31 protein-coding genes (1 of these 31 running past the window's edge) are annotated in these 57,671 nt (G+C 36.7%); 25 read left to right on the top strand and 6 right to left on the bottom strand.

All coding sequences use genetic code 11. The features are described from left to right. Positions 1-287: 287 nt before the first annotated feature. The 3 genes from B0A67_RS22140 to B0A67_RS22150 are packed head-to-tail and all read right to left on the bottom strand — an operon-like array spanning position 288 to position 2,753. Complete coding sequence (locus B0A67_RS22140) at positions 288-713, bottom strand: hypothetical protein (protein ID WP_072964583.1); 426 nt, start codon at positions 711-713, stop codon at positions 288-290. A 19-nt stretch (positions 714-732) separates the two neighbouring features. Further along, a complete protein-coding gene (locus tag B0A67_RS22145; protein ID WP_072964584.1) occupies positions 733-1,431 on the bottom strand; it encodes a response regulator transcription factor in 699 nt (232 codons plus the stop codon). Then, the gene (locus B0A67_RS22150; protein ID WP_072964585.1) at positions 1,428-2,753 is read right to left on the bottom strand and encodes a sensor histidine kinase; all 1,326 of its coding nucleotides are present in this window, start codon (positions 2,751-2,753) and stop codon (positions 1,428-1,430) included. The genes B0A67_RS22145 and B0A67_RS22150 overlap by 4 nt, the downstream gene beginning before the upstream one ends. Positions 2,754-3,050: 297 nt before the next feature. Between B0A67_RS22150 and B0A67_RS22155 the strand changes: the two genes are divergently transcribed. The 4 genes from B0A67_RS22155 (at position 3,051) to B0A67_RS22170 (ending at position 8,493) form a co-directional block, all read left to right on the top strand. Continuing rightward, positions 3,051-5,447: an outer membrane beta-barrel family protein gene (locus B0A67_RS22155; protein WP_072964586.1), complete on the top strand. Its 2,397-nt coding sequence runs from the start codon at positions 3,051-3,053 to the stop codon at positions 5,445-5,447. A 139-nt stretch (positions 5,448-5,586) separates the two neighbouring features. Further along, the gene (locus B0A67_RS22160) at positions 5,587-6,564 is read left to right on the top strand and encodes a YheT family hydrolase (RefSeq protein WP_072964587.1); all 978 of its coding nucleotides are present in this window, start codon (positions 5,587-5,589) and stop codon (positions 6,562-6,564) included. 276 nt (positions 6,565-6,840) lie between these two features. Next, entirely contained in the window at positions 6,841-7,416 is a 576-nt protein-coding gene (locus B0A67_RS22165; RefSeq protein WP_072964588.1) for a Crp/Fnr family transcriptional regulator, read from the top strand. A gap of 63 nt (positions 7,417-7,479) precedes the next feature. Next, a complete protein-coding gene (locus B0A67_RS22170) occupies positions 7,480-8,493 on the top strand; it encodes an NAD-dependent epimerase/dehydratase family protein (RefSeq protein WP_072964589.1) in 1,014 nt (337 codons plus the stop codon). Positions 8,494-8,633: 140 nt separating this feature from the next. Here B0A67_RS22170 and B0A67_RS22175 read toward each other — a convergent pair whose 3' ends face one another. Beyond that, positions 8,634-9,239: an RNA polymerase sigma factor gene (locus tag B0A67_RS22175; protein WP_072964590.1), complete on the bottom strand. Its 606-nt coding sequence runs from the start codon at positions 9,237-9,239 to the stop codon at positions 8,634-8,636. Positions 9,240-9,518: 279 nt separating this feature from the next. Here B0A67_RS22175 and B0A67_RS22180 point away from each other — a divergent pair, with 279 nt between their 5' ends. The 8 genes from B0A67_RS22180 to B0A67_RS22215 all read left to right on the top strand — a co-directional run bounded on the left by B0A67_RS22180 (position 9,519) and on the right by B0A67_RS22215 (position 25,147). Further along, positions 9,519-10,670, top strand: a complete 1,152-nt coding sequence (locus B0A67_RS22180; RefSeq protein ID WP_072964591.1) for a FecR family protein — start codon at positions 9,519-9,521, stop codon at positions 10,668-10,670. Between the two features lie 214 nt (positions 10,671-10,884). Next, the gene (locus B0A67_RS22185) at positions 10,885-14,481 is read left to right on the top strand and encodes a SusC/RagA family TonB-linked outer membrane protein (protein ID WP_072964592.1); all 3,597 of its coding nucleotides are present in this window, start codon (positions 10,885-10,887) and stop codon (positions 14,479-14,481) included. Positions 14,482-14,498: 17 nt separating this feature from the next. Then, the gene (locus B0A67_RS22190) at positions 14,499-15,905 is read left to right on the top strand and encodes a RagB/SusD family nutrient uptake outer membrane protein (RefSeq protein ID WP_072964593.1); all 1,407 of its coding nucleotides are present in this window, start codon (positions 14,499-14,501) and stop codon (positions 15,903-15,905) included. A 66-nt stretch (positions 15,906-15,971) separates the two neighbouring features. Beyond that, entirely contained in the window at positions 15,972-17,165 is a 1,194-nt protein-coding gene (locus B0A67_RS22195) for a TlpA disulfide reductase family protein (protein WP_072964594.1), read from the top strand. Between the two features lie 237 nt (positions 17,166-17,402). After that, the gene (locus B0A67_RS22200; protein WP_207557376.1) at positions 17,403-18,536 is read left to right on the top strand and encodes a TlpA disulfide reductase family protein; all 1,134 of its coding nucleotides are present in this window, start codon (positions 17,403-17,405) and stop codon (positions 18,534-18,536) included. 86 nt (positions 18,537-18,622) lie between these two features. After that, positions 18,623-21,412, top strand: coding sequence for a M16 family metallopeptidase (locus tag B0A67_RS22205; protein ID WP_072964595.1), 2,790 nt, complete (start codon positions 18,623-18,625; stop codon positions 21,410-21,412). Positions 21,413-21,628: 216 nt separating this feature from the next. Further along, positions 21,629-23,623: a protein-disulfide reductase DsbD family protein gene (locus B0A67_RS22210; protein WP_072964596.1), complete on the top strand. Its 1,995-nt coding sequence runs from the start codon at positions 21,629-21,631 to the stop codon at positions 23,621-23,623. A 24-nt stretch (positions 23,624-23,647) separates the two neighbouring features. After that, positions 23,648-25,147 (top strand): aminotransferase class V-fold PLP-dependent enzyme, encoded by a 1,500-nt coding sequence (locus tag B0A67_RS22215; protein WP_072964597.1) that lies wholly within the window; start codon positions 23,648-23,650, stop codon positions 25,145-25,147. Positions 25,148-25,248: 101 nt separating this feature from the next. Here the strand turns inward: B0A67_RS22215 and B0A67_RS22220 are convergent, their stop codons facing one another. Together B0A67_RS22220 and B0A67_RS22225 are read right to left on the bottom strand one after the other, a co-directional pair. Then, a complete protein-coding gene (locus B0A67_RS22220) occupies positions 25,249-26,934 on the bottom strand; it encodes a sodium/sugar symporter (RefSeq protein WP_072964598.1) in 1,686 nt (561 codons plus the stop codon). 51 nt (positions 26,935-26,985) lie between these two features. Continuing rightward, complete coding sequence (locus tag B0A67_RS22225; RefSeq protein WP_242671006.1) at positions 26,986-29,574, bottom strand: beta-glucosidase; 2,589 nt, start codon at positions 29,572-29,574, stop codon at positions 26,986-26,988. Positions 29,575-29,887: 313 nt separating this feature from the next. Between B0A67_RS22225 and B0A67_RS22230 the strand changes: the two genes are divergently transcribed. The 13 genes from B0A67_RS22230 to B0A67_RS22290 all read left to right on the top strand — a co-directional run. Then, positions 29,888-34,204: a hybrid sensor histidine kinase/response regulator transcription factor gene (locus B0A67_RS22230; RefSeq protein WP_072964600.1), complete on the top strand. Its 4,317-nt coding sequence runs from the start codon at positions 29,888-29,890 to the stop codon at positions 34,202-34,204. A 428-nt stretch (positions 34,205-34,632) separates the two neighbouring features. Then, a complete protein-coding gene (locus B0A67_RS22235; protein WP_072964601.1) occupies positions 34,633-35,391 on the top strand; it encodes a hypothetical protein in 759 nt (252 codons plus the stop codon). Between the two features lie 172 nt (positions 35,392-35,563). Next, positions 35,564-38,785: a SusC/RagA family TonB-linked outer membrane protein gene (locus B0A67_RS22240; RefSeq protein WP_084074642.1), complete on the top strand. Its 3,222-nt coding sequence runs from the start codon at positions 35,564-35,566 to the stop codon at positions 38,783-38,785. A 24-nt stretch (positions 38,786-38,809) separates the two neighbouring features. Next, positions 38,810-40,705 carry a RagB/SusD family nutrient uptake outer membrane protein gene (locus B0A67_RS22245; protein ID WP_072964602.1) on the top strand — a complete coding sequence of 632 codons (1,896 nt, stop codon included), beginning with the start codon at positions 38,810-38,812 and terminating at the stop codon, positions 40,703-40,705. A gap of 11 nt (positions 40,706-40,716) precedes the next feature. Continuing rightward, entirely contained in the window at positions 40,717-42,366 is a 1,650-nt protein-coding gene (locus B0A67_RS22250) for a DUF5123 domain-containing protein (protein WP_072964603.1), read from the top strand. Positions 42,367-42,535: 169 nt separating this feature from the next. Then, positions 42,536-44,179 carry a glycoside hydrolase family 43 protein gene (locus tag B0A67_RS22255; RefSeq protein ID WP_072964604.1) on the top strand — a complete coding sequence of 548 codons (1,644 nt, stop codon included), beginning with the start codon at positions 42,536-42,538 and terminating at the stop codon, positions 44,177-44,179. Positions 44,180-44,185: 6 nt separating this feature from the next. After that, on the top strand, positions 44,186-45,415 hold the full coding sequence (locus tag B0A67_RS22260; RefSeq protein ID WP_084074643.1) for a glycoside hydrolase family 88/105 protein: 1,230 nt from the start codon (positions 44,186-44,188) through the stop codon (positions 45,413-45,415). Then, positions 45,408-47,126, top strand: a complete 1,719-nt coding sequence (locus B0A67_RS22265) for a glycoside hydrolase family 28 protein (RefSeq protein WP_242671007.1) — start codon at positions 45,408-45,410, stop codon at positions 47,124-47,126. The genes B0A67_RS22260 and B0A67_RS22265 overlap by 8 nt, the downstream gene beginning before the upstream one ends. 112 nt (positions 47,127-47,238) lie before the next feature. Next, a complete protein-coding gene (locus B0A67_RS22270) occupies positions 47,239-48,234 on the top strand; it encodes an alpha/beta hydrolase (protein ID WP_072964635.1) in 996 nt (331 codons plus the stop codon). Positions 48,235-48,253: 19 nt separating this feature from the next. Continuing rightward, positions 48,254-49,033 (top strand): rhamnogalacturonan acetylesterase, encoded by a 780-nt coding sequence (locus B0A67_RS22275; protein WP_242671008.1) that lies wholly within the window; start codon positions 48,254-48,256, stop codon positions 49,031-49,033. Positions 49,034-49,300: 267 nt separating this feature from the next. After that, a complete protein-coding gene (locus B0A67_RS22280) occupies positions 49,301-56,587 on the top strand; it encodes a pectinesterase family protein (protein ID WP_084074645.1) in 7,287 nt (2,428 codons plus the stop codon). An 85-nt stretch (positions 56,588-56,672) separates the two neighbouring features. After that, the gene (locus B0A67_RS22285) at positions 56,673-57,323 is read left to right on the top strand and encodes a hypothetical protein (RefSeq protein ID WP_072964607.1); all 651 of its coding nucleotides are present in this window, start codon (positions 56,673-56,675) and stop codon (positions 57,321-57,323) included. A gap of 288 nt (positions 57,324-57,611) precedes the next feature. Beyond that, positions 57,612-57,671, top strand: the beginning of a protein-coding gene (locus B0A67_RS22290) for a helix-turn-helix domain-containing protein (RefSeq protein WP_072964608.1). 156 nt of this gene lie beyond the right edge of the window; 60 of the gene's 216 nt are visible here — the first part of the coding sequence; its start codon is at positions 57,612-57,614; its stop codon lies beyond the right edge, outside the window.

A 57,671-nucleotide genomic window follows, 5' to 3' on the forward strand; every position in this document is an offset into this window, starting at 1 on the left:
CAAGTTTTGCACTTCATCCTTTCTTTTGAAATTAAATTCTTTGTAAATATAAAGTTCGTACAGACTCGTACACAAGACAATTTGGAATTTTAGTTTGGGAATTTCTTATAAAAACAAAACCTTCTCATCTATTTCAGACTGCATTAGGGCGGGAAGCGGTATTCTTTTGCGATACTGTAAAATCTCTTGTAAAGTAACCGATAAGTCTATTGAAAAAGATTTAGCTGACAGCCAAGCCCGCAGGGAAATGCCCAAATTATTATTATTATTATTATTATTATGTAGAACTATCTTTCTGAAATGGTTTGTGAAATTTTCTCTCCCAGCTCTTTAAATTTTTCATAGGTTTCATTAGAAACTAATTCTTTATCAATATTTACTTTGAGCTTATCTTTTTTTAATATAAAAGAATAGGCTGTTTCGCTTTTGGTGTCTTTTTTCCAAATTTTAGTGTCACCATCAGTTGAAAGTAAATTGTTGTCTAAATTATCAGATAATAATTTTTCCAGTTTTTTTCTTTTAATGGCATCAAAACTTGCGGTTAAAGAATAAGAGTCGTCTGAAACTGAAACAGAAACGGAGGTTGTTGTGGTTCTTGTCTGTTTAGAAGGTGCTTTTGCAACTGTTGTCGTATTTCCTGAAGTGGCAACTGCCGTTTGTGCTTGAACGAGAGTTACCCAAACAAACACGGTTATGAATAAAATGATTTTCATAAGTAAAAGTTTTAAATTATTATTCGTCTTTGCTATTAAACTGAAAGCCTAAGCCCCTTATGCTTGGAATTGAAATATTTGGGTCTTTACTAAAATATTTGCGTAGACGGCTGATGAAAACGTCCATGCTTCGTCCTGAAAAGAAGTCGTCGTTACCCCAGATTTCTTTCAATATATCTTCTCTTTTGACTAGTTTATTTTTATTGGCATATAAAAATTGAATCAACTGTGCATCTTTTTCGGTAATTCGGTGTGTGATTTCTTCATGGGTAAGCGTATAATTATCCCGGTCAAAAATATAAGTGCCAATAGAAAATACCAATGCCTCCTGTGGAATTCCTACAACAGGCTTTTGGCTTCTTTTCAATATGTTTTGAATCCGCAAAATCAATTCCTCGACTTCAAAAGGTTTCACTACATAATCATCGGCGCCAAGTCGCAGCCCTTTGATTTTGTCTTCTTTCAGGCTTTTTGCTGTTAAAAATATAAAAGGCGTTTCCGGATAGTTATCAATAATATTTTCAGCAAGGGTAAAGCCATCCATGTGAGGCATCATGACATCCAAAACACAGATATCCGGTTTGGTGTCCGAAAAATTTTTCAAAGCTTCCTTACCATCCTTTGCCCATGTTACCGTGAATCCTGAAAATTCAAGATATTGCTTTAATATAGAAGCGTAGTCAAAATCATCTTCTGCTAGTAAAATATGCTGTTTCATATTGGAATTGTAATTGTGAATAAAGATCCCTTGCTTTCTTGGCTTAAAACGGTGATAGTTCCGCCATAAGTTTCGACCAGCTGTTTGATATAAAATAGTCCAAGACCAAGGCCTTTGCTATTGTGGATATTTCCTTTTTCGACTCTGTAGAATTTATCAAAAATGGAAGCTTGCTCCTGAATTGGAATTCCTTTTCCGTTGTCTTTTACGGAGAGTATAAAGTCTTTGGCTGTTATCTTTAAGTCTGCTTCGATTTTGTCAGCGCCATATTTTACTGCATTGTCTAATAAATTTATTAAAATGGTGTTCAGATGAAAACGATCCATCGGAATGCTGAAAGCTTCTTTTAGACTTGTAAATTCAATAGCCACGTCTAGTTTTGAAAGCTTGAAATCGTCAATCATGTCCTTAATTTCTTCATCAGTAATCTGAATGATGCTTTTATTGGCAATAGGCATAACAGCAACTTCTGTGACTTGGCGAAACAATTTTTGCAGTCTCTCATTTTGCCTTGCAATCATCGCGAGGGTGTTTTTATAATGTTCGGGGCTCATTTGCTCATCCTTTCGCTGCAATGTTTTTATGGCAATATCCATTGTGGCAAGCGGCGTTTGAAATTCATGTGTAATATTATTCACAAAGTCCGTTTTGATATCGGCAATTCGCTTTTGGGTAATCAGGTTTTTTATTGACATATAATGTAGGAAAACTACAAATGCCATCAGTATTACCGAAAAGAGTAATAGACCTGTCATTTTAGAGATAATAGTTTGCTGTAATTTATCAAAACCATAAAAGCGGTTACTTTTTACAATCATCGAAAGTTCGGCGTCACTATCTTTATTCTCCCAGCGTCCCATAGAAGAGAGGTTTTGATTTTCCTTTAAGGTATCATTGGCTAAGATCATTATTTTTCCATTAAATAAAGTATCTGTTTTTTTATGATCTATGAGTATTATCTGGTTGAGATAAATGGAATAATCAATATCATAATCTCCGGTTTGCGCCATTTTTTTCATATAGATTTTCGTGGCAGTAGAAAGCGAATCTTTTTTGATACTAAGATATTTAATAAAATTTTGCTTTGTTGCTTTTCCTTTTAAATACTGTTTTGCATATTCTCTGGAACGTGTTGTCCAGGTATCGTTCAGATTCTCCCATTCTTCAGTATCTTCAAGACGGGCAATTTGCTTTTTAATAGCATTATTTACTTCCTTTTCATTTAATTGATAAGTATTGTAGATAAAATAGCCTTGTATGGCAGTCAGGGCAATTACTGTCAGAATACAGGCACCAATCAAGAGCATTATTTTTCTTTTCATCCGTCTTTAAAGTTTTAATTCGCAAAGCAAATCAGTTCGGTTTGTTAAGGCAAAGCTATCGCATTTTGGGCTTTTTTGATTTTAAAAAGCGGGCATTAACCCTACGTTAACCAAATTTATAAACAATAAGCCAGACAAAAGCATGTCCTGACTGAAATGTCTTTTGCGAAGAACTTTTTGTGTTTACTGTTCGTTTTGTGCCTTCTGGGGGTTTAACCCTTCATTAACCCTCTGTTAACCATTTTCGAAAAATGATTTGCAGAGCTTTGTCCCAGATAAATCATCAAACAATCATCAATGAAAAAATTAATCATGTTACTGTTGTGGGGGTCTTTTGCGGGATATTCCCAGGAAATTTCCCTATCTGGAAAGGTAGTTGACGGTTCTAATCAAGCCGTACCTTTCGCAGATGCACTGCTTTTGCAGGCAAAAGATTCTGTAAGCTATAAGACGGCACAGACAAATGAATCGGGAGATTTTTATTTTACAGGTATCGCAAAAGGGGATTATCTGATTAAAATAAAAACTATTGGATTTGAAGAATATTACCAAAAGATAAAATTGCAAAAAGATACAATATTGGATGTACTTTCTATAAAAGAAATTTCAAATAATCTGGATAATGTGACGGTTACTTCAAAAAGACCTATTGTAAAACGACAGGTCGACAGGCTTGAGTTTGGCGTCGAAAATTCCTCTCTTGCTTCAAACAATGCGTGGGAGATTCTGGGGAAAACTCCCGGAGTAATAACCAGTTCGGGAGGAGCAATAAGTATTCGCGGCAGCCAGAGTATTTTGGTAACTATCAATGACAAGAAAGTCTATCTTAGTGGGGAAGAATTAAAGCAGTTTTTAGAAAGTACCAACGGCGAGGAAGTAAAATCGATAGAGGTGATCACCAATCCGCCTGCAAAATACGAAGCACAGGGAAGTGCCGTTTTAAATATCAAATTAAAAAAGAACGTAGCACAAGGATATAAAGGATCTCTTAACACTGCGTACATACAATCGATGTATCCAAAGGGGATCGCGTCTGTAAACCAGTTTTATAAAGACAAAAAATTATCGCTGGAAGGAAGGTATGGCTTTGGTTCTGGTGTGTACGTCAATGAGGGTATTGATGTAGTACAATATTTAAAAGAAGATCGGTCAGTCGATTCCCGCTGGGAAAGTATCATGACACGTAAGTCAAAGTCGCTGGCACAGCATTCTTATCGTCTTCAGGCTTCTTATGAAATTGATTCACTAAATACGATTGCCATTGGCGCTACCGGATTTATAGGAAAGAAACAAGTGGGGGATTTTACTGTACCAACGTTTATTTATGGAGGGAATGGCGTTTTGGATTCGCTTTATGTAACCCGAAACAATCGAAGAAATCCTTTAACGAACAATGCCTATAATATGTCTTTTGAACATTTGTTTAGCGAAAAAGAAAAAGTGTCTGTGGCAGCAGATTATACTGAATACTGGCGCCAGGAACGTCAGGATATTGCTTCTGCATTTTCGCTTCCTGAACAGGATCCTTATCGCAGTGGACGTTTTATCAGTGATAATGTGCAGAACATTCAACTTTTTTCAGCACAGGCAGATTATTCAAATGAAAATCACGGTACTCTGGAGGCGGGGCTAAAATTTGGGAACGTAAAAGCGGAAAGCAATCTTGACTACAAAGACGAAATTGATGGCAGTTTTGTGAATAATCCCAACAGAACCAGTCTTTTTCTTTATGATGAATCGATATTGGCAGGTTATGGGAGTTATAATAAAGAATTTGGAAAATGGAGTTTTAAGACTGGATTACGTGGCGAATATACAGCCCTGAAAGGAAACTCAGTTACAACTGCTGAAGTCAACGAACAGCATTATTTCAAGCTTTTTCCAACATTTTATGGACTTTATAAAGCCGCCGAAGGGCATGAAATAGGACTCTCTTACGGCAAAAGAATTACGCGACCGCAATACAGCAGATTGAACCCGTTTCGTTCTTATTACAATTCTTATTCTTATTTTATGGGCGATCCAAAATTGCTGCCTACAATCAGTCATAACCTTAATTTGCTTTATACGCTGAAAAATAAATACAATTTTGATCTTTTTTATCGCCTTGAGAAAAATCCTTCGATGGAAATTTCGTATCAGGAATATGATACCAAAATGTTGGTATATCACTTTACAAATATTAAAAAAGATTTTGCCTTTGGTCTGGAGTTTAACACCAACCTTACTTTGTACGATTTCTGGGAATCCGGAATCCAGGCCGGATTGAGCTATGTCGAAGATCGTTTTCAGGGAAGAGATGGCAATTTATACAAAAACGGAAAACCAACTTATAATACAAGTATCAGCAACCGTTTTGTGCTCAACAAAAAGAAAGACCTGAATGCAGAACTGAACTTTCAGTACAATTCTTCATCAGTGCAGGGAACTTTTGTTTTCAGTCAGACCTTTAATCTTTCTGCTGCGATCCGCAAGAAAATATGGGCAGGAAGTGGAGAAGTATATGTCATCATTTCGGATATTTACCGCGGTGAAAAAGAAAAAGTCGTTACAAATTATGCTGATCAGTACAATTATTTTAAGTCGTATGGCGATAGTCAAAGCATAAGATTAGGCTTCCGTTATAACTTTGGAAATCAGAATCTGGTAAGTAAAAAGAAGGAGTCCGAGACGGAAGAACAGAAACGACTATAATAAAAAGAAGTGGCTACAGGATTCTGATTGTCATTTTCTTTTGGGAATGATCTTTTAAAAACAAAATAAAAAAGACTGTTTTAAATTAGGTGTTGATGGATTGCTTAGCTTTGTACTATGCACCAAAAACTTTATTGTCATGCCGATAATTGAACAATCAGAATATAATTTTCCTGCTATTATTTATCGCAACAGGCATATTTCTACTATTTATGCTGCTTTGTTTAAAAGATTTGATGCGCCTGGATATACAAGGGAAAAACGTGAATTAAGTGACGGAGATTTTATCAATATTGATTTTATTCTAAATGATCCTAAAAAGGCAGTTATTTTATGTCATGGTCTCGAGGGAGATTCCCGCAGAACGTACAATAATAGTTGTGCGGCTTATTTTCAGCAGAAAGGGTTTTCAGTTTTTGCCTGGAACAATCGCACCTGTGGAGGAGAAATGAACCGTCTTCCAAGGCTTTATCATCACGGTGCAGTTGATGATCTTGATGAAGTGGTTCAGTTTGTTTTGCAAAAAGGATTTGAAGAAGTTTACATGATCGGATATTCAATGGGAGGTGTTCAGCTTCTGAATTATCTTGGCTGGTCAAAAATTGATGAACGCATAAAAGCAGCAGTTTCTATTTCAGTGCCAACTCATATTGCAACGAGCGCTGCTGTGCTCAAACAAGGTTTTAACAGGGTTTATTTAAAGAATTTTACAATTGATATTAAAAAAAAGCTGAAATACAAAGCGGCACAGTTTCCTGATTTTATAAACCGTGATCAGATCGATAAAATTACTTCTTTTGATGAAGTTGATCATTATTTTACGGCACCGCTGCATGGTTTTGCAAGCCGGGATGATTATTATCAGCGTGTATCTCCGGAATTTTCCCTTAAAAATATTACGACTCCGGTTTTAATTATTAACTCTCTTGATGATCCTTTTTTAGGAGAAAGATGTTATCCCAGAGCTATAGCACAGGACAGCGAATATGTTTATCTGGAAACCCCAAAATATGGCGGTCATTGTGCTTTTCCTTTGCGTAATTCTACGTATTCTTATGCAGAAAAAAGAGCATATGAATTTTTTACCTGCAAACCTGTAGCTGTTTTTAAGGCGTAATAGATTATTTTTTTTATTTTCTGATTTGGCAAAGATGAGCTTTTGAGAATATAAAATTTGAGCCGTAAAGCAAGTAGAAGCCATCTTTTTTACTGATAAAGGCAATGCGATATTAAAATAGTCTGATTGAAATTGAAGATATCTTGAATTGCAAAGAAAATGCACTCTAAAACTAATCAGTCATAATAATGACATCTGAAAAGTTTAAATTTTAAGATGTTTTTTTGCTGTAAAAAAGAGAGTAACTCCAAAAAAATAATTTTCTAACTTTGTCGAATGCACGTACAACTATTAAAACTCATTTCTAAAGACACACTACTTTCTGAAAAAGAGAAGGAGATGTGCGGACAGTATTTTGAGCCTGTATTTTTATCAAAAAATTATATTCTTGAAGAAGAAGGAAAAATTCCGAAATACTTGTATTTTGTTGTATCGGGGTTTGTACGGCTTTTTCACTACAATAGCAAAGGCAATGAAGTTACCACAAACATCAATTGTCCAACCGGATTTATTACATCATACATGCATTTCATCAACCAAACAAAATCCGATGAAAATCTGGAATGTGTTACAGAATGTGAGTTGCTTAGAATTACCAAAACCAATCTGGATGTATTAATGGGGCAAAGTATGGTTTTTAAAGATTTCAGTATTTTGGTTTTTCAGCAGGCATTGGGTTATCATGAAAACCGCTCCAAAGAACTGGCAATGCTTACAGCAGAAGAACGATACCGTAAATTAATGAAAGACTTCCCGGACATATTGCACAACGTTCCTTTGCATTATATCGCTTCGTTTTTGGGAATGAATCCTAAAAGTTTAAGCAGGATACGCAAAGAAATCATTAGGTAACATTTGTGAGGTAGTTTAGAAAAAGCAATTCTCAATTTTGTGTCATCATTTAAAAATAAAAATATGGCACAGAAAAAATTAGCATTGGTCACGGGAGCAAACGGACATTTGGGCAATAACTTAGTGAGATTGCTGATTGAAAAAGATATTCCTGTTAGGGCTTCGGTTCGTAATATAAAAAATAAGGAACCCTTTGCAGGATTAAATTGTGAGGTGGTGCAGGCAGATATTACCGACAAACAATCCCTGATAAGCGCATTGCAGGGTGTTGAAGTTTTTTATGCAGTGGGAGCAGCATTTAAACTTTGGGCAAAAGATCCGAAAAAAGAAATTTATGATATAAACCTTGAGGGAACAAAAAACACTATAGAAGCCGCAGTTGCCGCAGGCGTAAAGCGTATTGTCTATGTGAGTTCTATCGCAGCAACAGATTTTTCGAAACTTCCCATAAAGGAAAGTAACGGTTACAATCCGGATCGCAGGGACATGTATTTCAATTCTAAAAATGACGGTGAGCAATTAGCCTTTGAATTAGCAAAAAAAAACAATATCGAGCTGGTTGCCGTTTTGCCCTCGGCAATGATTGGCAGTAAAGCGTTTGCGCCTTTAAGTGTTTCGTATAACATCATTGACCTGATTTTGAAAAAGCAAATTCCTGTTGAAACCAGAATCACCCTGAATTGGATAGATGTAAAAGACGTTGCCGAAGGCTGTTATCTGGCAGCAACAAAAGGTAAAAATGGCGAACGTTATATTTTGGCAAACGAAAAATGCATGTCAATAAAAGACACGACCAAAATTGCACAGGAACTTTTTCCCGAACTGAAAATAAAACTTCCAATAGCAGTTCCTAAAGCAGGCTTGTTTGTGGCTGCCTGGTTTATGGAATTAGCAGGTAAACTACAAGGGAAAGCCCCTTTGATTACCAGAAAAGACATTGCAATGTTCTCCGGTTTGCAACAAGACTTTGAGATTTCTAAAGCACGAAAAGAATTGGGTTTTAATCCTAAAAACTCAAAACAAGTAGTAAAAGAAGCAATGTATTATTTGCAGGATAATAAAGAGCGTTTTTACTAGAAAAATCTTAAAAACAAAAAGCCTGAAAACCCAGAGATTTTCAGGCTTTCTTTATTGAAATTTTTCCTAATAAAAGTCTTGTTTACAAAGACGAGAAATTATTGGTATACGCTTAAAATCAGGAAAGAATTTATAATGCGCTAAGAATTTAAATGTAAATTTTTCTTTCTTGGAAAAAATAAAAATAAGAAGCTTTTTATTTTTTCATCCAGTGAAGAACGTAAAATAGAGAATGCCTTGGTTATTTGAGCTTCAACAGTTTTAATAGAAACGTCAAGATGCTCTGCAATTTCAATATTGGTTAAACCTTCTTTTTTGCTTAAAATAAAAACTTCTTTGCATTTAGGCGGTAGGTTTTGAATTTCTTTGTTTACCACATTCAACACACGCTGAAATGATTCTGAATCTTCTTCCTGGATAACAGCATTTAAAGCGTCGTAATACGATTTTTCAAGAGAAAACAGCGATTGGTTTTTTCGATACAAATCAATGAATTCGTTGTAGACCAATTTATAAAGAAAACTTTTTAAAGCATGATCTGTTTTTAGCCTCGTACGTTGTTCCCAAACTTTTATAAAAACATTCTGCACGATATCTTCGGCGCTGTAAATGTTTTTTACCAAACTATTGGCATAGACACAAAGTTTATGATGATAGGTATCTATAAGATAGGCATAAGCGCTTTCATCTCCTTTACTAAGAGATTCAATTAGTGTAGCATTATCGTCGTAATCATCAATCTTCATGGAAACAAATATATAAATTAATAGTTTTTAAGGTTAAAATGCATCCTTTATTTCGCCAAATTCAGCTTTTTTACCCTTTTCTATTTGAAAATTATTACAAATAAAAAGGCGTAAAAAGGCAAAGATAAAAACATTTACTATTTTAATTCTATAAAACTAGTATGGTTTGTTGAAAGAAAAGACTTGTGAAAAATAAAAAATTCATCAAAATGAAAAAAACTTTATCAAATTGTTAGGGTTTTGTTTTTTGGCTTCGTAATAATATTAAAAACAAGTAAAATGACAGTGAAAAAGTCAGAGCGATTAATTGTTAAGTTTATCACAAATCAGGCAAGTAAGGACGAAATTGAAGCCTTGAATGAGTGGCTTAAAGAAGAGGAAAATCAAATTGTATTTAAGGATTTTGTAAAAATCAATTATGCAGTTGATGCTGCAACGTACACTTTTGATTCATCCGAAGTAAAAAAACAGCTCACAGAAAGAATTCAAAAAGAAAAGAATGTTTTTCAAAAAAGAATATTTTCATCGTATTACAAATATGCGGCAATTTTTATTTTGGTTTTGGGAGGATTTTATTTCTATCAAAATTCAAATTTGTTTCACCATAAAGAAAATGTTGTGGTTCCCAGACAAGATGATATTGTTTTGCAATTAGGCAACGAATCGACAGAAACCATTGATATATCTGAATCAAAAAACGTAACGGATAAAGATGGAAAAGTAATTGGTAAGCAGGAAAAAAACAGATTGGTTTATTATAAAAGAGATGGTGAAGGAGAATTGGTTTACAATACACTGAAAATTCCGTACGGTAAAAAATTTGAAGTTCAATTGTCAGATGGTACTATAATATATTTAAATGCCGGAACATCCTTGCGATATCCGGTTCAGTTCCTGAAAAATCAGAACCGCCATGTATTTCTTACCGGTGAAGCTTATTTTGAAGTATCAAAAGACAAACTCCATCCGTTTACGGTAAATACAAAAGAAGTTAATGTTGAAGTTTTAGGAACTAAGTTCAATGTGAATTCCTATTCAGAAGATAGAAGTACAGATGTCGTTTTGGTTGAAGGAAAAGTTTCGCTTTATAAAGATGAGAAAAGAAATGAAAATCAGGTATATCTGACTCCTGGAATAAAAGGTTCAAACATACACGGACAGCAGAAAATTACAACAGAGAGTGTTAATACCGATTACTATACGGCTTGGGTTAAGGGAAGTTTAGTATTTAAAAATGCATCATTTGAATCCATTATTAAAAAGTTAGAACGTCATTATAACGTCACTTTTATCAATAAAAATAAAATGCTTGGAAAAGAAATTTTCAATGCCCGCTTTGATAATGAACCTATTGAAGTGGTTCTGAAATATTTTAGTGATAGTTATGCAATTGATTATAAAATAAATGAAGATCAAATTACTATTAAGTAAAGAGGTGATAGGAGAATAAAGAGAATAGAGAATAGAGAATAGAGAATAGAGAATAGAGAAAAATATAAAATCAGAAATCTAAAATGCCTATGTAACAAAACGTCCAGAAAAAGGATCGTCATTTAGAAAAAAACCGGAAAATGCTCTAACATTTCCCGGTAAGATAAAATGCGATCAGCAGACTAACCAACCACAATTAAAAACATTTAAAAGTATGAAAAAAGTATTGAACAAAATTAGGTTCGACAAGCCTTTTTTGAAATTTGATTTGAAGATGAAATTGACCACATTATTTTTATTGACCACTTTGACAGTGATGCAGGCGGGAGTAAGCTACTCACAAAAAGCAAAATTGTCATTGAATGCCAGCGACATGACCGTTGGAAAAATAATTGAAAAAATTGAATATACCAGTGATTATAGATTTGTTTATAATGTAAGATCGGTTGATTTAGATCGAAAAATAGACATCAGACTCAATGATGTATCTATGGAAACGATTTTAAATACGATTTTTAATAATACAGGAACTGATTTTAAAATCTCAGGATCTCATATTATTTTGACCCCTAAAAAGGCCCCGGTAGAAAAAAGCATTGCGGTAAAAAAAGCTGAAATAGATTTTATCGTAAAAGGTAAAGTAACAGATGAAAAAGGAATTCCCTTAGCCGGTGCCGCAGTTTCTGATAACGGTTCAGGAAGAGGCGTCATGACTGATTTTAACGGAGATTATCAAATTATTGCCTCTAGCAGTGAAACAACATTAGCTTTTGCTTATCTGGGATTCATTAGACAGGAAGTAAAAGTAGAAGGTAAAAATGTCATTAATGTTGTACTTAAAGAAAATACACTTCAATTAGAAGGATTAGTATTAACTACAGGTTATCAGAATATTTCGGCTGAAAAAGCAACGGGATCATTTTCGAATTTAAAATCAAAAGATTTTGCCGAGCAGCGTTTAAGCAGTTTAGATAAAATTTTAGAAGGACGTATTGTTGGATATCAGGATGGAAAAATTCGTGGTACAACTTCTATGATGACTGGAGCAACAGCTCCTTTGTATGTTATCGACGGTTTTCCTGTTGAAAACACTAGATTAACACCTTATAATACATTAGAAGAGAATCTTCCAAGTCTGAACTTAGAAGATATTGAAACCATAACGGTTCTAAAAGATGCTGCGGCATCGTCTATTTATGGTTCTCGTGCAGCAAATGGAGTTGTAGTGATTACAACAAAAAAAGCAAAAGCCGGAAAAACAACGGTTTCATTTTCAAGTAATCTAACGGTTACTCCTTATCGAAATTATACCGGAAATCTTACTAGTTCTGCTGATATTATTGGTTTAGAAAAAGGATGGGCAGATGGAAATCCTAATTTAAAAACGGCTAATGCAGGTACCTATGCCCAATCATTGCTAAATAATGCTGTATTTACAAGTTTAGGAATGCAGACTATTTTAAATGGTTATGCAGGGAAAACGTCAATGGCAGAAATGAATAACCGTCTTGATGCACTGGGTTCTCAAGGTTATAAATACTATGACGATGTGGCGCGATATGCAAAACGTGATCAGTATTTTCTACAGCACAATCTTAGCTTAGGAAAAGCAACAGAAACAAATGCTTTCAACGCTTCCTTGACGTATAAAAGTAATCAGCTTGAGGATATTTATTCTGAAAATCAAACAGTTGGTCTTAATTTGAAAAACTCAACTCAAATTAACAGCTGGTTGTCTTTAGACTTAGGAACTTATGTTAATTATGGTAAAGGCGATACGCAAAGTTATAACCCTATTAATGCGTCTACCAGTACACTTAATACTGGCTATAAACATCAGCCATATAATCAGTTAGTAAATAATGACGGGACTAATTTTGTTTCTACACCAGAATCCCGCTACAATAGCTTTACACTTAATTCTATAAAGAATTATGGTCTCTATGATATGAACATAACTCCGATGGATGAACTGGGAAGAAATTTAGTTGAAAGTAAAAATTTCTTAAACAGAACGTATGCAAAGTTTAATGTAAAATTTAGTCACGCATTTACCTACAACGCAATGTTCCAATACGAGTTTGGCTCAGATCGTGCAAGTCAGTTATTTGATAAAGATTCTTATTATGTAAGAAGTAAGGTAAACGGATTGGTGACAATTGCTAATAATAAAGCCGTTTATAATTTGCCATATGGAGATATTATAAAAGAAACGAATCAGTATTCTAATGCTTATAATTTCCGTCAGCAGTTAAACTTCAATCAGACTTTTGCTGAAAAGCATGATTTTTCTGCGATTGCAGGCATGGAGATTCGTCACTCCAAACAAGAATATACTGATAACACACGTTATGGCTACGATTCACAAACTTTAGGTTTTGCACCAATAAATCAGGCAGATCTGCTTAAAGTATACGGAACGGTATTTGGAGGTTCTATGTCGCAAAACGATTTTTCATTAGAAAAAGAATTGCAAAATCGCTTCGTTTCTGTATACGGAACTGGAGGTTACACTTATGACAAAAGATATACCGTTTCGGGAAGTATCCGCTGGGATCGTTCTAATCTTTGGGGAACAGACAGTAAATACCAAAACAAACCAACCTGGTCTACAGGAGCAGGCTGGAATATTGATAAAGAATCATTTTTTGATGTTGTCTGGGTAGATGCAATTAAACTTCGTGCTTCATACGGTATTGGAGGAAATATCGCCAAAGATTCTGCGCCGTACTTAACAGCCTATTATAATTCTAACTCCAATGTTGGAGGAAATCAGGGATCAGTTAGCAAGAGACCAAATCCGGAATTGTCCTGGGAAAAAACAACGACTACCAATATTGGCTTAGATTTTTCATTGTTCAAAAGCAGATTAAGCGGGACCTTGGATCTATACAATAAAAAAGGAGAAAATTTGCTAGCGAGCAGCCAGGGAATTCCAACAGAAGGATGGGGTTATTCGACTTACACGCTTAATAATGGGCAGATGACAAATAGAGGAATCGAAGTTAGTTTGAGAGGAACTATTGTAAAAACGCCTTCATTCTCTTGGGATGCAGCTGTTTTATATGCTTATAATAAAAACGAAGTAGATTACGTAAATGTAAAAGCTCCGGTTTATTACCTGCAATTAGATTACCCACAGGCTTATCCAAGAGTTGGAAATAGTTTTAATACCATTTATGGCTATAAATGGGCGGGCTTAAGCAGTACAGGAATACCTCAGGTTTATGATGCTTTAGGAACAGCAGTAAAATACAATCCGGGACAAGTAGATGCTATTGAGGATTTTGGTTCAACAGTTCCTACGCATAGTGGTTCTTTTCATACTTCAGCTAATTATAAGAATTTCTCGCTTTCAGCACTTTTCATTTATGAGTTAGGACACAAAGTAAGAAATACTTTTCTGCCAATGCTAAATAACAATTACAATGGAGCAGCGGGAGGTTATGTAACTGATATTGCAGTAGTAAACAACCATATTGCAGACCGTTGGATGCAGCCTGGAGATGAGGCTTTTACAAATGTTCCGAGAGCAGTATATGAATATGATCCTGAGTTTAATTCAGATTCCCGTACTATTTATTCCTACGCAGATATTAATATTCTGGATGCTTCAAATGTGAGATTAAGCAATGTTTCCTTAGCATACCAAATGCCAAGTGCCCTTATGAAAAGAGTAAAATTAGACGGTGTGCGCTTCAATTTAAATGCAGAAAACGTGTACACTTTTGCTAAAAGCAGAGATGCTAAGTTCTTGCTGGGCGGTTTCACTTCCCCAAGTTTTGTTTTGGGTGTAAATGTTAATTTCTAATTTATAAAGACTAGACGATGAAAAATATATATATAAAAGCAGCATGTGTATTAGCTTTAGGATTGAATTTTGCCTCTTGCGATGACTATTTGAGCGATGTTCCAAAAGGATCAAAATCACCCACAACATTATCAGATTATGAAGCTTTTTTACGTGACGAATACACCAACCACAGAGTTGATATTACCGGGGCGTCGCAATTATTAAATGATCAATATGTAACTGTTGCCAGTTTAGCAAGCAATAGATTGTATATGGCCAATTATATGTGGGATGAAAATGCAGATCGTGTCGCATTAAAAGTATCAGACGAAACTACATATTACTCAAGTTATGCCGGAATTTCGACTTTTAATTTAATTATCGAAAATGCATTAACGACAACTAAAGCTACAGAATCAGAACAAAGAGTAGTTTGGGCAGAAGCAAAGATATTGCGCGCTATGAATTATTTCAATCTGGTTAATTTTTATGCAGATACTTACGTAGCTTCAACAGCTTCTACAAAATTATCAGTTCCTTTAATTACAAGTGCTAATATTAATGCACCAAGCAAGCAAGTAACTATTCAGGAACTGTATGATTTTATTCTGAATGATGTTAAAGAAGCTTTACCATATTTACCAAAAGTTTCTCAAACACCTTTGCATCCAAATTTAGGAGCTGGTTATGCCTTTTATTCAAGAGTTTATCTACAAATGAATAATTATACAGAAGCTTTAAGATATGCAGACCTGGCATTGGCAGAGAACAATAAATTATATGACTGGATTACGTATTATAATACCAATAAGGCAATTATTGATGTTCCAAATTCCTATACAACTACTACATCTCCAATGGGGTATACGTATGTCGAAAACTACACATATCGTCATGGTGCTTTTTCTAGTTTAACGACAGAAAATAGTATTCCTGTAGAGCGTGCCCAACGATTTGAAGCTGGAGATGCCAAATTTATCTCTCGTTGGAAACTTTACACGGTTGGTGCAGAAACTTATTACAGAAGAACCTTATCAGGTGCTTTTAATTTTGGAGGTATCACAACTGTAGAAGTATACTTGATAAAAGCAGAATGTCTGGCTCGTGCAGGGCAAATCAGTGAGGCGTTAGGTATTTTAAATACAGTTCGTAAAACCCGTATTCTTCCGGCCTCTTATCAGGATATTTCGACTGCAGACAAAAACACTGCTTTGAACGCTATTTACAAAACGAAAAATAACGAGCTTACTAACACGTTGATTCCTTTTGCAGATGCACGTCGTTTAAATGCCGAAGGTGTTTATAAAGTAAGCTACACCAAAACAGCTAACGGAACGACTTACACATTAACATCAGATTCTCATTTATGGACAATGCCATTTCCTCAGGGTGCTACCCAAAACCCGGGAAACGGAACTATTATTCAAAATGTAGCGAAATAAAACCTCAAAAGCTTCCTGATTAGGAATTCCGAAAGGGAGGCTTTTTCTAAAAAACAGCAATCAAAAATGAATACAATTAAATATAAAATATTCGGATTATGTCTGGGTTTGTCACTGGTTTCATATACCAGTCAGGCACAAGCTAAAAAAGCAATTCCGCAATCGTATACCCTTGAAGGAAGCATAAAAGGTCTGGAAGACGGAACCCTAATTGAGTTGATTCCTGGAGCAACACATTCATCAGAAACTGCAGTTGCCGAAACGACAAGTAAAGACGGCAATTTTACTTTTACAGGAAAACTAAAAGAACCACGCTTATTTTATATTTCGTTTGCAAAGAGCAAAGGATTTATTCCAGTTTTGGTAGAAAATGCTAAAATAAAAGTAACTGCCGAAGCTGAAATTTCAAAAAAAGAGGACCAAAGAATCAACTTCAAAAACGAAGTCATTACTGGATCAAAAGCAAATGATTATTTCAAAAAAGAAACTGCTTTTAGAGAAGAGTTAAATAACGATTATGTTGCCTATCATAAAGGTACTGAGGAACTTTCAAAATTATATTCGAAAGCGAGAACAGCAGGCAACAAAAAACAAATGGATTCTATTGGAAATACTCCGGAATGGAAAAAATTTGAAGCAGCTGAAAAAGCTTTTTTTGCTAAAGTACAATCAAGTTCAGAAAATTTGATTTCGAAACATAAAGCAACCTGGTGGGGACCGTTTTTTATGATGACACAATACAGTTATTTCACACCGGATCAAAAACCGGTTTTCGCACAATTCTCAGAAATCGCGAAAAAAAGTTACTACGGACAATTGGTAGAGAAAGAGGTAAATCCTAAATCGTTGGTAGGTACAAATATTTCCAATTTTGCATTGAATGATAAAGACGGAAAAGGATTGAATGTAAAAGATATTATAGCAGGCAAAAAATACATTCTAATTGATTTTTGGGCAAGCTGGTGCGCACCGTGTCGTAAAGAAATTCCAAACTTAAAAACAGCGTATACCACTTATGCTGATAAAGGTTTTGAAATTTTAAGTATCTCAATTGATAAAGATCAAAAAGCATGGCAAAAAGCCTTAGGACAGGAAAATATGCAGTGGCATAATCTTTTAGATGACAATAAAGTAAGTAATGCGTTTAATGTAAAAACCATTCCGGCCACCTATTTAGTTGATAGTAAAGGTATAATTATCAGCGACAATTTAAGAGGTGAAGCATTAGAAGAAAAATTGAAAGAACTTTTAAAATCTTAAACAGGATAAAATTCTTAAACAGATAGAAACATGGTTTAAAGGTTTTAAACGAAATAGAAAGAGATAAAAAAGAAATTTATACACATAGCGATATGTTAGAAATTAAAGTTGAGAATTAAAAATTCAATAGCCACATAGCTATGTGAATTTAAATAAAGTGAAACATCTTATTTTAAGCTTTCAATAACTATGTTTCTATGTGTTTAAAAATATATGCAACAAAAAAAAAATAACAACATGAAAAATACCATCTTAAAATCAGGTTTTGCCGCTTTAGCGCTGATAACCACAATCGTTTCGTGCTCAAAAAAGGAAGGTTTTACAATCAACGGAACAATTGCCGGATTAGATAAGGGAACCGTTTATCTGGAAAATACAGATGAAAAAGGGAACAAACAAATTGTAGATTCTGCTCAGATAAAAGAGGGTACTTTTACCTTTGAAGGAAAAGTAAATGAGCCCTTATTGTATACCGTAAAATTGAAAGGTCAGGAATATGGCGCTTTTCTTTTATTAGATAACGAAGACATTAAAATTGAAGCTAAAAAAGACTCTGTTTTTAAAGCCAAAATTACCGGAGCGACTCAAAACGATATTTACCAGTCGTATTATAAAGATGAATTCAAAAAAATACAGGCCATTGCAGGACCTGTTTATAAATTATCTGATTCTTTGCAGCAAAACGGAAAAGTAAAATTAACGCCGGAACAGCAAACGATGATGGATAAAAAATGGAAAGATCTTCAGGCTTTCGCTGATGATCTGACAGATAAATATATTAAGAAAAATAAAGATAAAGTTGGTGCGGCTTTAGTAATCAGTGACCGAATCGTATCTTATGGAACACCACAACAAGTAAAAAAATATTACGGAATTTTATCTCCTGAAATTCAAAAATCAGTTTACGGAAAACAATTAAAAGCAACCATTGATCTTGACGATAAAACCGCTCCGGGTGCTGTAGCTTTAGATTTTTCTCAAACAGATGTAAACGGAAAAATCGTAAAATTATCGGATTATAAAGGAAAATATGTTTTGGTAGATTTCTGGGCAAGCTGGTGCGGACCCTGCCGTAAAGAAAATCCCAATGTTGTTTTGGCATACAAAACATATCACGATAAAGGATTTGATGTACTGGGAGTTTCACTAGATGATAAAAAGAAACTTTGGGAAAAAGCAATCGAAAAAGACGGATTAACCTGGACACACGTTTCGGATTTAAAAGGCTGGAAAAACGATGTTGCCGTTTTATACGGAGTAAAATTAGTACCAACCAATTACTTAATTGGACCTGATGGAAAAATTATTGCTAAAAACCTCAGAGAAGCTGAACTACAATCAAAATTGAAAGAAATTTTCAGTAAATCTTAAAAAAGTCTTCTAGTCTCAGTCTTCAGTCACAGTTTCGGCGCAAACTTTAAACTGCGGCTGAAAACTAAACAAAAATATCACAAAAAATGAAAAAACATCTCTTTCTGGGCTATTGCTCACTAGCTTTCTGTACGCTTGTTTCAGCGCAGAATAAATCAGTTAACTTTAAGAAAATAAAGGAATTAGGCGGAATTGAAGAGTATTTGTACCAGCCAAACGGTATGAATGTTTTGCTTTTGCAGGACAATGCCTCGCCGGTTGCAACGGTGCAAATTGTATATCGTGTAGGGTCTAAAAATGAAGTGTTAGGAAATACGGGATCAACACATCTTTTAGAGCACTTAATGTTTAAAGGAACTCCGGCTTTCAACAAGAAAAACGGAAACACGATTACAGATGTACTTCAAAATACAGGAGCACAATTAAACGCCACAACCTGGTACGATCGTACCAATTACTTCGAAACTTTGCCAAGCGATAAAATTGCATTGGCCCTTCAGATAGAAGCAGACAGAATGCGAAATTCTTTATTACTAAAAGAAGATAAAGAAGCTGAAATGACCGTGGTTCGTAATGAATTCGAACGTGGCGAAAACAATCCAAATAGTTTATTAGACAAAGAAATCTGGGCTTCGGCATATATTGCACATCCTTATCATCATTCGACAATTGGCTGGAAATCAGATATCGAAAAAGCCTCCATCGAAGTATTACGCAATTTTTATAATACCTATTATTGGCCCGATAATGCCACTTTGACTATTATTGGCGATTTCAGAAAAGAAAACGTATTCGCATTAATCGAGCAGTATTTCGGTAAAATTACCAAAGCGCCAAATGTAATGCCGCAGCCGTATACTGAAGAACCGCAACAATACGGACCTCGTAAAATTGTTATAAAAAAACCGGGAGAGCTGGGCGTGGTAAACAAAGCCTATAAAATACCCGGAGCATTACACGAAGACCTTCCAGCCTTAAATATTTTGGGCGAAATAATAGGTTCCGGTCCTTCAGCGATTTTAAGTAAAACTTTTGTAGACAGCCGTATGGGGATTTACGCTTATGCAAATGCTACGAATTTTAAAGAAGTGGGACTTTTTACAATTGGAGTTGGTTTTCCTGCCACTTCAAAGCACGAAGATATAGATGCTAAAATAAGCGAAGTTGTAGCAAAAATTCAGACAGAAGGCGTAACACAGGATGAGGTAAATCGTGTTGTAGCAAAAATTAGCGCACAAACTATCTTAGCACGGGATGGTTCAGGAGTTATTGCTTCAGAATTGACAGAAGCCATTGCAGCCGGAGACTGGACAGATTATATCACCGGAGTTGACAGATTAAAAAAAGTAACTCCTGCAGATGTTCTTAGAGTTGCAAAAAAGTATTTAGTCGAAGATCAAAGTACAACCGGATATTTTATCCCGAAAAAAACTGGTGCACAAAATCCGGAGACAACACAAGCGAGTAATTTTATGCCTGAAAACGGTCCATTTTATTACAGAGATGCCAACCACGAACATGATCACGAAAAAACGGTAAACAACATTTCACTGGTACAAACAAATAATGCTGCAGAAATAGCAGAAGAAAGTGTTAGCGAAAAAACACCTTCGGCTTATAAAAGAGAAAAAGCAGCAGGAATTGATGTCGTTTCAGTTAAAACTTCGGCTAGAGATTTTGTTACCGTTGCAGCAAGTATTTCCTTAGGGAATTATGCAAACGAAACAAAAAATGCTGCGATTCCATCATTAACAGTAGCCATGTTATCAAAAGGAACAACGCTGAATGACAAGTTTAAGTTTTCAGAAAAACTGCAAAAATTAGGCGTAAATTTAAATGTAAATGCATCGGTTTTTAAGATAAATGTTGGTTTTAAATGTTTGAAAAAAGATTTAGATCAGGTCATTACGTTATTGGCAGAAGAGTTAAGAAATCCATTATTTGATGCAAAAGAATTCGAAAATTTAAAGCAGCAATTTATAGGAAACACACAACAAAATTTAAATGATCCTGGCGAAAGAGGAAGCATTGCTTTGTCGCAGGCCATTTATCCAAAAGCAAATCCAAACTACAGTTTAAGTGTAGAAGATGGTATTGCAAATATCAAAAACGCCACTCTCGATGAGGTTAAAGCTTTCCACAAAAAATATTTTGGACCGGCGTCTATGCATTTAGTAATTGTAGGAGATACTGAAGGAGCAAATTTAAACGCATCTTTAAAAAAATCATTCAAAAACTGGAACGGTGGAGTAGTAGAAAACATGAAGTTTGAAGAAGCTGTAAAGTCATCATCTAAAACAAAGGTTATAACAATTCCCGAAAAACCAAGTGCCGAATTATTCATCGGACAATATACAGGTTTAAAAAGATCGGATGCTGATTATATTCCGTTTTACATTGCCAATTATACATTAGGCGCAGGTTTTGCCGGACGTTTAATGCAGACTGTTCGTGATAATGATGGATTAACATATAGTATTTCATCCGGAATGGGAGGTAATATCAGTACTGGAGGTTACTGGATGGTCAATGCATCTTTCAATCCGACTTTGTTTCAAAAAGGATTAGATGCTACCATGGTTCAGATCGATAAATGGGTCAAAGATGGCATCACTGCAGCAGAATTAGAAAATAAGAAAACCAATTTAATTGGAAGTTTTAAAGTTGGAATGTCAACCACAAACGGAATGACGAGAACAATTTTAAGCTTTGTTGAGAGAGGTTTAGAACCAGACTATATCGAACAATACCCCAAAGATATCGAAAAAGTGACTTTGCAAGAAGTTAACAGCGCCATCAAAAAATACATTGAGTTAGACAAACTGATTGTAATCAAATCGGGTTCATTAGACAAGGATGGTAAACCTTTGCAATAAAGTATTTCACTGGTAAAGACAACTTTGTCAAACCTTTAAACTTTGACAAAGTTCGTGCGACTGCGACTTCAACCTGAAACAAAAAAACAAATTTTAATAGTAGTCTTTCATTTTTTTCATATTAGAAACTGAATTAGTAAGCAATTTTCTAAGAAAGACCCGAAAAGAGCTGTTTGCCAACAGCTCTTTTTTTTAAATATCAAACCTAAATAACCAATGAAAAAATTACTAATAGCCTTTTTGTTACTGCTGAGCTGTAGCATATTCGGACAAATGTACAATCCGGTAAAATGGACAACAGCTGTCGAAAAAATATCAGATAAAGAATACATCCTAAAAGCCCAGGCAGTCATACAATCCGGCTGGCATTTGTACGGACAATATATCGAAGAAGGCGGACCTTCGCCAACCGCTTTTACATTTAAAAATGCGCAGAAAAAATTCGAATTAATCGGAAAAACAACCGAAGATAAAGGACATGAAACGGTTGATAAAATCTTCGATATGAAAATCAAGTATTTTGAAGAGAAAGCGGTTTTTACACAAAAGATAAAATTTACATCAGATGAAATTGTAAACGTCGCTGCCGAAGTCGAATTTATGGTTTGTGATGACAGTAATTGTTTACCGCCTTCATCAGAAGAATTATCGTTTAAAATTCCGAATGCTAAAAAGCAGGCTTTGGCCGAAGAAAAAGCGATTAGTAGTGAAGAAGATGCTGTGAAAATAACAGAAAAAACGATTGTTAAAGCAGACATAAAAGACGTAAATCAGCCCAAAAAGAATGAATCAAGAGGATTAGTAAGCATTTTTATAATTGCCTTTTTATCCGGATTTGCAGCTTTGTTAACGCCTTGTGTTTTCCCGATGATCCCAATGACAGTAAGCTATTTTACCAAACAAAGTAAAACCAAAGCCGCGGGAATCAGAAACGCTTTGATCTATGGATTTTCAATCATTATTATTTATGTTTTACTGGGGTCAATTGTAACGGCAGTTTTTGGTGCAGATTCCCTAAATGCACTTTCGACTAATGTTTGGTTCAATCTTATCTTTTTTATTTTATTAGTTGTTTTTGCAGTTTCATTTTTGGGAGCTTTCGAAATTATGTTACCCAATACGTTGGCAAATAAAGTCGATTCGCAAGCTGATAAAGGAGGATTAATTGGGATTTTCTTTATGGCTTTGGCTTTAGCTATAGTTTCTTTTTCTTGTACGGGTCCAATTGTTGGGACATTGTTAGTAGAAGCAGCTTCAAAAGGAGGTGTCGCGCCAATTGTTGGAATGTTAGGATTTTCTATTGCCATTGCTTTGCCTTTTTCATTATTTGCGGCATTTCCGGGATGGCTTAATGCGTTGCCAAAATCTGGTGGATGGCTCAATACCGTAAAAGTAGTCCTGGGCTTTTTAGAATTGGCTTTAGCCTTTAAATTCTTATCTAATGCTGATTTGGTTTTGCAGCTGCACTGGCTGGAAAGAGAGGTTTTTCTAACCATCTGGATTGCCGTTTTCGGAACTTTAGCTTTTTATTTGTTCGGAAAAATTACCTTGCCACACGATTCGCCATTAAACCATATTTCAGTTGGAAGATTGGGTTTTGGACTAATCGTTTTATCTTTTACAATCTACCTTATTCCGGGACTTTGGGGTGCGCCTTTAAAATTAATCAGCGGATTTGCGCCACCCATGCAGTATAGCGAATCGCCGGACGGATTTGGTGCTGCTAAAGGTTCAGGAGAAACAAAATCAATTTTACCCGAAGGAGCAGAGTTGGGCCCGCAAAACATCATCACTTTTCACGATTATAATAAAGGAATGGAGTTTGCTAAAAAAGCAGGAAAGCCGGTTTTATTAGACTTTACAGGTTATGCCTGTGTGAATTGCAGAAAAATGGAAGAGCTCGTTTGGTCAGATCCGAAAGTTCTGGGAGTCTTAAAAAATGAGCTTGTTTTGATTTCATTGTATGTGGATGATAAAAAAGAATTGCCGGAGAACGAACAATATGTTTCTGAAACTACAGGAAAAAAGATCAAAACGATTGGGAACAAATGGAGCGATTTGCAAATTAAAACCTACAAAGCAAACGCGCAGCCTTTTTATGTAATTGTAGATCACAGCAGCGCCAATTTAGCAGAACCTTCAGCCTATAATCCGGATATAGAGAATTATTACAATTGGCTAAATGCAGGAATTAAAAACTTCAAAAAATAAGTTTTCTTTAAAAGAGATAAAAGAATGAATGCTATTTTAAACAAAACAGAAATAAGTATATTGGAATCTTATTTTTCTAAATTCAGACAAAATACAATTGGCGTTGATCATACTTTCGAATCGGCTTACGGGAGACAAAAGATGCTGTATGCCGATTGGATTGCCAGCGGAAGATTGTATTTCCCAATAGAAGATATTATGCTGAATAAAATTGGTCCGATGATTGCCAATACGCACTCTTTTTCGAGTGAAACCGGAAAAGCTTCGACTTATGCGTATCAACATGCAAGAGATCGAATCAAAAAGCATGTAAACGCTAATACGCAAGATTGTCTGGTAGCTACAGGAAACGGAATGACAGCTGCTTTATCGAAATTACAGCGTATGATGGGACTTCGCTCACAGGATAATATTTACAATGTAAAATTGCAATTTGATGAGGACAGACCTGTCGTTTTCATCACACATATGGAACATCATTCTAATCAGGTTCCATGGTATGAAACCATTGCTGATGTGGTTGTTTTACCTGGAGATGAAAATAATCTGGTTGATCCTGAAATATTATCCAAAGAAATTAAAAAGTACGCGAACAGAACCCTGAAAATTGGTTCGTTTACAGCCTGTTCTAATGTTACAGGAATCATTACGCCATATCACGAACTGGCCAAAATCATGCATCAAAACGGAGGTTTTTGTTTTGTTGATTTTGCAGCTTCAGCACCTTATGTTCCAATCGATATGCATCCCGAAAATCCTGAAGAGCAACTGGACGCGATATTTTTTTCTCCACATAAATTTCTTGGTGGTCCTGGAACGTGCGGAATTTTGATTTTTAATGAAAAACTATATCAGTCAAATTTTCCGGATAATCCGGGTGGCGGTAACGTAAAATGCACCAATCCCTGGGGAGGATATCATTACAGTGATGCTATAGAAGTTAAGGAAGATGGCGGAACTCCTGGATTTCTGCAAGTGATACGTACCGCGCTTTGTCTGGAGCTAAAGGAACAGATGGGTACTGAAAACATAAAAAACAGAGAAAAAGAATTGCTGGATCTTTGCTATTCGAAACTTCAGGAAGTAGAAGGACTTTCTGTTTTAGGGGATTTAGATACAGAACGCATTGGCTGTGTTTCTCTGGTAATTAAAGACATTCATTACAATTTAATTGTCCGGCTTTTAAACGACCGATTCGGAATTCAGGTTCGTGGCGGCTGGTCTTGCGCCAGTACGTATGCGCATTATTTATTTGATATTGATGAAGAAGAATCTGCAGAAATGACAAAACAGCTTCTTCGGAAAAATTTAAGCAATAAACCAGGTTGGGTTCGTATTTCTTTACATCCGACGATGACTAATGAAGAAGTATTGTTTATTTGTGATGCTTTACAAAAGGTTCGTTTTAACTATAAACAATGGCAGGAATTTTATAAATATAATCCAATAAATAATGAGTTCGAGAGTATCGTAAATCAAGAAACCATTGCTCAGGATGTTCAACAATGGTTTTCTTTGAAATAAGGTGTACTAAAAATTAATAAAGCCTGAAAATCTCCGGATTTTCAGGCTTTACAAAATTAAATAAGATTAAAAAGTGAATGTAATTGATGCTATTTCACCGCTTACCAGAATTTAACATACAAAGCCACAATAATCAATAATGTAATTACGATTAAAACGGTTGTTTGCGGTTTAACTTTGAACATTCCCGGTTCTGTTTCAAATGCTTTTGGATTTACTTTAGGTCCTGCAAAACTCATCAGGATCATCACTAACATGGTAAAGAAAAATGATAAGCCCATACAAATATGAAAAGGGATTTCATAAGCTCCTTTTCCGTTAGGATACGCTGTGTACAATAAAGTTTCGTTTCCGAATATAGCCGGTGCATATTCATTAAACAATACAGAAAGAACAAAACCTAAAATTACACCCACAATTGCTGCCGCACCGGTGGTTCTTTTCCAGAACATACCAAGGAAGAACATGGCGAAAACTCCGGGGCTAATAAATCCGGTGTATTTTTGGATGTAAGTAAATCCGCCAACTCCGCCAATTCCCAGAATATCATTCCATGTAAATAGAACTGCTAAAAGCATGGCAGCAAAAACGGCAATTCTGCCAATGTTTACCTGTTGTTTTTCACCAGCATCTTTCTGGATGTATTTTTTATGAATATCTAATGTGTAAATAGTCGAGATACTGTTTACTTTTCCGGCCAATGAAGCCACAATAGCAGCCGTTAAAGCAGCAACAGAAAGTCCCTTTAATCCGGTTGGCAAGAACGTCAATACAGCAGAATATGCTCCGTCTTTTCCTCCAACCAATTGCGGTAAATGACCATTTTGATATAAAACGTAAGCCGCGATTCCAGGTAACATTACAATTAACGGCATTAGTAATTTTAGAATACCTGCAAACAAAATACCGGTACGGGCCGTTTGCAAATCTGCTCCCAATGCTCTTTGAGTAATGTATTGATTACAGCCCCAATAGTTTAAGTTGATGATCCAGATACCGGCAACATAAGACATCAGACCAGGGAAAGTCAAATATTTATCGATTTCAAGCTGAGAAGATGTTGCAGTTGGTTTTGGGATAATCATTTTAAAATGCTCCGGAGCTTCTCTCATTAAAACTTTGAAACCGGCAATGGCATTTTCTCCAACGCCAAAATACTGACCAACGGTTGTTAAGGCGATATAAGAAGTCACCAAGCCCCCAATGATCAAAACAGCGACCTGAATAACATCAGTATACGCCACCACTTTCATACCTCCAAGAGAGATAAATAAAGCAAACACAGCCAGTCCAACCATAATCAAGTGAAGGTATTCTCCTCCGGCCAAACCATTAATAGCCACTGCTCCAAGGTATAAAATAGAAGTTAAGTTGACAAATACGTATAAAAACAACCAGAAAACCGCCATGATTAAAGCAGTCGATTCGTTGTAACGTGTTTTTAGGAATTGTGGCATCGTATAAATCTTATTTTTAAGATATACCGGAATAAACCAAACGGCTACGATGATAAGGGCAACAGCCGCAAGCCATTCGTAAGCGGCAACGGCGATCCCTAAAAAGAAACCTTCACCACTCATTCCGATGAATTGTTCAGCCGAAATATTGGATGCTATTAAAGAAGCTCCAATAGCCCACCAGGTTAAGTTTCCTTCGGCCAAAAAGTAAGCCTTAGCATCTTGTTCGTCTTGTTTACGTTTGCTGTAAACAGTATAGCCGTAGACCGAAACTACGATGAAATAAATAATAAAAACCGCATAATCTGCGAAAGCGAGGTTTTGGTTCATTTTAAAAATATAAAGGTTAGTAAAGTTTCATGGTTCAGAACGGATCACAAACTATTTCTCAAGTAACAAGGGTTTTCCGGTAATATTCACGCGTCCTGTTTGAATATCGGCAGAACCGTCAGGCAGTTTTCCTCCAACTGAAATAGTAAACCATCCCGGTTCGACAATACGTTGGCCTTTTTTGTTTATTAAAGATAATTGTCTAGGACTAATTGTAAAACGAACTGTTTTTGTCTCGCCTTTTTTAAGATTAATGCGTTCGAAACCTTCTAATTGACAAATTGGCCGGGGAGTAGAGGCTTTTTCATCTTTCAGATATAATTCGACAACTTCATCTCCGTCCCGATCTCCGGTATTTGTGACATCAACAGCGACTACAAGGTCTTTTTCAGCAGTTGTGTTTGCCGGTACCTGTAAGTTGCTGTACTTGAAAGTCGTGTAGCTCAAACCAAATCCAAATGGATAAAGCGGTTTTTTCTCAAAATAACGATAGGTACGGCCTTTCATATCATAATTTTCGAAATCCGGAAGCTGATCTACTGATTTATAATAAGTAACCGGTAATCGTCCTGCGGGATTGTAGTCACCAAAAAGTACATCGGCAATGGCATTTCCGCCTTGCTGTCCCGGATATCCGGCAGTTAAAATAGCAGGAACATTATCGTTTGCCCAGTTTATAGAAAGCGCGCTTCCGTTTATTAAAACTAAAATCACAGGTTTTCCTGTTGCACTCATTGCTTTTATTAATTCTTCCTGATTGGCTGGTAAGTTAAGGCTGGTGCGGTCTCCACCTTCAAAACCATCTGCTTCTACTTTCATTTCTTCACCCTCCAGGCGCTCATTTAAACCTAATACCAAAATTATGGCATCTGCCTGATTAGCTGTTTCAATCGCTTTTTTCAATACGTTTTCTTGTGGTTCCGCCCATAAAAGCTGTGCAATAGCATCACCGTAAAAGTTTTGGTATTTAGCTTCGATTTTGTATTTTCTTCCTGCTTCTAATTCAATTTTCTGATGGCGAATTCGCGGACTGTGATTGTTTTTTCCTCCGGAAGTTTTTCCTGTTTCAATTTCGATTGTCATAAACGGTTTCGACCATTCGGTAATGTTGTAGATACCCGTTTTCGGAACCGTGATATAACCAGTCCATCTTACACTGTAATTCCCCATTTTCATGCGGGGATCCGGAGTATTAATATCCCAGTGAAAGTCTATATTGTCATCATTACGAACAAAAAGCGGTTCACCTTCCCATTTGCTATTGTTAAAATATTCTCCGGTTAAACCTTGTGTTCCGTTTGTGTTTTCAAAGTAAACAGACGGGATAACCTTCATTTCGGGAACACCTAAAGCAAGATCAGTTCCTTTTGCGTACAATACTTTGGCAGTAGGCTCAATTTTGTTCTGAATGCCTTTTAATACGGTAATCGGATTGCTTGGAATACCGCTGTAATTGCCCCATAAAGACTGTATATCATTGGCATTTGGCCCGATCACGGCAACTGTTTTTATGTTTTTAGAAAGAGGTAAAATATTGTTCTGGTTTTTTAGTAAAACAATACTTTTTTGAGAAGCGGTTCGGGCAAGCCAGTCGTTGGCGGAGTTATTGTTTACTGAATACGGAATTTGTGCATAAGGCACGATCTCGTCCGGATCGAACATTCCGAGTTTAAAACGCGCTGTAAACAAACGTTTTATTGTAACATCAATATCAGCTTCGGTAAGCAATTTGCGATCGAGTGCTTCTTTTAGTGATTTATAACTGCTTCCGCATTCCAGATCCAAACCTTCTTTTACTGCCAGCGCCGAAGCTGAGGCCGCATCATTTGTGATTTTATGATATTTCCAGATATCCGTTACCGCACCACAGTCAGACACGATATATCCTTTAAATCCCCAGTCCTTTCTAAGAATATTGAATAAAAAGGGACTTGCACTGCACGATTCACCCCTAAAACGGTTATAAGCTCCCATTACAGAGTAAACACTGCCTTCTTTTACCAAAGTTCGAAAAGCAGGAAGATACGTTTCATAAAGATCAATATCACTCACGTTAACATCGAATTGATGGCGTGAAGGTTCGGGGCCAGAGTGAACGGCAAAATGTTTGGCAGTAGCAATTACTTTAAAGTATTTTTTATCAGTTCCCTGAAGTCCTTTCACGTAATTGAGGCCCAGTTGGCTGGTCAGGAAAGGATCTTCGCCATAAGTTTCGTGCCCGCGTCCCCAGCGCGGATCACGAAAGATATTGATATTGGGAGACCAGAATGTCAATCCCTCATACATACCGTGTTGTCCGCGTCTTAAATATTCATGATGTTTGGCGCGCGCTTCGTCAGAAATAGCAGTTGCAACATCAAAAATTAATTGACGGTCCCACGATGATGCAATTGAAATAGATTGCGGAAAAACGGTTGCAAACCCTGCGCGGGCAACACCATGCAGCGATTCGTTCCACCAGTTATATTCCGGTACACCCAACCTTTCGATGGCGGGTGAAGAATCCATTAACTGACTTATTTTTTCATTCACGGTCATTCTTGATACAAGATCATCAACACGCTGCTCAATTGGTAAATTTGGATTCTTGAATGCGAAGTTCTCTTGTGCAAAAGTGTTTAATGCAAGGAAGTGGAGCATAAACACAAGTTTGTATACTTTTTTCATTGAATTATTAGGATGGTTTTTGGTTGATATAGTTAATAGTTTTTTTATTGGATTTTAATCACAATTTGAAATTACAAAATTATAGGTTTACATTTCCCAGCTGAGTATTAATTGCTATTTAAAGGGTGCTGTAAAGCTCAGTAATAATTTTATGAATTTTTATCAGAAAAACAAAGGAGACAAATAGCTATTTAATAGAGGGTATTTTGCTAATTACGGGTTGTATTTTAGGTTAGGAAAAGAAATTTGATATTTTTGTGATTTCCGCTAAAAAAATAAATTTAAGATGTTGAAAAATAATACGATTGTAGTTTTATTTTGTTTGATGTGCGCCTGGTGTACCGCTCAGCCAAGTGGGCTTCTTACTCATTTTTCGAATGACGGTAAGCTTAACCAATCAAGGGTTTTGGGTATTCAACAAGATAAAAAAGGATTTATCTGGCTGGGAACTTTCAACGGATTGATTCGGTATGATGGGAATACTTTTCGAAAATTTAAAGTAGAACAAAGCGTTCCGTTAAATATACAATCCAATCGTGTCTCTAAATTTAAGTTTGATAACAGCGAGAGAATTTGGATTCAATCTGAAAAAAATGACATTTATTATTTCGATACAAAAGAGTTAAAATTTCATACTCCGATAGAAGACAATGCTGCCAATCATACTTTTGATCATTTCAAAATTATGCCATCCGGAAGAACATGGCTATTTCCTGAAAGCAAAAACTACATGATCGCTTTTGAGAAAGACAAACAAATACGACGCATTAATTTTGATTCAGCCAAACACTTTGGAAAAATCACAGATGTCTTAGAGGATAAATCCGGAACAACCTGGTTCTTGACAGAGGCTGGTATATGCCGATTAAAAAAGCCAGGCAAGATACCAGAGTCTTTCTTTTCGAATTTAGCAGGACAAGCCGGAAAGTCTAATTCGTTCAATTTTGCTGAAGAGACCACGGATGATCTTTGGTTTGGAGGAGACAAGGGAAGATTTATTCGATACAATAAAAAGTCAAGTACTTTTTTCGACTTAGATTTAGGTATCAAGGACGACATTTTACTCGTAAATGCGGCAGTCAATAACAAAGTGTTGATAGTTACAAAAGGTAAAGGTTTCTGTCTGTATGATATAAAGACAGGTAAACTGGATCATTATAACAGTACAACATTGCCGGGTGTGCCTAATGAAAGCATTAATTTTTTAGGATTAACCAATTCGCGGCAATTTTGGTTTGACACGCCAGCTTCAGGGGTATTTCAGTTTGACCTGCTTACCAGAAAATTAAAACGTTTAGAAGTTGATTCAAGCAATCCTGCCACAACGGGAGGTAAACAAAAAAGTTTTCTGTTGACCTCGCCAAATGGAGCCGTCTGGATTCAGTCTAATAAAGGTGCATTTGCTTATTGGGACGAAAAAGAGAACAAATTGGTTTCGATAATGCGATGTATTAAGGAATATAAAGAGACGGTGTCTGATGTGATGCATACGGCGATGTTTGATAAATTAGGCAATCTTTGGTTTTGTTCTTATAAGCAAGGATTAGATTTAATCACCTTTAACAACAGTAATTTTTTATCCTTAAAATTATCATCAGTTGATAATAAAAAGCATAATGTGCGAAGTCTGATGGAAGACAATAAGAGAAATCTCTGGGTCGCCTGTCGGGATGAAAAAATTGAACTGTTTGATGCTCAAAAAAGAAAAATAGGTTTCTTAGGATCAGACGGTACTTTGTCTGAGGACAGTCCGGGATGGGGATCGGATATTTATAGTATGATGCAGGATTTTCAGGGAAGGATCTGGATCGGAACACGCGGAAATGGTGTTTTTTGCCTCACTCCCAAGCAGGCTTCTTTCAGCTTTGCCGTCGAACATTATAAATATGATAAAAACGATAAGTACAGCATTAGTTCAGATGATATCTATAAAATTTTTCAGGCATCAAATGGTCAGATTTATGTAGCGAGTTGGGGAGGCGGTATCAATCTGGTACGTCAGTCAAATAATCAAACCAAGTTTGTCAGTTATAGAAACGAACTGAAAAATTATCCTATTGGAAGCGCTGATAAAGTGCGTTCCATAGTTGAAACTAAAGATCATAAAATCTTTTTTATCTCTTCTTATAAATTGTTTGCTTTTTCTAATGGAAATAAACCGGCAGATAAGCTGCAGTTTAAGGAATATTTTCAGGCTTCCGGAAATGATATTTTGGATATCATTGTTACCTCTGATAATCGTTTAGCATTGTCTACTAACGGTAAAGGATTGATTCTGGTTGATATAGACAAACAAGATCGGGTAAAGGTAAAATCGTTTTGGAGCGATAATTTTGGATTTCCATTAGATGGTGTTGTGGGGATGCAGGAGGATAAGTTTGGAAAAATATGGCTCATGGGAGACAATCAAATAGTGAGGTTTGATCCTAAATATAATAGCTGTGAAACTTTCCCTGAATTAAAGTCGATTATTGGAACCGAGATATTTTCAGAAGCAACAAAATGCAGGTTGGCAACAGGCGAAATTGTCTCGGGTTATTCAGACGGAGTTATTTATTTTAAACCGGAAGCAATCAAACCTTTCCTGTTTAAACCCTATCTGGCGATCTCCGGATTTTTAGTAAATAACAAAGAGTTATTTGAGATCAATCCCGATACACCAAAAAATACAGATCTCCTAAAAGAAGTTACACTGCAACACGATCAGAATTTTTTTAGGGTTCAGTTTTCTGCTTTAGATTACATCAGGACTGAAAATATAGTATATCGCTATAAATTAGAAGGTATTGACAAAGAATGGAATTATCTTAAAGCAGGTCAGTCTATTAATTATACAAATGTGGGCAGAGGGACTTATACTCTTTTAGTATCTTCTACAAATGGGCACAATTTATGGCTGGATAATGAGAGACAGATAAAAATTACCGTACGGCCTTCAATCTGGGGAACCTATTTTGCCTATTTCTGTTATTTACTGATCGCTATAGGTTTGTTTTTATTGGTTAAACGTGCAGTTTATACCATTTTGAAACTGCGTAATGATGTAAAGATTCAAAAAGAGGTGAGTGAACTAAAATTAAACTTTTTCACTGATATTTCGCATGAAATCCGTACGCCGCTCACCATGATTACAGCGCCTCTTGAAGTAATGCTTACAGATGATCATATAGACGATTCAGTTAAATCCCAGCTTCGTGTTATCGAAAAGTACAGTAATAAGTTACTGAATCTGGTCAATCAGATTTTAGATCTGAGAAGAATGCAGGACAGGAAATTAGAAGTAAGCGAAATTGATTTGGGGGAATTTGTATCTGAAGTATGCGAAAATTTTACTGAAACGAGCCTTCAGCGAAATATACAACTGAAAGTAACTATTTGCGAAACCAAACCGCATATTTGGGCCGATCCGGATAGTCTTGATAAGATTTTGGTCAATCTGCTTTCAAATGCTTTTAAATACTGCAAAAAAGGTAATACGATCGAAGTCAGTGTAGAAGAAGTTGAAAATAATGTCTGTTTAAAAGTGAGTGATAATGGCCCCGGGATTAATGCTGTTGTTCAGAAAAAGCTGTTTGTTCGTTTTTCAAACTACAATGAAAATCCTTTTAATCCAAGTACCGGAATCGGTCTTTCGATTGTAAAGGATTCTGTTGAAAAACACGGTGCCGAAATTTCACTTGAAACGGCATTAGGGAAAGGAAGCACTTTTAAAATTTGTTTTCCAAAAGGATACAGTCATTTTTCTAATGATGTAGATATATTGTTTGAGGAAGCAGAGGAACATTTTGCCGATGATGAATTAATAACAGAAGACCACGCAGAAGCAGAGATAAGAGAAAAACCTATTGGTCTGATAGTCGAAGATGATCAGGAATTAAGAAAATTTATCGTTTCTGTTTTAGAAAATGACTATACCATTTATGTCGCAGAGAATGGGGTGGAAGGCCATGAAAAAGCAGCGGATTTATCGCCTGATTTTGTAATCAGCGATATTATGATGCCTGAATTAGATGGTATAGAAATGCTTAAAATCATTCGGAATAACTTTGCAATTAGTCACGTTCCTGTGATTTTACTGAGTGCAAAAACAGCAATTGAAAGTAAATTAGAAGGAATGGAATATGGCGCTGATGATTATATTACCAAACCCTTTAATGTGAGTTTTTTAAAAGCAAGAGTAAAGAACGTTTTAGAACAGCGCCTTCGTCTGCAGCGTTTGTATTCTGCCGGAAGTATTGCTGAAATTGCTGAAGAGAAACCATTACAGATTTCAAACAAAGATAATAAATTCATGCTGCAGGTAATTGAATTAGTAAAGGAAAACATATCAAAGTCAGATTTTTCTGTTGATGAATTAGGGAAATTAATGTGCATGTCGCGCGCCAGTTTTTTCAACAAACTCAAAAGCATTACAGGAGTTTCTCCGGTGGTATTTATTCGGGATATGCGACTGAATGCCGCTGCCGAACTTCTTAAAAATGACGATTTACTAATAAAAGAAATTTGTTTTGAAGTTGGGTTTAATGATTTAAAATATTTCGGAAAATGCTTTAGGGCAAAATACAATTATACTCCCGTAGAATACCGTAAACAATTTCGTTAGGAATGATAATGATATTTATTAAAAAATAAACTTTATAGCTGTACCTCGTTACTTTTTAGTAACGAGGTTTTTTTTTGAAAAAAGATATTGATTGGCCTATTAGGTTTAAACTTTGAACCCTGTTGTGATATGCTTTTTTATTTGGGAATATTTTTTTGCATTTTATAAAAAATACTTCTGTTAATTGCTAAATAGTTAGTTTTTAGGGTGTGATTAGCGATTTAACCCTTTCTGAAAAGCAATATTTACCCCAATTTGAGATTAGCTATGTATAGTTTTGCTTCATAATAATAACTAACTAACCTTAAACCAAAATTATGAACCAAACCAAAACCGCCATTCAATTATCACCACCATCGGCTATAGGCATCAGGACCTATAGCACACATCAAAAGGTAAATATTTTTCATTTTTAAATTTTAGATGATATGAAAGTGATTAATAAACTAATACTTGGAGCAGGGCTGCTGTTTTTTATGCTGACTTCCTGTTCTAATGACGATTTCAAATATGAAAGTTCCACCGTAAAATCATTAGATTTTCAATTAAATGGTGAGCCATGGAACCTGAATGTGGGTATATCGACCAGACCTTTGTTTGTCTATAAAGACAATGGAAATTATGTTGCAAACTATAGTTCGCTTTATCGTTTTTCGTTAGATGACGGTAAATACAAATTTGTAGCAACTGATTATCCGGAGCAGATGATTCTTTCTCCAACCAATCTAAATGACCTGATTGTTACGCAGCCGGCATTGGCAAACCAACATGTAAACTTATCTGATGCGATGCCTTATGGGTCTCCTTTTGAAGAGGCACTGACCCTGAACATTATTACCAGAACAGGAATACTGCGTTTAAAATCAGTAGATATTACAGCTGATAAAAGTTATTCGACAATTAAAACTACTGTGTCTATAAAACGAAGCGGTTATAAAGTTGCTGACGGAACCTATGTAAAAGAAGACATGTTTGTTACCAGAAGCAAAGCAACAGCTAACGGAGGAATTAACTATACAGATGATTTTATTTTATTTCAGACAGGTGAAGAATCTAATAACGTTCGTGTTAAAATAGAGTGTTTAGATCAAAATATGCAGGTTGTAAAAACAAAGCAACTGGAAGGAGCATTTGCAATTGAGGCGAATAAAGTCACAAGTGCTGATTTTCTTTTAAATGAGATGTAATCCATCTGCCTTAATAAAAATACTCAGAACAATTTAATAAAATAAAATTAGCAGTCCTCACAGAGATGTTACTAATGCAATACAGCTAAGATGATAAAAATCGTTGCTGAAACTTTTTGCGTACACGTACAATGCCTAAGAGCCTGCTTATCCATAAAAAAATAGTCTAGTTATGAAGATAAAAAAATATATCTGGAGCATTTTAGCCTTCTTGTTTTTAACATTTAGTGCTTATGCTCAGAAACGTATAACCGTGACCGGTTCAGTAAGAGATAACATGGGACTGATTCCCGGCGCGACCATTATGGTAAAGAATGAAAAAACAAATACTGTTACCGATTTTGACGGTAAATTCAGTATTGCTGTTACCGATCCCGAGACAGCAGTCTTAATAGTCAAATTTATCGGACTGACAGATGAAACGGTATCTTTAAAAGGCCGTACATCAGGTATTACGATACAAATGAAAGAATCCAACAGCGAATTAAACGAGGTTGTGATAATTGGTTACGGTACACAAAAACGTAAAAACCTGACAGGTTCTATTGCCAGTATCAAAGGAACAGAATTGGCAAAAGTACCTACTGCATCCGTTGCAGAAGCTTTAGTAGGGAGATTACCCGGAGTTCAGGTGACAACTGCAGATGGTTCTCCGGGATCAGAAGTAATGATCAGAATTCGTGGTGGAGGATCTATCACCGAAGATAACTCGCCCTTAATCTTAGTGGATGGTTTTGAAGTAGCCAACTTAAATGATATTCCGCCAACAGATATCGAATCTGTAGAAGTTTTAAAAGATGCTGCATCAACAGCCGTTTATGGTGCCCGTGGTGCTAATGGAGTAATTTTGGTTACTACAAAAACGCCCAAATCAGGAAAAGTTTCAGTAAACATTCATAATTATACACAAATTAAAACGCTGGCCAATCATCTGGATGTGATGGATCCGTATGAATTTGTTATGATGCAATATGAATACGAACGTCAGCGTAATTCCAATCCAACTGCTTTTTATAATAATTACGGGCGTGCAAATGAACTATACATTTATAAAGGCAACAAAGGAACGGACTGGCAAAATGAAATTTTTGGAAGTAACCCAATTACAAGATATACCGATATCAATGTAAACGGAGGTGGTGATAAAACGAAATTTAAATTCACGTTTGTCAATCAGGATCAGCCGGGAGTATTAGTAGGAACAGGGATGCGTCAGAACTATCTGTACTTAATTTTAAATTCAAAACTGACAGATAATCTTACTTTCGAATACCAAACCCGTTTAACCAATCAAACCATTGACGGTTCCGGTACAGAAGGAGTGAGTTTGCTCAGAGCGCTGCGCGAAGCACCAACATCAGGATTAGAAGAATATATGACCTTGCCGGGTGATAATACCTATTTTGATCCGGAAGATTATGAAACACGCGTTCGTTTCAACCCACTAGAAGAAGCAGCAAAAAATTATCGTAAACGTACTACCCGAACTTTTAATAATACCGGAGCATTAACCTGGACCATCAGAAAAGGACTGACTCTGCGTTCTTCATACGGTTACGAATACAAGTATAGTGAAGACGGCCGTTACTGGGGTACTGACACAAGAATAGCGACAGAAAACAAAAATATGCCGGTAGTCTATTGGGCAATGACTGAGTCTCCCCGCTGGCAATTAAACAACGTATTAAATTATGGTTTTAAAGTAAAAGACCGCCACGATTTTCAATTGATGGTAGGTCAGGAAATGAAGGATCAGGAAAGTTCCACTAAATTTTATCGTACCCGTTATTTTCCGGAAGAGATATCAGGCCAAAAGGCATTAGATAACCTGGCTTTAGGAACTCCTTTTGATAACGGCTCACTGGCAGGTTCTCCAAACAGAATATCTTCCTTTTTCGGACGTGTCAATTATGGTTATGACGATCGATATCTTTTTACGTTTACCGTTCGTACAGATGGTTCGACAAAGTTTGGACCTGAAAACAGATGGGGAGTATTTCCTGCAGGAGCTTTTGCCTGGAGAGCTTCCAACGAAAGTTTCCTGAAAGACAGTAAAATTATTTCGAACCTAAAATTTCGTGTGAGTTACGGAGCCTCCGGTAATGACAGAATTAGTGGTGATTTATATGCGAAATATTATGGCGTTTCAAGAGACCGGTCTGTAGGATGGGGCGAAGAGAACCATTATTACTATAATTTCTACAATGACAAATACCTAAACAATCCAAATGTAAAATGGGAAACGACTTATACAGCCAACTTAGGTTTAGATTTTGGTTTCTTTAAAGAGCGTATCTCCGGAAGTCTTGATTTGTACCACAATAAAGTAAAAGATTTATTAGTACCCTCTGATATTGCGTCAGTATCCGGTTTTACAAAAATGATGACCAACGTTGGACAGACTTCTAATAAAGGGATCGAATTTGCAATCAATGCCAATGTGATAAAGAAAAGGGATTTTCAGGTTGATTTGAATTTTAATATCGGACACAACGAAAATAAAATCGACAAACTATCGAGCGGAGAAAAAGAATGGATTTTGAGTTCTGGCTGGGCAGGAACACAATTGTTAAATGATGACGATTACCGTGCTTATGTGGGTAGCACAAAAGGTTTGATTTATGGTTTTGTAAACGATGGTTTTTATACCATGAATGATTTCGATTCTTTTGATCCGGTGGCAAGAACCTGGAAACTAAAAGAAGGAGTTGCCAACTCCAAAAATCTTTCAGGCGATCCGCGTCCGGGAAATGCCAAATTCAAAAAATTAACTCCTGTTGATCCGTCAGATCCAAATTCGAATGTAATTGGCGATAAAGACAGAAAAGTTATCGGGAATACGAATCCGGATTTCTCCGGAGGATTTGGTCTGAATGCAGTTTGGAAAAACTTTGATTTGTCTGCGTTTTTCAATTTTATGTATGGTTTTGATGTCTACAATGCCAATAAAATCATGATGACTTCGTGGTTCCAAAACACACAAAATAATTTAGGAATGGAAGTGGGTCTGGACAATCGCTGGAGAAATTTTGATGATATGGGTAATGACCTTCGCTATTCGCCGGAAATGCTGGCAAAGCAAAATGAAAATGCGACCATGTGGAATCCAACCAGTATCGGACGTCCTATTGCGATGTCGTATGCAATCGAAGACGGTTCTTTTATCAGGTTGAATAATCTTAGTATCGGGTATACAATACCCAAACAAAACAGTGCAAAAATAGGATTCAGCAGAGTAAGATTATACGCTACAGGAAGTAACCTGTTTATTTGGACCAACTATTCCGGATATGATCCTGAAGTAAATCTGGAAACAGGGTTAACTCCAAATATTGATTACAATTCTTATCCAAGAACACGCAATTACGCTTTTGGAATGCAGCTATCATTTTAATTAAACGAATTAAATCACATAACGATGAACAAAAAAATAATATTTAGTTTTCTGTTAATTTTCACGCTGAGTTTTACAGCCTGTGAAGATTATCTGGATGTACAGCCTGCAACAGGTTTTACCGAAGCAGAAGTTTTTAAATCAGAAAAAGACATACAATCTGCACTTGCCGGAGTGTATACGCTTATGCTGACAGAAGATGCCTATTCTAATCGTCTTGCTTTTGTTTTTAATATGAATACGGATGTAGAAATGTCCGGTGTTTCGACCAATACAGTAAACGGAAACGGGTCAGATATTGCCTGTTACGATCCAAAACCTTACTGGACCACCTTAAATTCTACCTGGAGCGCCATGTATAAAATTATCAATACAGCAAATGATGTCATTCAGGGAATTGAAAATTCTGATTTGTATAAAGCAGACAATAAATCGCAAGCTTCTAATGTAATGCAAATGTATGGTGAAGCAAAAACACTTCGTGCGATGGTTTATTTAGACATGATTCGTATTTGGGGTGATGTTGTTTTCCGTACAAAATCTTCCACCGGAGACGAGAATTTTGCCGTTGGAGTGACCGATAGAAATACCATTCTTGAATTTTTAATAGACGATTTGAAGTCCGTTGAGCCTTTAATGAAAAATGCCAGCGACTTAGATTATGGAGTAGAACGCGCTTCAAGAAGTTTTAACCAAAGTTTAATTGGTTTATTGGCACTTACACGCGGAGGATGGACATTACGTCCTGATGAAAGCAATCCTGCAAGCAAAGGACATATGGAAAGAGGTAAAAATCATGAGCTGTATTATGATATTGCGATTCAATATTTAGACAAAGTAATTCAGGGCAGACAACACGATTTAAAACTCAGTTTCAAAGATTTCTGGGTAAAGCAAAACAACTGGGAAACACCGGTTACTGATGACGTTATTTTCTCACTGCCAATGTTAAAAAACTCTTCAGGCGAGTACGGTTATTTTGTTGGGATTCCAATTGTCGAAGGAAATCATCCCTACGGAAGCGCATCAGGAAACCTGAGTTTATGCGGCGAATATATGTACACATTTGATAACAAAGATTTAAGAAGAGATATTACATGCGCACCAGTTTCCTATGATCAAAACCTGAATCAGGTAATCCGTCTGGATTTAGCACGTCTGGCAGTAGGAAAATGGTCGAAATTGTATATGAACGATCCATTAGGAAGCACCAGTTCTAAAGGAACAGGTATCAATTATTCCTGGATGCGATTTGCTGATGTTTTACTCATGTATGCTGAGGCTGTAAACGAACGTTTTGGTCCGCGTGAAGATGCTAAGGAATGTCTAAGACGTGTGCGCCGCAGAGCTTTTGCTGAGGCAAACTGGCCGGATAAAGTAGATAATTATGTACAGTCAAAAGCGTCACCTGACTTATTCTTTAAAGCAATAATGGATGAACGCAAATGGGAATTTGGCGGCGAAAGCAAACGTAAATTCGATTTGGCCCGATGGAATAAATTCAGTGAAGTTATCTACAATCAGTATTATAAATTATTCAACTGGGGACGTGTTGCAAATGGTGCCTATGTTGCGGGATTAGATCAGGTTCCCGGAAGTATTTATTATAAAAATATTCCGGATCCAATAAACTCAGGCAGGACTATTTTAGACATAAAAGGGATCGATGAGATTCTGCAGGCGCGTCCGGCCGGATATACAGAACTTCCCTTTGCCGTAAGCTGGTATTCATTAAACAATGAAACGGCAAGTTACGAACCAAAAAATGATATCAAGTGGAGTTTTAGAGGTTTTATAAACTATACCAATGCTTCATCAGTATCTCCAAACGATCCACTGCGTTATTTATGTCCTTATCCTTCAAAGGTAATTACAGATCATCGCGGAGCCATTCAAAATTTTTATGGTTTTAATTTTTAATAGAATATAATATGAAAAATTTTAGAACATTAATTTATATTTTATCATTTATAGGCTTAATTGTCTTTGGAGAAATGCTAAAATCCTGCACTAACGATGAGTTTCGTTACAAAGCCGTTGAAGATTTATTTCAGCCCAAATTTGTACTTACGGCTCCTTTAGTAAAAAGTAATTCTATTGCTGTAGTGTGGTACAAAGTAAATGAAGCTGATTCTTATACCGTAGAACTGCATTTGGATAATTATTATAAAAGCTTTTATAAATCCTATACGATTACGGATACGCAAATTTTGATGGATGACATTCCTTATAAAACACAGTTTTATATAAGAGTAAGGTCAAATCACGTAAATGGTTCTCATAATTCGCAATGGTCCTATACAAATGCGCTGACAGAAGACAGACCGGCATTTGATCCTATTTTGCAGCCGGTAGTAAAAGTAAATATTACGGAAACAGAGGTAACAGTAAACTGGCTGGTTTCGACAAAAAATCCGGTAGACAGTATTTCTGTAGAGCCTGCTCAGTCTTTAACGATTCCTGCAGTAGGACGCAAGCTAACTGCTGATGAAATTAGCAAAGGTGAAGCAACAGTTACGGGTTTAGAAAAAAACACATTGTACAATTTAAATATTTACGATACCAGTAAACCAAGACGTTATGATAAACCTTATAATCAGGTTTCTTTCCGTTCTGCCGGTCCATCTGCTTCGACTATTATTGTAACAAAAGGAATGGATTTAGATGCATTACTGCGAACCAATAATGATGACCCAACAATTCCGGAAGGAACAGAATATTTCCTTGAAGCAGGTTCATTATTTAAAATTACGCCGTTTACAATATCAAAAGGATTTAAACTAACCGGAGGAACGCAGGGAGAACGCCCTCAGATTGAAATGAACGGAAACTGGAATATTGCCGAAGGATCGTATTTGTCTTCTCTGGCTTTCGAAAACATTCGTTTCTATCAAACCATTGATGCTGGGTATTTCTTCAATAGCGGTACCGCATGGAAAGTAGATGAAATTACATTCTACAACTGTGTTTTCAATTATTTCAAACGAGGATTCTGGAGACATCAGGGGAACGGAAAATACAAAGAAATCGGAAACCTTGATATGAGCTATTGCACCTTTGATCAGGTTGGAGGACACACAGGGCCTTACGGTACATTTGCTTTTGGTTCTGCCGGAGCCGATAATGTAAAAAAAGCAGTTTTCTCTAATTGTACTTTTATGAGAGATTACTATCAGACGACAGATAAAAATCGAAACTTTAAAAACCTGTTCGATTACGGTACATCAGCATATCCAATTCATTTGGAGTATCAAAATATTACAATTTATGACTATGCCTATAACAGGTCATTAATAAATATTCCATCAGCTGTAGGATCAACTTTAATCTTCAAAAATGTATTGTTAGCATCTGCGACAGGTAAAGTTATTCAGGCAATTGCGGCAAATACGCCAACTACATTTGGCAATAATTACACCACAACAGATTATCTGCTTGGTGCCGCTGCTATACAGGGAACTGATTTGGGTATTAGCGCACAAAGTTTATTTGTAGATCCCGCAAACGGAAATTTAATGATTAAAGATTCGAATTCTCCAATTGTTACCAACAAAGTAGGAGATACCAGATGGCTCCCATAAGTTTTGTTAATTAAGTAAGTGGTTTCAGTACTAAGGAAGTATCCTTGTGGTTAGGGATACTTCTATGTACTGTTCATACTTAATGAAAAGAAAGTAAAATTTCAAAATAGTAAGGATTTTTAATTCCGAAGTGTTTTGAATCAGTGAATTATATCAAAAACAATTAAAAATGAAATTCAAACAATTACTACTGTCTTTAGGATTATTATGCTATTTGGGAGTAGAAGCTCAAGGCTGGAATGCCGATTTAGGAAACGGAAAATATAAGAACCCTATTTTACACGTAGATTATTCGGATCCCGATGTATGTGCAGGTAAAGATGGGTATTATATGACTGCATCCAGTTTTAATAGTATTCCCGGGCTTCCTATTCTTCACTCCAAAGATCTGGTGAACTGGCAGTTGGTTGGATATGCATTACAAAATCAATTTCCGATAGAGCATTATCGCAGCGTTCGCCACGGCGATGGTGTCTGGGCTCCCTCCATTCGGTATCACAATGGTGAATATTATATCTACTGGGGCGATCCTGATTTTGGCATTTACATGGTAAAAACGAAAGATCCGACAGGCACGTGGCAAGAACCCGTTCTGGTCAAAGAAGCAAAAGGCATTATTGACACCTGTCCGTTTTGGGATGAAGACGGAAAGGCCTATATCTCTTATGCTTTTGCAGGCAGTCGTGCCAATGTAAAAACAGTTTTAATGTTATCTGAACTTACGCCCGATGGTACCAAATTAATTGGTAATGCCGCATTGGTTTTTGATGGTCACAAAGGACATACTACAGTTGAAGGTTCTAAAATGTACAAACGTGATGGTTACTACTGGATTATGGCGCCTGCCGGAGGTGTAAAACCCGGATGGCAATTGGCAATGCGTTCTAAAGAGGTTTGGGGACCTTACGAGTCTAAAGTTGTATTGCATCAGGGGAATACGGTAATGAACGGACCTCATCAGGGCGGTTATGTTGAAACGCCAAATGGAGACGGATGGTTTATACATTTTCAGGACCGCTGGGCCTACGGACGAGTGGTGAATCTGCAGCCTGTTACCTGGAAAGACAATTGGCCAGTCATGGGCGTAGACAATGATAAAGATGGTATTGGAGAACCGGTTATGGAATGGACAAAACCGAATGTTGGAAAAAATTATCCGGCAACTCCTTTGGTTTCTTCAGATGAATTCAACACACATCAATTTGGATTACAATGGCAATGGCAGGCCAATCAGGATCCCGCGAAACATTGGGGCTGGTCATCAGCTAATTTAGGATTTATGCGACTGAATTGTGTTCCTCGCGATGAAACAATGAAAACAATGTGGATGATGCCGAACCTTTTACTGCAGAAATTTCCCGGAGATAATTTTACAGCAACTGCAAAACTTATTTTCGAAAATAATCCGGAAGCAGGAATCAGTAATTCAGGTTTGATTGTATTTGGCGAAGACTATGCTTATATCGCAATCGAGCAGGATAAAACAGGTAATCTGAATTTAATACAGCGTTTAATGAAAAATGCCCGTACCTCTAAAGAAGTCGAAAAAGAAATGGCATCGGTACCCATAAATAAAAAGGAAGTGTATTTGCGCGCCAAAGTAGAGATGATTAAAAATAGCGAACCTTTTGATGCCAGAGTTACTTTTTACTACAGTACAGACGGTAAGACTTTCAAAAAACTGGGAGACTCTTTCAAACCAAGTGCCGGACGCTGGGTAGGCGCAAAAATTGGACTTTTTGCATCAGGAACTAAAACGGTGAATGACAGCAGTTATGCAGATTATGACTGGTTTAGAGTAGAAGGTAATTAGACGGCTATGAGACATAAAATTAAATATTGTTTTCTTTCCTTATTACTGTGTCAGCTGGTAGCATTTGGACAAGCAAAACCAATTGATACAACTGAAAGAACACCTGTAGAGTGGGCGAATAAAATGGCAGATTCAGATCAGAAACGTGTTCCCAATCCTGTATTTCTCGACGGCGTAAAATTTCCTAAATGGAATTATACCAATGGGTTGGTGGCGCTTGCCAATCAGAAATTATATGAGTATACCAAAGAGCAAAAATACTGGGATTACGGACTCTCATACGCAGAACAGCTTATTGATAAAGAAGGAAAAATAGGCGGCGGTTATGAGTTAGAAAAATACAGTCTTGACCTGGTAAATTCCGGAAAACTGCTTTTTGAGATTTATAAAAAAACGGGCGACGAACGATATAAAAAAGCATTAGATGTACTTCGTAAACAAATGGAAACACATCCAAGAAATGCTGACGGGGGCTATTGGCACAAAAAAAGTTATCCTTGGCAAATGTGGCTTGATGGAGTTTATATGGGGGATCCTTTTTCTGCTCAGTACGGATTAGTTTTCAATGATCCCAAAGCGATTGATGATGCCATTTTGCAGGCAGAGCTTGTTCAGCAGCACACTTTTGATACCAAAACAGGTTTGAATTTTCACGGTTATGATGAGAAGCGAACACAATTTTGGGCCAATAAAAATACCGGAACTTCTGCACATGTCTGGGGGCGTGCACAAGGCTGGTATTGTATGGCCTTAGTAGATATTTTAGATTTTGTTCCAGAAAACCATCCTAAACGAAAAGATTTGATAAAGATTTTGCAAAAGGTCTTCGATGCCGTTCGCAAAGCACAGGAACCTGAGTCAGGCGTTTGGTGGCAGGTAATGGATCAACCGGGACGAAAAGGGAACTATCTCGAATCCACCTGTTCCACAATGTTTGTGTACGCATTTGCTAAAGCTTATCGCAAAGGTTATGTAGGCAAAAAGTATTTAAAATCCGCACAACTTGGTTTTAAAGGAATTCTGAAACAGTTTATAAAAGAGAATACAGACGGCACTATTTCTATTACAAAATGTTGCGCTGTTGCCGGATTAGGTGGGAAAAATCCAAAAGACCGGGACGGTTCATTCGAATACTATATTTCAGAACCCATCAGAGACGATGATGCCAAAGCTGTTGGACCATTTATTATGGCAGGTATCGAATTGCAAAGTCTTTTAGATAAAAAAAATGATTGAAAATCTACAATTGGTTATGAGAAAAATTAAAATAATTATCCTGGGGACAGTATTATTAACTGCATTTTCCTGCAGTAATAAAAAAGCGGGTGTAGTTAGAAATACAGCTGAAGGAAAAGGGATTTTAGCGGCGGCAAAACTTCCTTTTGAAATGCCCGAGATACAAATTCCGAAATTTAAGACAGATACTCTGAATATTGTAGATTTTGGCGCAGTTCCCAATACTGAGGAACTTTGTACAAAAGCCATTAACGAAGCGATCGCAAAATGCTCAGAATCAGGTGGTGGAGTTGTTGTTATTCCGTCAGGATTATGGACAGCAGGTCCTATAAAAATGAAAAGCAATGTTAACCTGCATACAAAAAACGGTGCTTATATTTCGTTTACAGGCGATCTGACACAATACAAACTCATAGAATCTTATTTTGAAGGTAATAAAGTACTTCGATGTGAATCTCCAATTATGGGAGTTGATTTAGAAAATATTGCCATTACAGGTGAAGGTATTTTCGACGGAAATGGTTCTAAATGGAGACCCGTTAAAATTGGTAAAATGACCAGCAGTCAATGGGATCAATTGGTAAAGTCCGGCGGAGTTCTATCTAAAGACGGCAAAATATGGTATCCTTCAAAAGGAGCTTATTTAGGGAATGAAGAAAAAGATAAACTTCCAAAAGTACCTACTGCAGCCAATATGGAGCCTTACAAGCAGGCGCTTCGTCCGGTAATGGTAAGTTTTGTTAATTGCAAAAAACTGCTTTTAGATGGCGTGACTTTTCAAAATTCCCCGGCATGGAATGTCAACCCGTTAATGTGCGAACATCTTACGCTGCGTAATTTAACGATTCGTAATCCCTGGTATTCTCAGAACGGGGATGGTCTGGATATAGAATCCTGCCGAATAGGATCTGTGACCAATTGTCGTTTTGATGTTGGAGATGACGCGATTTGCATTAAATCAGGAAAAGACAAAGAAGGAAGAGACCGCGGAAAACCAACAGAACTATTTGTTATCACCGATTGTGTCGTCTATCATGCTCACGGAGGTTTTGTAATTGGAAGCGAAATGTCAGGAAGTGTCCGTAACATATTTGTAAAAAACCTAACGTTTAACGGTACCGATTGCGGATTGCGTTTTAAATCTGTAAGAGGCAGAGGCGGCGTTGTCGAAAACATTTGGATGGAAGACATACGAATGAATAATATCCCCACTGATGCTATTAATTTCAACCTGTATTATTTCGAAAAATCCCTTTCAGAAGATAAACTTACAGGAGAGGTAACGGTCGATAAAAAAACGGTATCTGAAGAAACTCCGGTTTTCAGGAATATGTATTTCAAAAATATTTATGTCAACGGTGCGGCACAAGCTTTAAAGATTATGGGAATCCCTGAAATGCCCGTTGAAAACATTCAATTTCAAAACATGATTATTCGGTCAGATGTTGGTGTTCAGATGAATTATACCAGAAAAATTGCATTTAAAAATCTGGATGTAAGACTTGATAAACCGGGAATAGCAGTAAGTTTTTCGAACAGTCAGAATATAAATATAGAGGGTTTTAAATCTATTGGAGAAAATCAGCTGTTTTGGGTAGGCGGTACAACAACAAAAGACATCTCGTTACAGACCAATGATAAGAAAATGATTCTTGATGAAAATGTAAAAGTTTTAGCATCTGTAAAAGATGAGGTAAAATTAATAGAATAACAATCTGTCTGAAGTGTTGAAGCATATGAAATTAACGTAAAAAAGTATTTGTTAATGCTTTAGTTTTTGTCATGCAGTGTTTGGCTTTTATAACTTAAAAAGAAATGAAAAAATGAAATTTCAGAATAATATTTTTAGCGCAGTAATTATTGTGGTTTGTCTGATTTTCTTTCAAAGCATACATGCACAGTATCTAAAAGGCATTACAAATGTCAGAGATACTTCGTTTACCAATGCAAGTGCTTTTAAGAAAACGCTTAAATATTTTCCAAACAGCACTTTGGTGCCCGAAATGCATTTTGATAATGTGACACAGAAAGAGAACATTACTTATTGCAGTTATGGCAAACGTAAAATGAAATTAGATCTGTTCTTTGATAAAAATGCCAGTAAGAAACAAACCGCAATTATCATAATTCATGGCGGAGGCTGGCGATCAGGCAATAAAGAACAGCATCATCAGATGGCACAAAAACTCGCAAGTCTGGGTTATGTGTGTTTTACTCCGGAATACAGACTCTCTACAGAAGCACTTTTTCCGGCAGCGATTTACGACATCAAAGCTGCAATAAAATGGGTTAGGAAAAATGCAGCAAAATACAATATCAACCCCAATCAAATTGTTGCCTTAGGATTTTCGGCGGGTGGCGAGATGGCCGCTTTTATGGGAACAACAGGCAATATGCCGCTTTTTGAAGGAGAAGTAACCAATTCAGATGCCAAATCTCAGGTGAATGCCGTAGTCAGCATTGATGGAACGCTGTCTTTTGTTCATCCGGAAAGCAGTGAAGGGAATGATGATAAAAATATATCGGCAGGAACCTATTGGTTCGGTTATTCTAAAAAAGAGAATCTCAAACTTTGGGAAGCGGCTTCTCCGCTCAGTTATGTAAATGCCGCGACACCGCCTACATTATTTATCAACAGTTCAATTGCCAGAATGCACGCCGGTCGAGACGATTACAGAAAAATATTGAATGAAAACGGAATATATTCAGAGGTTCACGAATTCGAAAATTCACCTCATTCATTTTGTCTTTTTAATCCCTGGTTTGAACCTGTAATTCAATATATAGATAATTTTTTAACTAACATTTTTAAGAACTAACATGAAGATAAAATTTATAATGCCGATAATCTGCATGACTCTGGGAATCATGTTTATGGCTTTTGTCAAAACAAAATCAAGAACAACGGTTTATTTAATAGGCGATTCGACTATGGCCGATTATGCTAATAACTATGAAGAAGGCAAAGATTATATGAAAACCCGATATCCGGTCACGGGCTGGGGACAAGTCTTTCAACAATTTTTAGTAAAAGACAGTCTGTCACAAATCAGTAAATTAATCAAAACAGATAGCGTTTTTGTCGATGACAGAGCGAGAGGAGGGCGCAGTACCCGTACTTTTTTTCAGGAAGGCAGATGGCGTGCCGTATATGATAACCTTAAAAAGGACGATTTGGTTCTGATACAGTTTGGCCATAACGATGCAGCCGAAGACAAAACGGAGAGATATGTTAATCTTGAAGGATACAAAGAATTTTTGAGATTGTTTATTCTGCAAACCAGAGCGAAAGGAGCCAAGCCCATTATTTTAACTCCCGTAGCAAGAAATTTTCCATGGAAAAATGGTGAACTGCAAAACATTCACGGTTTGTATGATCAGGCCGTAAAAGATATTGCAAAAGAGTTAGATGCCCCGCTTATTGATTTAAACCAAAAATCAAGGCAGTTTTTTACTAAAAAAGGACAGCCCTACGTTACCGAAAACTATTTTATGAATTTTTCCGCAGGATTGTATGAAGCATATCCTAACGGACAAAAAGACAATACGCACTTCCAAACCAAAGGTGCAGTAGAAGTAGCAAGGCTTGTTTTTGAAGGAATGAAAGAATTAAAATAACGCTTTGGTTATCAATCATAATTTTTTAATTCTAACACATAGAAACATAGGCTTAATGTAAAAAAAAGGAGAGATAAAGAAACTAGTTCCTAGCACATAACCAACTATGTTAGTTTAAACAAGTGAAACGCCTTTTTTAAGCGTCCTAAATCTATGTTTCTATGTGTTATTAATTACACCCTAAAATAAAATATATAAGAATAAAACAATGTACATAGAAAGAAAATTTCTTTCGAACACTTTTACTAACCAAACCATAATAACCAAATGAAAAAACAATTTTTTATTCATCTTTACCTCATACTGTTCACAGTAATGGGGTTTTCTCAAACCATTGAGAAAATTGAAGCCGAAACCTTTAATCAGGCTTCAGGAGCTAAGGCCGAAACGAATGCCGCTCTCTCCGGGACAGGAAATGTAGGTTACATTAAAAATGGCACCTGGATTAAATTCAACGCCATCCAGTTTACTGAATTCGTTACCCGTTTCAATATCGCAGCAGCAGGTGCAACCGGCGGGAATATCGAACTGAGGTTAGGCTCAGCAACCGGAACCCTCATAGGAACCGCTGTTGTATCCGGAAGTACGGGATTTTCTGATTACAAGAAGTTCTCTGCCGCAATTACCCCAACAACCGGTACATTCGATTTGTATATGGTTTTTACAGGATTGGGAACTGGCTACTTATTCAATTTGGACTATTTTGAAAAAGTTACCGAAAACCCCAATGCTGTTACTTATACATTAACAACAAATGTTAATCCCGCAGCATCAGGAACAGTGAGCCTGAATCCCGCAGGAAGTACATTTGCTAAAGGAACCGAAGTAAAATTAACAGCGAATAAAAATTTTGGATACAATTTTAAACAATGGACAGATGAAAAAGGAACTGTGGTTTCAACAGCAAATCCGCTAACATTTACAATCAGTTCAAATGCAACTCTTATTGCACAATATGATGCTATTACAACTTATACGCTAAATGTAAACGTTAATGGTGCCTTTGGATTAGGAGATTATGCTATTTCTCCGGCAGGAAAAGACGGCGCATTCTCCGTTTACGAAAACGGAACAAATGTTACCGTGACCGCTATAGAAAATGATATTATAAAATTCAGCAATTGGTCTGATGGTTCAACAGCATTGAGTACTGCTGTGGTAATGAGCGAAAACCGCAGTATTACCGGTACATATGCCAATCAAAATTTTATAGCAGGATGGACATTCAAAAATGACCAATATGCCAATCCAAGAGTGGCAGAATTATATTCTAAAATCGAAAACAAACCGCAGTTATTTGCTTATAATGTTACTGACAATGTTTTTGCGCCCAATGTAAGACTTCAGAACAGAGGCGGTAAAAACGGTTTTTGTGTATGGAATACAGACAGAGGTCAGCTCTTCTATTTTATGACGACGCTTTCGACAGTTGGGTATAAAAATATTAATGTAGCATCTGGATTATTGGGATACTATTACGGATGTGATCAGTGGACTTTCCAATATTCATTAGACGGCGTAAATTTTATTAATGTTTCTGACCTGACGACAATAAATACCAATTCAATCACCAGTATAGGAGGGATTCTTCCGGTAGAGGCAGAAGGAAAAGAGAAAGTATACCTCAGATGGTTTCCAAACAGTAACGGACCCAAACACGGATTGGCTACAGATGTAACCGCCACCATTTTATCCAATGTCACAGTTAAGGCAGATGAAGTTTTGGTAGCAGATACAAATGCGCCGATTGTTGAATCTTCGTTTCCTGTAGAAGCTTCACAAGCTGTTGGTGCCAATGGCAATATCATATTAAATTACAATGAACAAGTTCAATTAGGTTCAGGACAAGCCGTACTAAACGGCAAAAATCTAAATGCAGAGTTTGTCAATAAAACCGTAAAGTTTAGTTACTTCGGATTAGAGTATAATAAACAATATACTTTTACGCTGCCAGCCGGATTTGTTAAGGATCTTTCCGGAAATAATGGCGATGCAGTCAGCTTGTCATTTAAGACAATGGAAAAACCGGTTCCCGTTAAACGTAAATTTGATTTGATTGTTGATGCTGATGCAACTGCTGAACAACTCGCTACCGGAAAATATGTTAAAACCATAGCCGAAGCTTTTAATGCAGCGCCATCAAATTCAGCATCACGATTTTTGGTGTTAATTACAAACGGAACATACAATTTGGGAGGCGATGGCACCAATCCGCAAGGTATTGTATTGCAGCTTCCGTCAGGAAAAAATAATGTTTCCTTAATTGCGCAATCCAAGGACAAAGTAATTCTTCAGGGAAATCCTGGTCAGGGAATTAAAAATGCTGTTCTTTCTATAGAAGCCAATGATTTATACGTAGAAAATGTTACGATCGAGCATAAGGACGGAATCACAACATCAGGGCAAAGACCTGCACTTAATCCTGCCGGAGACCGAAATGTTTATAACGGAGTCAGGCTAAGAAGTAAACAAGACACACAGGTTACCGGAGGAAAGAGAAGTTTTTATTATAAAGCTACCATTGAAGGTGATGTCGATTTTATATGTGGCGGAGGAACCCATTGGTTTGAAGAATGTAAACTCGTCTCCGTTGCATCTGGCTATATTGTAGCTCCCAACCACGACACAGCGACACAGTATGGATATATTTTTAATAATAATACCATCACTGCTGCTACAAGTTATTATTTGGGACGCCCTTGGCAAAATGCACCAAGAGCAGTTTATCTTAATACCAAAATGATAAATGAACCTAATGTTTTGGGCTGGGCCAATATGGGGACATATCCGGCACTTTTTGCAGAATACAACAGTGTAAACGCAAACGGAATAGCAGTTAATACGGATAACAGGACCAACACATTTACAGTAAACGGTGTTGCTCAGACAGGAAACTATAATCCTGTATTAACAAAAGCTCAGGCTGACGAATTTACAATAGAAAATGTCCTAAGCGGAACAGATAAATGGGATCCGCGAAGAGTAGTAGAACAAGTTACAAAACCATCAAATCTTACTGCTTCCGGAAAAAACACATTAAAGTGGGATGAAAATCAATATGCGATGTGTTATGTTGTGAGTAAAGACGGCAAGATTTTGGCCATTACTACAGAAGCAACTTATGTGGATGCTTCTACAGTGGCAGGTTCTTATACCTATACCATTCAAGCGGCCAATGAATACGGCGGATTGAGTGATGCAAGCAGTATCAGTATGGCAATAAATGGAGGAGCTGTTAAGTCTGTGATTTCATACATGAATTCGATTGATGGTGCAGTTTTGACAGGTTTAACTCCCGCTGATTATACCGAAGGTACAGCACTAACATTGCCTGTGCCAACATTAAAAGGGTATACTTTTTTTGGATGGTCAGGTTCCGCTACAGCTCCGGATGCAATCAAAGAAATTGCAGCTACCGTAACCGGAAATCAAATCGTATATGCTTTTTGGGGAGTGGCTGGAAATAACAAACCTGATGAGGTAATTCCGCCTGGTAATTTTAATTATGATTTTACTGCGGCTGTAAATAAAAATTGGGACAATGCAGCGAATTTTAATCCGGCGGAAATGCCAGTGGCAGGAAAAACAGTTTCTTCGACAAAAGAAATAGAAACAACGGCTACCGTTTTTCCGGCAGATATTACGTTTTCCGGAGCAGGAACGCTTCGCTTAAGAGGTTCTCATAAAGCTACAGGACATTTAATTTTTAATGAAGGAACACGTGTGTATTATAATACTAGTGGAGCAGGCATGACTTTAGACGCGCCAATAGTGATTTCCGGAAATGTAAAATTCGAAATGATATCTGGTATTGCCAACCAGACGATAATGACTTTGAGCGGACCAGTTTCAGGCAGCGGAAGTATTCTTCCAATGAATACGGGGCAGGGAGTCAATGCAAATACAGGCGTTTTACTTTTAAAAGGAGACAACAGCGAGTTTATCGGAACTTGGGATTTAACTCAAAAAAGTACAAAATATCCAACATTAAATTATCCAACAGCAATAGAGGGAGCTTCCGCAAACGCTTTTGGTTCCGGAACAATTAATGTGGGTCAGGACAATTATGTCGTTTTTAGTCATGAGCGTGCCGCAGGATCTAACTTAACGTTGAATATATCAGGTAATGGTAAAGCGGTATTGAGTACTGTTTTAAATGTGCAAAAGCTGAGCATCAACGGAGTAGATTTTAAAGAAGGAATTTATGATAAAACAAGCCATCCCGAGTTTTTTAATGGCGAAGGGAAAATTGAAGTTAAAAAAGAAGCGACCGGAGCAGGTACTGATAAAGTTCCTGCATTTCCGGGAGCCGAAGGTTACGGTAAATATGTTACAGGAGGTCGTGGCGGAAAAGTTATTTATGTAACGAACTTAAAAGACTCCGGAGCGGGTTCTCTTCGCGATGCGATCAATCAGGCCGGACCCAGAATTGTCGTTTTTAAAGTATCCGGAACGATTAAACTAGAGAGCGAATTAAACATTACAAGTAATATCACCATTGCAGGGCAAACTGCTCCGGGTGGAGGAATTACTTTAAGGGATTATAATGCCAAGGTAAGAGGAGATAACGTTATCATTCGTTATTTACGTTTTAGAATGGGAGATACTCATGATGTAGAAAATGATGCATTAGGCGGACGTTTTCAAAAGAACATTATAGTGGATCACTGTTCAATGAGCTGGTCAACTGATGAATGTGTTTCTTTTTATCAAAATGAAAACTTTACACTGCAATGGTGTATTATTTCGGAGAGTCTGCGCAATTCAGTTCATGCCAAAGGAGCTCACGGTTATGGTGGAGTCTGGGGCGGTAAAAATGCTTCATTTCACCACAATTTGTTAGCGCACCATGACAGTCGTAATCCAAGGCTGGGAGAATATGCAAATGATATTTTTGCAAAAACAGATTTGGTCGATATACGTAACAATGTAATCTACAATTGGGGAGGTAACAGCTGTTATGGAGGAGATGCCATGAATGTCAATTTAGTAAATAACTATTGGAAACCAGGACCCGGAACTTCCAATTCAACCAAAGAACGTATCTTATCCACAGGCAGGAGTTTAGAGACCACTTCACCATTATACGGTATTTGGGGTAAATATTATGTCGATGGCAATTATGTTGTAGGATCTGACAGAGCAAGTAAGGACAACTGGACTTATGGAGTTTACAGTCAGTTTCATAGCAGTCAATTACCAGTGAGTGATGCCGATAAAGAAGAAGTGAAAATTGAAGCACCGCATCCTTTTGGAGAGATTACGACCCATAGTGCGACAAAAGCATTTGAACTGGTGCTGGAAAATGCCGGTGCAAATTTATACAGAGATACTGTAGATAAAAGAGCTGTAGATGATACCCGTTCCGGTAAAGCCACTATAATGAACGGGGGTAACGGAAGTACAAATGGTTATATTGATACACCATCAGCAACTGGCGGATGGCCGGATTTGCCGTCCGGAGAAGCGCCTGAAGATACAGATGGAGATGGTATGCCCGATAAATGGGAAATAGAGAAAGGATTGAATCCTGCAAGCTCAGCCGATGGGAATCTAAAGACAGTCGATGGTGTATATACCAATGTTGAGGTGTACATCAACAGCCTTGTAAGTCATCTGACATCAAGTCAAAATGGAAGCCTGGATGTGTATGTAAATCCACAAAACTTTGTTGAAAAATACAATGCTGCTGAGGATGGCACAAAGTTTATCATGGCAAGCGGTACTTATACAACGGCTACAGATCTTGCTGTTAAAAACCATAAATATAGCTTTGTTCCCGATGAAAATGCAAAGCCAGTATTCGCGGGATCTTTTTACTCCGAGAATGCGGAAATATTTTCAGGAAGTTTCAAATTTGATGGTGTCGATTTTGATGTGACAAATGCGAATCTGATGCAATTCAAGAAAGGCGCAGGAGTATCAGTTTTAGAAATTAAAAATGCTTCTATAAAAGGAATCAAACAGAGTTTACTGTTAACAGAAGGAACTAGTGAAAATCCGATTTCAAAAATTGTTCTGGATAGCTGTATCATTGACGGAACTGCGTCTGAAGGAGGTAATTTTATTCAGCCGGATTCACGCATTGTCAATTCAGTTTCGATTAAGAACTCAACTATTTTTAATTATAAAAAAGGAAATAATTTCTTGATCCTTCAGAAAAAAGATGCCCCGGCCGAAGTCCTAAATATAACAGTCGAAAATAATACAATTTATAATACAGGCAGTCAGGACGGTTATGGTTTTGTATTCATTGACAATAAGTACGGCAACACCTCAACATATACCTTCAGGAATAATATTATGCAGGATGAACGTGAAAATCCTAAAGCCATTTATATGTTTTATTCTAATCACGCAGAAGGCGCAGGAACTGCAGTTTTAGATTATAATCTTTTTGTTGGAGTAGCGGCTCAATTGGCAAAAGGAACTGTTGCTGTTACAGAAACGAATGGTAAGACACTGGCAAATTTAGGTATGCTGTCACTCACATATCCTAATCCGGCGATAGGAAATTTTAGTTTCTCAAAAAACTCCCCTTTAGCTACGGCAGCATCTGGTGGTGGAATTCTCGGAGATCCAAGATGGTTAAAAGCAGATGCCAAATTTTCTTCCATCAACTACCTAAACTCGATCGACGGAAAAGCAATAACACTTTCACCAGTCGAATACATGGAAGGAACGGCTACCAACCTGCCAGTACCTAAGTTAGACGGATATACTTTCTTTGGCTGGTCAGCTACTGCCGCTTCGCCCGGACTACTTAAAAGTATTCCGGCGACTGCAACAGGAAACCAGACATTTTATGCTTTTTGGGGAGAAGGAGGAAACAATAAACCCAACGCAAAACCAGTAGTAAAATCGGCAGTCAATTATATTAATTCAATTGATGGTAAAGGAATAACAGGTTTAAATCCAATAGAATATACTGAAGGAACAGTACTGATATTACCAGTTCCTGTTCTAAAAGAGCATACGTTTTTTGGATGGTCTGCTGCTGCTACAGTTCCAAATTCAATTAAAGAAATTGGAGTAACTGCGACAGGAACCCAAACGTTCTATGCTTTTTGGGGAACAGGAGGAAACAACAAAGCCGATGAGGTTATTCCGCCTGTTTTTTTCACAATTTCATATTTGAATTTACCGCCAGGAGCAAGTAATCCCAATAAAACAAGCCTGCAAACAGGAATCGCTTATACACTCGAAGAAGCGGCTTGTGTAGGATATCGATTTTTAGGCTGGTATTCTGATAGTGCATACGGAAGAGAAATTACGGGTTTCGATAATAAACAAACAGCAAATTTTACTCTTTACGGACGCTGGAAAAAGTTAGGAGATTTTTATGTGTTTCCAACCGTTGCCACTGGAAAAGCAACATTGAAATCTACCATCGAATTTGATAATGTAGTAATTTTTAGTATGAATGGATTTTTGGTAAAACAACTTAACACAACTGGTTTTGAAACTGAATTTTCAACTTCAGACCTGGCTTCGGGGAGTTACTTTGTAAAAAGCCTAAAAACAGGATTATCTGCCCGAATTATAGTTAAATAAGTTTGAAATTCGGGGAGGAGAGTTTCATCTTTCATCCCTGATTATAAAAACGAATTCATTAGTATAAAAATTTAATCCTATAGATATGAATAATAATATCAAATTGTTAATGCTAGTTTTTATTGGCCTATTTTCATCCTGTTCAGGTGGTGATGACGAAAACTCAAATGCGAATTCTAACGAAGGTTTTTTAAAAATAGGGAATCAAAGTGTCGAATTGTCCCAGGGATATCTTGAAAATTATGGCGTTAGGGGGAACGCGTATAATATTGATTTTTCATTAAAATCGAAATCAATTTCAACAACGGAGAATGGTGCTGTAGTTTATTTTGAATTGTTTTCTTCGCTTCAGAATAATCTAGCCAAAGGCGATTACACATTTGGAGGGTATTCAGAAGCAACTGTTTACACCTTTACAAAATGGGGACAATCCTTACTTGGCGAAAAAATTAATGCAGAAAAAGGAGGTATGTCCATTACAAATGGAGTGAGTATACGACCTGTAAGCGGAACTTTTAAGGTTATCGAAAATGGTCAAACGTATAAAGTCAGCTTTACCGGAAAAGGCACAGCAAGTTACTATACAGATGGCAAAATCACTTCCAGTCAAAATGATGTTAGTTTTAGCATGCAATACCAAGGAGATGTAAAGCGATCAGAAGCTAAAAATTTCACCGCTAAAAAAGCAATCTCAGCAGAACGACCAGAAAAAGATCATGGGGTTATCTTTAATTAATTTAAAAGACCTGTTCTTAAAACTTATAAATAACAAAGCCGATTTGTAGGATCGGCTTTTGCATTTGAGAATAAAAGAATTGTAAAGATTTCTAAATAGAATATGTTGATTATTAAATTTGAGTTTAATTACTGGTTTAGCGGTAAAGGACCTTATTGTGTAGCTATATCTTTGAATATAATTTATATTTTTCTTTTTTTACTGTTAAGGCGGTAAAATTTGAATAAAATATTATTTATGATTTGTAATTCATTAAAAATGATTATATTTACCGCTTAAGCAGTAATTATGAGTGATTTTGATTTGGGACTGTTAATTAGAGAACATCGTAAAGCTGCTGGTCTTACA

The sequence above is a fragment of the Flavobacterium aquidurense genome, from assembly GCF_002217195.1.
Lineage (GTDB): Bacteria > Bacteroidota > Bacteroidia > Flavobacteriales > Flavobacteriaceae > Flavobacterium > Flavobacterium frigidimaris.

What these genes read in the sequence shown, in the direction of transcription:
- B0A67_RS22140 (WP_072964583.1), bottom strand. Translation starts at nt 713, where the DNA reads ATGAAAATCATTTTATTCATAACCGTGTTTGTTTGGGTAACTCTCGTT.
- B0A67_RS22145 (WP_072964584.1), bottom strand. Translation starts at nt 1,431, where the DNA reads ATGAAACAGCATATTTTACTAGCAGAAGATGATTTTGACTACGCTTCT.
- B0A67_RS22150 (WP_072964585.1), bottom strand. Translation starts at nt 2,753, where the DNA reads ATGAAAAGAAAAATAATGCTCTTGATTGGTGCCTGTATTCTGACAGTA.
- B0A67_RS22155 (WP_072964586.1), top strand. Translation starts at nt 3,051, where the DNA reads ATGAAAAAATTAATCATGTTACTGTTGTGGGGGTCTTTTGCGGGATAT.
- B0A67_RS22160 (WP_072964587.1), top strand. Translation starts at nt 5,587, where the DNA reads ATGCCGATAATTGAACAATCAGAATATAATTTTCCTGCTATTATTTAT.
- B0A67_RS22165 (WP_072964588.1), top strand. Translation starts at nt 6,841, where the DNA reads ATGCACGTACAACTATTAAAACTCATTTCTAAAGACACACTACTTTCT.
- B0A67_RS22170 (WP_072964589.1), top strand. Translation starts at nt 7,480, where the DNA reads ATGGCACAGAAAAAATTAGCATTGGTCACGGGAGCAAACGGACATTTG.
- B0A67_RS22175 (WP_072964590.1), bottom strand. Translation starts at nt 9,239, where the DNA reads ATGAAGATTGATGATTACGACGATAATGCTACACTAATTGAATCTCTT.
- B0A67_RS22180 (WP_072964591.1), top strand. Translation starts at nt 9,519, where the DNA reads ATGACAGTGAAAAAGTCAGAGCGATTAATTGTTAAGTTTATCACAAAT.
- B0A67_RS22185 (WP_072964592.1), top strand. Translation starts at nt 10,885, where the DNA reads ATGAAAAAAGTATTGAACAAAATTAGGTTCGACAAGCCTTTTTTGAAA.
- B0A67_RS22190 (WP_072964593.1), top strand. Translation starts at nt 14,499, where the DNA reads ATGAAAAATATATATATAAAAGCAGCATGTGTATTAGCTTTAGGATTG.
- B0A67_RS22195 (WP_072964594.1), top strand. Translation starts at nt 15,972, where the DNA reads ATGAATACAATTAAATATAAAATATTCGGATTATGTCTGGGTTTGTCA.
- B0A67_RS22200 (WP_207557376.1), top strand. Translation starts at nt 17,403, where the DNA reads ATGAAAAATACCATCTTAAAATCAGGTTTTGCCGCTTTAGCGCTGATA.
- B0A67_RS22205 (WP_072964595.1), top strand. Translation starts at nt 18,623, where the DNA reads ATGAAAAAACATCTCTTTCTGGGCTATTGCTCACTAGCTTTCTGTACG.
- B0A67_RS22210 (WP_072964596.1), top strand. Translation starts at nt 21,629, where the DNA reads ATGAAAAAATTACTAATAGCCTTTTTGTTACTGCTGAGCTGTAGCATA.
- B0A67_RS22215 (WP_072964597.1), top strand. Translation starts at nt 23,648, where the DNA reads ATGAATGCTATTTTAAACAAAACAGAAATAAGTATATTGGAATCTTAT.
- B0A67_RS22220 (WP_072964598.1), bottom strand. Translation starts at nt 26,934, where the DNA reads ATGAACCAAAACCTCGCTTTCGCAGATTATGCGGTTTTTATTATTTAT.
- B0A67_RS22225 (WP_242671006.1), bottom strand. Translation starts at nt 29,574, where the DNA reads ATGCTCCACTTCCTTGCATTAAACACTTTTGCACAAGAGAACTTCGCA.
- B0A67_RS22230 (WP_072964600.1), top strand. Translation starts at nt 29,888, where the DNA reads ATGTTGAAAAATAATACGATTGTAGTTTTATTTTGTTTGATGTGCGCC.
- B0A67_RS22235 (WP_072964601.1), top strand. Translation starts at nt 34,633, where the DNA reads ATGAAAGTGATTAATAAACTAATACTTGGAGCAGGGCTGCTGTTTTTT.
- B0A67_RS22240 (WP_084074642.1), top strand. Translation starts at nt 35,564, where the DNA reads ATGAAGATAAAAAAATATATCTGGAGCATTTTAGCCTTCTTGTTTTTA.
- B0A67_RS22245 (WP_072964602.1), top strand. Translation starts at nt 38,810, where the DNA reads ATGAACAAAAAAATAATATTTAGTTTTCTGTTAATTTTCACGCTGAGT.
- B0A67_RS22250 (WP_072964603.1), top strand. Translation starts at nt 40,717, where the DNA reads ATGAAAAATTTTAGAACATTAATTTATATTTTATCATTTATAGGCTTA.
- B0A67_RS22255 (WP_072964604.1), top strand. Translation starts at nt 42,536, where the DNA reads ATGAAATTCAAACAATTACTACTGTCTTTAGGATTATTATGCTATTTG.
- B0A67_RS22260 (WP_084074643.1), top strand. Translation starts at nt 44,186, where the DNA reads ATGAGACATAAAATTAAATATTGTTTTCTTTCCTTATTACTGTGTCAG.
- B0A67_RS22265 (WP_242671007.1), top strand. Translation starts at nt 45,408, where the DNA reads ATGATTGAAAATCTACAATTGGTTATGAGAAAAATTAAAATAATTATC.
- B0A67_RS22270 (WP_072964635.1), top strand. Translation starts at nt 47,239, where the DNA reads ATGAAATTTCAGAATAATATTTTTAGCGCAGTAATTATTGTGGTTTGT.
- B0A67_RS22275 (WP_242671008.1), top strand. Translation starts at nt 48,254, where the DNA reads ATGCCGATAATCTGCATGACTCTGGGAATCATGTTTATGGCTTTTGTC.
- B0A67_RS22280 (WP_084074645.1), top strand. Translation starts at nt 49,301, where the DNA reads ATGAAAAAACAATTTTTTATTCATCTTTACCTCATACTGTTCACAGTA.
- B0A67_RS22285 (WP_072964607.1), top strand. Translation starts at nt 56,673, where the DNA reads ATGAATAATAATATCAAATTGTTAATGCTAGTTTTTATTGGCCTATTT.